50 protein-coding genes, 4 tRNA genes, 1 pseudogene and 1 riboswitch (1 of these 56 only partly in view) are annotated in these 56,904 nt (G+C 58.0%); of the genes and pseudogenes, 31 read left to right on the top strand and 24 right to left on the bottom strand.

Annotated elements, in window-relative coordinates; translation table 11 throughout:
- From astA to astE, 5 genes are all read left to right on the top strand, one after another.
- On the top strand, positions 1 to 551 hold the 3' portion of the coding sequence (astA, locus tag IC37_RS20335) for an arginine N-succinyltransferase (protein WP_030131776.1). 475 nt of this gene lie to the left of the window's left edge; 551 of the gene's 1,026 nt are visible here — the last part of the coding sequence; its start codon lies beyond the left edge, outside the window; the stop codon is at positions 549 to 551.
- Positions 551 to 2,017, top strand: a complete 1,467-nt coding sequence (astD, locus tag IC37_RS20330; protein ID WP_030131777.1) for a succinylglutamate-semialdehyde dehydrogenase — start codon at positions 551 to 553, stop codon at positions 2,015 to 2,017. Before astA ends, astD begins: the two co-directional genes overlap by 1 nt.
- 169 nt (positions 2,018 to 2,186) lie before the next feature.
- Positions 2,187 to 3,533 (top strand): N-succinylarginine dihydrolase, encoded by a 1,347-nt coding sequence (gene astB / locus IC37_RS20325; protein ID WP_030131778.1) that lies wholly within the window; start codon positions 2,187 to 2,189, stop codon positions 3,531 to 3,533.
- Positions 3,534 to 3,558: 25 nt separating this feature from the next.
- Positions 3,559 to 3,849, top strand: coding sequence for a hypothetical protein (locus tag IC37_RS20320; protein WP_030131779.1), 291 nt, complete (start codon positions 3,559 to 3,561; stop codon positions 3,847 to 3,849).
- A gap of 12 nt (positions 3,850 to 3,861) precedes the next feature.
- Positions 3,862 to 4,872: a succinylglutamate desuccinylase gene (gene astE, locus IC37_RS20315; protein WP_030131780.1), complete on the top strand. Its 1,011-nt coding sequence runs from the start codon at positions 3,862 to 3,864 to the stop codon at positions 4,870 to 4,872.
- A 156-nt stretch (positions 4,873 to 5,028) separates the two neighbouring features.
- Here the strand turns inward: astE and IC37_RS20310 are convergent, their stop codons facing one another.
- Positions 5,029 to 5,538, bottom strand: a complete 510-nt coding sequence (locus IC37_RS20310) for a 6,7-dimethyl-8-ribityllumazine synthase (protein ID WP_008071834.1) — start codon at positions 5,536 to 5,538, stop codon at positions 5,029 to 5,031.
- A gap of 103 nt (positions 5,539 to 5,641) precedes the next feature.
- A riboswitch (FMN riboswitch) is annotated at positions 5,642 to 5,812 on the bottom strand.
- Between the two features lie 315 nt (positions 5,813 to 6,127).
- Between IC37_RS20310 and ltaE the strand changes: the two genes are divergently transcribed.
- The 7 genes from ltaE (at position 6,128) to IC37_RS20275 (ending at position 12,093) form a co-directional block, all read left to right on the top strand.
- The gene (ltaE, locus tag IC37_RS20305) at positions 6,128 to 7,132 is read left to right on the top strand and encodes a low-specificity L-threonine aldolase (protein WP_030131781.1); all 1,005 of its coding nucleotides are present in this window, start codon (positions 6,128 to 6,130) and stop codon (positions 7,130 to 7,132) included.
- Positions 7,133 to 7,278: 146 nt separating this feature from the next.
- Entirely contained in the window at positions 7,279 to 9,900 is a 2,622-nt protein-coding gene (gene alaS / locus IC37_RS20300; protein WP_030131782.1) for an alanine--tRNA ligase, read from the top strand.
- A gap of 90 nt (positions 9,901 to 9,990) precedes the next feature.
- On the top strand, positions 9,991 to 11,232 hold the full coding sequence (locus IC37_RS20295) for an aspartate kinase (RefSeq protein WP_030131783.1): 1,242 nt from the start codon (positions 9,991 to 9,993) through the stop codon (positions 11,230 to 11,232).
- Positions 11,233 to 11,419: 187 nt separating this feature from the next.
- The gene (csrA, locus tag IC37_RS20290) at positions 11,420 to 11,608 is read left to right on the top strand and encodes a carbon storage regulator CsrA (protein ID WP_002554426.1); all 189 of its coding nucleotides are present in this window, start codon (positions 11,420 to 11,422) and stop codon (positions 11,606 to 11,608) included.
- Between the two features lie 62 nt (positions 11,609 to 11,670).
- Positions 11,671 to 11,761, top strand: a tRNA-Ser gene (locus tag IC37_RS20285).
- A 107-nt stretch (positions 11,762 to 11,868) separates the two neighbouring features.
- A tRNA-Arg gene (locus IC37_RS20280) sits at positions 11,869 to 11,945 on the top strand.
- A gap of 71 nt (positions 11,946 to 12,016) precedes the next feature.
- Positions 12,017 to 12,093: transfer RNA gene (locus IC37_RS20275), tRNA-Arg, on the top strand.
- Between the two features lie 19 nt (positions 12,094 to 12,112).
- Here the strand turns inward: IC37_RS20275 and IC37_RS20270 are convergent.
- Positions 12,113 to 12,631: a hypothetical protein gene (locus tag IC37_RS20270; RefSeq protein ID WP_030131784.1), complete on the bottom strand. Its 519-nt coding sequence runs from the start codon at positions 12,629 to 12,631 to the stop codon at positions 12,113 to 12,115.
- A 320-nt stretch (positions 12,632 to 12,951) separates the two neighbouring features.
- On the opposite strand from IC37_RS20270, the gene mgtE reads away from it, so the two are divergent.
- Complete coding sequence (gene mgtE, locus IC37_RS20265) at positions 12,952 to 14,394, top strand: magnesium transporter (RefSeq protein WP_030131785.1); 1,443 nt, start codon at positions 12,952 to 12,954, stop codon at positions 14,392 to 14,394.
- Positions 14,395 to 14,655: 261 nt separating this feature from the next.
- On the opposite strand, the gene IC37_RS20260 is transcribed toward mgtE, so the two are convergent.
- On the bottom strand, positions 14,656 to 14,982 hold the full coding sequence (locus IC37_RS20260; RefSeq protein ID WP_003178899.1) for an Arc family DNA-binding protein: 327 nt from the start codon (positions 14,980 to 14,982) through the stop codon (positions 14,656 to 14,658).
- A 388-nt stretch (positions 14,983 to 15,370) separates the two neighbouring features.
- Between IC37_RS20260 and phnN the strand changes: the two genes are divergently transcribed.
- Positions 15,371 to 15,943, top strand: coding sequence for a phosphonate metabolism protein/1,5-bisphosphokinase (PRPP-forming) PhnN (phnN, locus tag IC37_RS20255; RefSeq protein WP_030131786.1), 573 nt, complete (start codon positions 15,371 to 15,373; stop codon positions 15,941 to 15,943).
- Here phnN and IC37_RS20250 read toward each other — a convergent pair.
- Complete coding sequence (locus IC37_RS20250; RefSeq protein WP_030131787.1) at positions 15,918 to 16,097, bottom strand: PA3371 family protein; 180 nt, start codon at positions 16,095 to 16,097, stop codon at positions 15,918 to 15,920. The two genes, phnN and IC37_RS20250, sit on opposite strands and share 26 nt — an antisense overlap.
- 22 nt (positions 16,098 to 16,119) lie before the next feature.
- Entirely contained in the window at positions 16,120 to 16,353 is a 234-nt protein-coding gene (locus tag IC37_RS20245; protein WP_030131788.1) for a hypothetical protein, read from the bottom strand.
- A gap of 293 nt (positions 16,354 to 16,646) precedes the next feature.
- On the opposite strand from IC37_RS20245, the gene IC37_RS20240 reads away from it, so the two are divergent.
- Both IC37_RS20240 and mobV read left to right on the top strand, forming a co-directional pair.
- A tRNA-Arg gene (locus IC37_RS20240) sits at positions 16,647 to 16,723 on the top strand.
- Between the two features lie 481 nt (positions 16,724 to 17,204).
- Entirely contained in the window at positions 17,205 to 18,218 is a 1,014-nt protein-coding gene (gene mobV / locus IC37_RS20235; RefSeq protein WP_030131789.1) for a MobV family relaxase, read from the top strand.
- Between the two features lie 302 nt (positions 18,219 to 18,520).
- On the opposite strand, the gene IC37_RS29565 is transcribed toward mobV, so the two are convergent.
- From IC37_RS29565 to IC37_RS20220, 4 genes are all read right to left on the bottom strand, one after another.
- A complete protein-coding gene (locus IC37_RS29565) occupies positions 18,521 to 18,811 on the bottom strand; it encodes a hypothetical protein (protein WP_143519226.1) in 291 nt (96 codons plus the stop codon).
- A 93-nt stretch (positions 18,812 to 18,904) separates the two neighbouring features.
- On the bottom strand, positions 18,905 to 19,087 hold the full coding sequence (locus tag IC37_RS20230) for an AlpA family transcriptional regulator (protein ID WP_081729400.1): 183 nt from the start codon (positions 19,085 to 19,087) through the stop codon (positions 18,905 to 18,907).
- Between the two features lie 79 nt (positions 19,088 to 19,166).
- Positions 19,167 to 19,892, bottom strand: a complete 726-nt coding sequence (locus IC37_RS20225) for a hypothetical protein (RefSeq protein ID WP_030131790.1) — start codon at positions 19,890 to 19,892, stop codon at positions 19,167 to 19,169.
- A 55-nt stretch (positions 19,893 to 19,947) separates the two neighbouring features.
- The gene (locus IC37_RS20220) at positions 19,948 to 20,955 is read right to left on the bottom strand and encodes a phage major capsid protein, P2 family (RefSeq protein WP_030131791.1); all 1,008 of its coding nucleotides are present in this window, start codon (positions 20,953 to 20,955) and stop codon (positions 19,948 to 19,950) included.
- Between the two features lie 123 nt (positions 20,956 to 21,078).
- Between IC37_RS20220 and IC37_RS20215 the strand changes: the two genes are divergently transcribed.
- Together IC37_RS20215 and IC37_RS30615 are read left to right on the top strand one after the other, a co-directional pair.
- Positions 21,079 to 21,357 (top strand): ogr/Delta-like zinc finger family protein, encoded by a 279-nt coding sequence (locus IC37_RS20215; RefSeq protein WP_371916337.1) that lies wholly within the window; start codon positions 21,079 to 21,081, stop codon positions 21,355 to 21,357.
- On the top strand, positions 21,354 to 21,569 hold the full coding sequence (locus IC37_RS30615; RefSeq protein WP_081729398.1) for a hypothetical protein: 216 nt from the start codon (positions 21,354 to 21,356) through the stop codon (positions 21,567 to 21,569). The genes IC37_RS20215 and IC37_RS30615 overlap by 4 nt, the downstream gene beginning before the upstream one ends.
- Positions 21,570 to 22,103: 534 nt before the next feature.
- Here the strand turns inward: IC37_RS30615 and IC37_RS20205 are convergent.
- From IC37_RS20205 to IC37_RS20175, 7 genes are all read right to left on the bottom strand, one after another.
- The gene (locus IC37_RS20205; protein ID WP_030131792.1) at positions 22,104 to 23,888 is read right to left on the bottom strand and encodes a DUF927 domain-containing protein; all 1,785 of its coding nucleotides are present in this window, start codon (positions 23,886 to 23,888) and stop codon (positions 22,104 to 22,106) included.
- Positions 23,885 to 24,898 carry a toprim domain-containing protein gene (locus IC37_RS20200; RefSeq protein WP_030131793.1) on the bottom strand — a complete coding sequence of 338 codons (1,014 nt, stop codon included), beginning with the start codon at positions 24,896 to 24,898 and terminating at the stop codon, positions 23,885 to 23,887. Before IC37_RS20200 ends, IC37_RS20205 begins: the two co-directional genes overlap by 4 nt.
- 223 nt (positions 24,899 to 25,121) lie before the next feature.
- On the bottom strand, positions 25,122 to 25,736 hold the full coding sequence (locus IC37_RS20195) for a hypothetical protein (RefSeq protein ID WP_030131794.1): 615 nt from the start codon (positions 25,734 to 25,736) through the stop codon (positions 25,122 to 25,124).
- A 99-nt stretch (positions 25,737 to 25,835) separates the two neighbouring features.
- Positions 25,836 to 26,060, bottom strand: a complete 225-nt coding sequence (locus tag IC37_RS20190) for a hypothetical protein (protein WP_051414873.1) — start codon at positions 26,058 to 26,060, stop codon at positions 25,836 to 25,838.
- Complete coding sequence (locus tag IC37_RS20185) at positions 26,057 to 26,335, bottom strand: hypothetical protein (protein WP_030131796.1); 279 nt, start codon at positions 26,333 to 26,335, stop codon at positions 26,057 to 26,059. The genes IC37_RS20190 and IC37_RS20185 overlap by 4 nt, the downstream gene beginning before the upstream one ends.
- Positions 26,332 to 26,628, bottom strand: coding sequence for a hypothetical protein (locus tag IC37_RS20180; protein ID WP_081729399.1), 297 nt, complete (start codon positions 26,626 to 26,628; stop codon positions 26,332 to 26,334). Before IC37_RS20180 ends, IC37_RS20185 begins: the two co-directional genes overlap by 4 nt.
- A 131-nt stretch (positions 26,629 to 26,759) precedes the next feature.
- Positions 26,760 to 26,960, bottom strand: coding sequence for a helix-turn-helix domain-containing protein (locus tag IC37_RS20175; protein WP_030131797.1), 201 nt, complete (start codon positions 26,958 to 26,960; stop codon positions 26,760 to 26,762).
- A 115-nt stretch (positions 26,961 to 27,075) separates the two neighbouring features.
- Between IC37_RS20175 and IC37_RS20170 the strand changes: the two genes are divergently transcribed.
- Positions 27,076 to 27,612 carry a hypothetical protein gene (locus IC37_RS20170; protein ID WP_030131798.1) on the top strand — a complete coding sequence of 179 codons (537 nt, stop codon included), beginning with the start codon at positions 27,076 to 27,078 and terminating at the stop codon, positions 27,610 to 27,612.
- On the opposite strand, the gene IC37_RS20165 is transcribed toward IC37_RS20170, so the two are convergent.
- From IC37_RS20165 to IC37_RS30185, 3 genes and pseudogenes are all read right to left on the bottom strand, one after another.
- A complete protein-coding gene (locus tag IC37_RS20165) occupies positions 27,605 to 28,816 on the bottom strand; it encodes a site-specific integrase (protein WP_030131799.1) in 1,212 nt (403 codons plus the stop codon). The genes IC37_RS20170 and IC37_RS20165 overlap by 8 nt on opposite strands.
- Positions 28,817 to 29,071: 255 nt before the next feature.
- Positions 29,072 to 35,337, bottom strand: a pseudogene (locus IC37_RS31000) (VCBS domain-containing protein); the annotation flags it as partial.
- A 1-nt stretch (position 35,338) separates the two neighbouring features.
- The coding region (locus IC37_RS30185; protein ID WP_218244348.1) for a VCBS domain-containing protein at positions 35,339 to 36,655 on the bottom strand (1,317 nt) is incomplete at its 3' end.
- A 953-nt stretch (positions 36,656 to 37,608) separates the two neighbouring features.
- On the opposite strand from IC37_RS30185, the gene IC37_RS20155 reads away from it, so the two are divergent.
- From IC37_RS20155 to IC37_RS20140, 4 genes are all read left to right on the top strand, one after another.
- Positions 37,609 to 39,213 carry a tetratricopeptide repeat-containing response regulator gene (locus IC37_RS20155; protein ID WP_030131801.1) on the top strand — a complete coding sequence of 535 codons (1,605 nt, stop codon included), beginning with the start codon at positions 37,609 to 37,611 and terminating at the stop codon, positions 39,211 to 39,213.
- Positions 39,210 to 39,902 (top strand): sensor histidine kinase KdpD, encoded by a 693-nt coding sequence (locus IC37_RS20150; protein ID WP_030131802.1) that lies wholly within the window; start codon positions 39,210 to 39,212, stop codon positions 39,900 to 39,902. The genes IC37_RS20155 and IC37_RS20150 overlap by 4 nt, the downstream gene beginning before the upstream one ends.
- 196 nt (positions 39,903 to 40,098) lie before the next feature.
- The gene (locus IC37_RS20145) at positions 40,099 to 41,340 is read left to right on the top strand and encodes a glutamine synthetase family protein (RefSeq protein ID WP_177409417.1); all 1,242 of its coding nucleotides are present in this window, start codon (positions 40,099 to 40,101) and stop codon (positions 41,338 to 41,340) included.
- 71 nt (positions 41,341 to 41,411) lie between these two features.
- The gene (locus IC37_RS20140) at positions 41,412 to 42,794 is read left to right on the top strand and encodes an MFS transporter (RefSeq protein ID WP_030131804.1); all 1,383 of its coding nucleotides are present in this window, start codon (positions 41,412 to 41,414) and stop codon (positions 42,792 to 42,794) included.
- Positions 42,795 to 42,854: 60 nt separating this feature from the next.
- Here IC37_RS20140 and IC37_RS20135 read toward each other — a convergent pair whose 3' ends face one another.
- From IC37_RS20135 to flgA, 4 genes are all read right to left on the bottom strand, one after another.
- The gene (locus IC37_RS20135; RefSeq protein WP_030131805.1) at positions 42,855 to 43,601 is read right to left on the bottom strand and encodes a flagellar brake protein; all 747 of its coding nucleotides are present in this window, start codon (positions 43,599 to 43,601) and stop codon (positions 42,855 to 42,857) included.
- An 88-nt stretch (positions 43,602 to 43,689) separates the two neighbouring features.
- Positions 43,690 to 44,157 (bottom strand): flagella synthesis protein FlgN, encoded by a 468-nt coding sequence (locus IC37_RS20130; RefSeq protein ID WP_030131806.1) that lies wholly within the window; start codon positions 44,155 to 44,157, stop codon positions 43,690 to 43,692.
- A gap of 48 nt (positions 44,158 to 44,205) precedes the next feature.
- Positions 44,206 to 44,532: a flagellar biosynthesis anti-sigma factor FlgM gene (gene flgM / locus IC37_RS20125; RefSeq protein WP_030131807.1), complete on the bottom strand. Its 327-nt coding sequence runs from the start codon at positions 44,530 to 44,532 to the stop codon at positions 44,206 to 44,208.
- A 179-nt stretch (positions 44,533 to 44,711) separates the two neighbouring features.
- The gene (flgA, locus tag IC37_RS20120; RefSeq protein ID WP_030131808.1) at positions 44,712 to 45,473 is read right to left on the bottom strand and encodes a flagellar basal body P-ring formation chaperone FlgA; all 762 of its coding nucleotides are present in this window, start codon (positions 45,471 to 45,473) and stop codon (positions 44,712 to 44,714) included.
- Positions 45,474 to 45,555: 82 nt separating this feature from the next.
- On the opposite strand from flgA, the gene IC37_RS20115 reads away from it, so the two are divergent.
- The 6 genes from IC37_RS20115 to flgE all read left to right on the top strand — a co-directional run bounded on the left by IC37_RS20115 (position 45,556) and on the right by flgE (position 50,648).
- Positions 45,556 to 46,488, top strand: a complete 933-nt coding sequence (locus tag IC37_RS20115) for a chemotaxis protein CheV (protein ID WP_030131809.1) — start codon at positions 45,556 to 45,558, stop codon at positions 46,486 to 46,488.
- A gap of 46 nt (positions 46,489 to 46,534) precedes the next feature.
- Positions 46,535 to 47,362, top strand: a complete 828-nt coding sequence (gene cheR / locus IC37_RS20110; protein WP_030131810.1) for a protein-glutamate O-methyltransferase CheR — start codon at positions 46,535 to 46,537, stop codon at positions 47,360 to 47,362.
- A gap of 369 nt (positions 47,363 to 47,731) precedes the next feature.
- Entirely contained in the window at positions 47,732 to 48,139 is a 408-nt protein-coding gene (flgB, locus tag IC37_RS20100; RefSeq protein ID WP_030131811.1) for a flagellar basal body rod protein FlgB, read from the top strand.
- 3 nt (positions 48,140 to 48,142) lie between these two features.
- Positions 48,143 to 48,586, top strand: a complete 444-nt coding sequence (flgC, locus tag IC37_RS20095; protein ID WP_007899122.1) for a flagellar basal body rod protein FlgC — start codon at positions 48,143 to 48,145, stop codon at positions 48,584 to 48,586.
- 15 nt (positions 48,587 to 48,601) lie between these two features.
- Positions 48,602 to 49,297, top strand: coding sequence for a flagellar hook assembly protein FlgD (gene flgD / locus IC37_RS20090; RefSeq protein WP_030131812.1), 696 nt, complete (start codon positions 48,602 to 48,604; stop codon positions 49,295 to 49,297).
- Between the two features lie 31 nt (positions 49,298 to 49,328).
- The gene (gene flgE, locus IC37_RS20085; protein WP_030131813.1) at positions 49,329 to 50,648 is read left to right on the top strand and encodes a flagellar hook protein FlgE; all 1,320 of its coding nucleotides are present in this window, start codon (positions 49,329 to 49,331) and stop codon (positions 50,646 to 50,648) included.
- Between the two features lie 218 nt (positions 50,649 to 50,866).
- On the opposite strand, the gene IC37_RS20080 is transcribed toward flgE, so the two are convergent.
- Entirely contained in the window at positions 50,867 to 53,761 is a 2,895-nt protein-coding gene (locus tag IC37_RS20080; RefSeq protein ID WP_030131814.1) for a ribonucleoside-diphosphate reductase subunit alpha, read from the bottom strand.
- 732 nt (positions 53,762 to 54,493) lie between these two features.
- Between IC37_RS20080 and IC37_RS20075 the strand changes: the two genes are divergently transcribed.
- Together IC37_RS20075 and IC37_RS20070 are read left to right on the top strand one after the other, a co-directional pair.
- The gene (locus tag IC37_RS20075) at positions 54,494 to 55,216 is read left to right on the top strand and encodes a response regulator (protein WP_030131815.1); all 723 of its coding nucleotides are present in this window, start codon (positions 54,494 to 54,496) and stop codon (positions 55,214 to 55,216) included.
- The gene (locus IC37_RS20070) at positions 55,213 to 56,823 is read left to right on the top strand and encodes an ATP-binding protein (protein ID WP_030131816.1); all 1,611 of its coding nucleotides are present in this window, start codon (positions 55,213 to 55,215) and stop codon (positions 56,821 to 56,823) included. Before IC37_RS20075 ends, IC37_RS20070 begins: the two co-directional genes overlap by 4 nt.
- Positions 56,824 to 56,904 lie beyond the last annotated feature (81 nt).

Genomic DNA, 56,904 nt, shown 5'->3' with positions numbered 1-56,904 from the left:
CCGAAATGCGCGGTGTGTCCGATGACGCCGGGCGCTCGCCGTTCTGGGAAAGCCTGGGTCGGCATTTCTTCAAGATGGAATTCAGCCAGGCCGATTACCTCACCGGCGTGGGCAACAAAGCGTTCATCGCCGAACTGATGCCGAAATTCCCGCTGTACACCTGCTTCCTGTCGCCAGACGCGCGCAACGTGATCGGCCAGGTTCACCCGGACACCGAGCCGGCGCTGGCGATGCTCAAGAGCGAAGGTTTCAGCTACCAAGGCTACGTCGACATCTTCGATGCCGGCCCTGCGGTGGAATGCGAAACCGCCAAGATTCGCGCGGTGCGCGACAGCCAGGCGCTGGTGCTGGCCATCGGCACCCCGGGTGACGACGCCACGCCATTCCTGATTCATAACCGCAAGCGCGAAGACTGCCGGATCACTGCCGCGCCAGCACGCTTCGCCGCGGGCACTTTGGTGGTTGATCCGCTGACCGCCAAACGTCTTCAACTCAACGCTGGCGATCAAGTGCGCGCCGTTCCGTTGTCCGCTGCTCGGGAGTCGAAATAATGAATTCGCTATACGTCGCCGGTGAATGGCTGGCTGGCCAGGGTGAAAGTTTTCAATCGGTAAACCCGGTGACCCAGCAAGTGCTGTGGGCCGGTGAAGGCGCCACGGCCGGTCAGGTCGAGTCGGCTGTGCAAGCCGCTCGTCAGGCGTTCCCGGGCTGGGCCCGTCGTACCCTGGAAGAACGCATCAGCGTGCTGGAAGCCTTTGCCGCTGCGCTGAAGAATCACGCTGACGAGCTAGCTCGCACCATCGGCGAAGAAACCGGCAAACCCCTGTGGGAAGCGGCGACTGAAGTCACCAGCATGGTCAACAAGATTGCCATCTCGGTGCAGAGCTACCGCGAACGTACCGGCGAGAAGAGCGGCCCGCTGGGCGACGCCACTGCGGTGTTGCGTCACAAACCCCACGGTGTGGTGGCGGTGTTCGGTCCTTATAACTTCCCTGGCCACTTGCCGAACGGTCACATCGTACCGGCGCTGCTGGCCGGTAACAGTGTGCTGTTCAAGCCGAGTGAGCTGACCCCGAAAGTCGCTGAGCTGACGGTCAAGTGCTGGATTGAAGCCGGTCTGCCGGCCGGTGTGCTGAACTTGCTGCAAGGCGCTCGCGAAACCGGCATCGCCCTGGCGGCGAACCCGGGCATCGACGGTCTGTTCTTCACCGGTTCCAGCCGTACCGGCAATCACCTGCATCAGCAGTTTGCCGGTCGTCCGGACAAAATCCTCGCGCTGGAAATGGGCGGCAACAATCCATTGGTGGTGGATCAGGTCGCGGACCTCGATGCCGCCGTTTACACCATTATTCAATCGGCGTTCATTTCCGCCGGTCAGCGCTGCACCTGTGCCCGCCGCTTGCTGGTGCCGCAAGGCGCCTGGGGCGATACGCTGCTGGCGCGTCTGGTGGCGGTCAGTTCGGCGATTGAAGTCGGTGCGTTCGATCAGCAACCGGCGCCGTTCATGGGCTCGGTGATTTCCCTCGGTGCTGCGAAAGCGCTGATGGATGCGCAAGAACATTTGCTGGCCAACGGCGCGGTGGCGCTGTTGGAAATGACACAACCTCAGGCGCAGGCAGCCTTGCTGACCCCGGGCATTCTGGACGTGACGGCGGTTGCCGATCGCCCGGACGAAGAGCTGTTCGGTCCGCTGCTGCAAGTGATCCGCTACGCTGATTTCGAAGCGGCGATCGCTGAAGCCAACGACACCGACTATGGCTTGGCGGCCGGCCTGCTGTCGGATTCCGAAGCGCGTTATCAGCAGTTCTGGCTGGAAAGCCGGGCCGGTATCGTCAACTGGAACAAGCAGCTGACCGGTGCGGCGAGCAGCGCGCCATTCGGCGGTGTCGGCGCATCGGGTAACCATCGCGCCAGTGCCTACTATGCCGCAGATTACTGCGCGTACCCGGTGGCCTCGCTGGAAACCCCGAACTTGGTGTTGCCTGCAGCTTTGACGCCTGGCGTGAAGATGGTGTAACGCCCAATCGCGGGCAAGCCCGCTCCCACAGTGATTGAGTGGAACACAAAATTTGTGTACACCTCCGAACCTGTGGGAGCCGGGCTTGCCCGCGATGGCCGCGACACGGTCGCACTGAACAGTTAGTTACTGATGCCTATAAAAAACAGATTCTCGTGGAGCCTCGCTGATGAAATCCTATGAAGTCAATTTTGACGGTCTAGTGGGGCCGACCCATAACTACGGCGGCCTGTCCTACGGCAACGTCGCGTCCCAGAGCAACAGCCAGCAATCTTCGAACCCGAAGGAAGCCGCGCTGCAAGGCCTGGCGAAGATGAAAGCGCTGATGGAAATGGGCTTTCAGCAAGGCGTTTTGGCGCCACAAGAACGTCCGGACGTAGCCGCACTGCGCCGCCTGGGTTTCAGCGGTACCGATGCTCAGGTGATCGAGCGCGCCGCCAAAGAGGCCATGCCGCTGCTGGTTGCCAATTGCTCGGCGTCGAGCATGTGGGTGGCGAACGCCGCCACGGTCAGCCCGAGCGCCGACACTGCAGATGGCCGCGTGCATTTCACTGCCGCCAACCTGAACTGCAAATACCACCGTAGCATCGAACACCCGACCACCAGCCGCGTACTGGGGGCGATGTTCGCCGATCAGAAGCACTTCGCTCACCACGGCGCATTGCCGGCCGTGGCGCAGTTCGGTGACGAAGGCGCGGCCAACCACACCCGTTTCTGCCGTGACTACGGTGAAGCTGGCGTCGAGTTTTTCGTGTTCGGTCGCAGCGCATTCGACACCCGTTACCCGAATCCGCAGAAGTACCCGGCACGCCAGACGCTCGAAGCCTCCCAGGCGGTCGCGCGTCTGCACGGTCTGAGCGATGACGGCGTGGTCTATGCCCAGCAGAACCCTTCGGTGATCGATCAGGGTGTGTTCCACAACGACGTGATCGCAGTGGGTAACGGCGAAGTGCTGTTCTATCACGAGGACGCCTTCCTCGACACCGAGCAGATGCTCGCTGAACTGCACGGCAAACTCGCTAAAGTCGGTGGGAAATTTCAGTCGATCTGTGTACCGCGTTCCGCGGTCACCGTGGAAGACGCCGTTCGTTCCTACCTGTTCAATAGCCAGCTGCTGTCGCGTCCTGACGGCTCCATGCTATTGATCGTGCCGGAAGAATGCCGTGGCAACGAGCGTGTCTGGCAGTACCTGCAAGGCCTGACCAGCTCTGGCGGCCTGATCCGCGAAGTGAAAGTTTTCGATCTCAAACAGAGCATGCAGAACGGCGGTGGCCCGGCTTGCCTGCGGTTGCGTGTCGCACTCAACGAAACCGAACTGGCGGCCGTCAACCAAGGGGTTATCATGACGGCACCGTTGTACGGCACGCTGACCGAATGGGTCGACAAGCACTACCGCGACCGCATGACCGAAAACGATCTGGCGGACCCGCAATTGCTGCTTGAGTGCCGGACGGCACTGGATGAACTGACGCAAATCCTTAAACTGGGCGCGGTTTATCCATTCCAGATCAATTGAAAGTCTCAAACGAGAGCGTAAAAACATGAGCGATACCCTGCAGCTGATCCTTGAAGATACCGACGGCACGCAACTGGAAACTTCCTGCACCCGCGTCGCGGTCATGTGGCAAGGCAAAGAGCTGTGGATCCAGCAGGACGGCCGCGGCCAGCTGCTGATCGGTGTGGACGTCGAAGAGGGTGACGCTGAATACGCAAACCTGCTGCTGCGCCCATTGGCGACTAATCTGGTAAGTCTGCAACTGGAAATGGAACCGGCTGAAGTCGGTGATGATGAGGACCACGTACACGGCCCGGATTGCAATCACGACCACTAAGGAAACCGCTCTATGCTCGCCCTCGGCAAACTGCTTGAACTGACCCTCGCCGGCCGCGAACCGGCGGAGAAGACTCAACTGACTGTCGAAGGCGTGCGGATGCGCTGGTTGAGCGAAGGTGCGCTGGAAGTCCGGCCACCTGAAGCTCGCGACAATGGCCTGGACCTGCTGCTATCGGCCGGCATCCATGGCAACGAAACAGCGCCGATCGAGCTGCTCGATCGCCTGTTGCATGACATCGCCCGCGGTGACTTGAAGCCGCGTGCACGTATTCTGTTCCTGTTCGGCAATCCCGAGGCTATTCGCCGCGGTGAGCGTTTCATCGAGCAGGACGTCAATCGGCTGTTCAACGGCCGGCACGAACAAACCAGCGGTTCCGAGGCGTTGCGCGCTTGTGAGCTGGAGCGGCTGGCGGCGACTTTCTTCAGCCTGCCGGACCGTAATCGCCTGCACTACGACCTGCACACGGCGATCCGTGGCTCGAAAATCGAGCAGTTCGCCCTGTATCCTTGGAAAGAAGGTCGTCAGCATTCACGCCTGGAACTGGCTCGCCTGCGCGCCGCTGGCATGGAAGCGGTGCTGTTGCAGAACAAGCCCTCCATTGTCTTCAGCTCCTACACCTACGACAAGCTCGATGCCGAGTCCTTCACCCTGGAGCTGGGCAAGGCCCGGCCGTTCGGGCAGAACGACGGGGTCAACGTCGACCTTCTTGAAACCCGCCTGAAGCAGATCATCGAAGGCACCGAGCCGCCAATGACCGACGAAGGGCTGGATGGTTTGCAGTTGTTCAGCGTCGCGCGGGAAGTCATCAAGCACAGCGATAGCTTTCGCCTGAACCTGCCGGCGGATATCGAAAACTTTTCGGAATTGAAAGTGGGGTATGTGCTGGCTGAGGATATCGCCAATACCCGCTGGATCATCGAAGAGAAGGGCGCCCGGATCATCTTCCCGAACCCCAAGGTCAAGAACGGCCTGCGCGCCGGCATCCTGATCGTGCCGACCACCGACAAAAACCTGGCCTAAGCACAACACATAACAAATGTGGGAGCGGGCTTGCTCGCGAAAGCGGACTGACAGTCAACAAATGCGTTGAATGTTAAACCGCTTTCGCGAGCAAGCCCGCTCCCACAGTTGATTTGAGTGAAGCCAGAGACCCCACCCAAATCACAGGTTTTGTGTTTAGACGGCGACTGCGCGGGGTTCGCTGCGACGCAATGCCCGCATTTTGTGCAGTGTATCCGCACAAGTCTTCGCCGCTTCCTGACCTTTATGTACGAAATGCTCGAAGAAGAACTTCTGATGTTCTTCGCCGGCATGGAAGTGGTGCGGGGTCAAAACCACCGAGAACACCGGCACTTCGGTTTCCAGTTGAACCTGCATCAAGCCGCTGATCACCGACTGGGCGACGAATTCGTGGCGATAGATGCCGCCGTCGACCACCAGGCCCGCCGCGACGATGCCGGCATAACGACCGGACTTGGCCAGCAGTTTGGCGTGTAGCGGAATTTCAAAGGCGCCGCCGACTTCGAAGAAATCGATGTCCGATTCCTGATAACCCTGAGCAATCATTTCGGCGACGAAGCCTTTACGGCTCTGGTCGACGATTTCCTTGTGCCAGCAGGCCTGGATGAACGCGACGCGCTCGCCCTGATGGTTTTTGCTTTTGCTATCGATTGCGGTGGGTTGCATGTTCTGACTCCTGTTTGTGTGAAAAACAGGGCGTTATGAATCGAATGGGATTTAAGGGTACGCAGGCTCGCACGAGTGCCTGCGGACGACCCTTTGGTGCCAATCCCGTTCTCTCTTCATCCGGACTATGACCGTCGGCCCCGGGATCACACCGGGTCTGCTGACCTTGCCGTCATCACGGCCATTGCCGTGCCTGTCGCCAAGCGCTCGCGGGCTATGCGCGTTGCGCGCAATTACCGCCGGTGGGGAATTGCACCCCGCCCTGAGAACGTTTTGCCGCCAGATTGTTTGGCGGCGAAGCGTTTTTAACACATATTTCCGGGGCGTGCATGGCCAATACCGGTCAATCAAGATGCGAAACCTGTGGGAGCGGGCTTGCTCGCGAAAGCGGTTTAACATTCAAAGCAAATGTTGACTGTCAGTCCGCCTTCGCGAGCAAGTCGGATCGCCGCACCGCCGCTCCCACATGAATTGTGCTTTCTCGAAGGAGTAACGTGCCTTTTCCTCGTTCAAGGCTTGATTATTCGCCGACATGACCGCAGTAATTCCAACCTGAAAGGGATTTTCCCTGCTTACCGAGGCCAGATTCATGAGCGTTATCGATCTTCGCAGCGACACCGTCACCCAACCGACCGCAGGGATGCTCGACGCGATGGCCAATGCGGCCACCGGTGACGACGTTTATGGCGAAGATCCGACGGTCAACCGACTGGAAGCCGAGCTTGCAAATCAGTTGGGTTTTGCCGAGGCCTTGTTTGTCCCGACGGGCACCATGAGCAACTTGCTGGGCCTGATGGCCCACTGCGATCGCGGTGACGAATACATTGTCGGTCAACAGGCCCACACCTATAAGTACGAAGGTGGTGGCGCGGCAGTGCTCGGTTCGATCCAGCCGCAACCGCTGGAAGTGCAGGCCGATGGTTCGCTGGACCTGGCGCAGGTCGCCGCCGCGATCAAGCCAGATGACTTCCACTTCGCCCGCACGCGTTTGCTGGCGCTGGAAAACACTATGCAGGGCAAGGTTCTGCCGCTGGAGTACCTGGCCCAAGCTCGCCGTTTCACTCGTGAAAACGGTTTGGCGCTGCATCTGGATGGCGCGCGGCTCTACAACGCGGCGGTCAAGCTGGGTGTCGATGCCCGGGAGATCACTCAGCATTTCGATTCGGTTTCGGTCTGTCTGTCCAAAGGCCTGGGCGCGCCGATTGGTTCGGTGTTGTGCGGCTCGGTCGAGTTGATCGCCAAGGCGCGACGTCTGCGCAAGATGGTCGGCGGCGGTATGCGTCAGGCCGGAATTCTCGCCGCGGCGGGGCTTTATGCGCTGGATAACCATATTCAGCGCCTGGTCGATGACCATGCCAATGCGCAGTTTCTGGCCGAAGGCCTGCGAGCGGCGGGCTATGAGGTCGAGCCGGTGCAGACCAATATGGTTTACGTGCAAATGAGCGACAAGGCCGAAGCGATCAAGGCCTTTGCCGCGACACGCGGGATCAAGCTCAGTGCTGCCGGTCGTCTGCGAATGGTCACGCATATGGACGTCAGCCGTGCGCAAATCGAGCAGGTGGTCGCTACATTCGTCGAGTTTTCCCGCAACTGATCGCGTTAGGGGTCCAATTGACCGTTTCTATCGTATAAACACGCTGTACCCCGGGCGCAGGGCCGATATAATGCGGCCCTTTGCCGTCGCTTCGTCTGTTGACGTTTCGCACAGGCCTTTGGCCGCAGCCTCCGTGGAAGAACCTAATGAAAAGCGCAGAAATCCGTGAAGCCTTCCTTCGCTTCTTCGAAGAACAAGGCCACACCCGTGTAGCCTCCAGCTCTTTGATTCCGGGCAACGACCCAACCCTGCTGTTCACTAACGCGGGGATGAACCAGTTCAAGGACTGCTTTCTGGGCCAGGAAAAGCGCGCGTACACCCGCGCTGTAAGCAGCCAGAAATGCGTGCGCGCCGGCGGCAAGCACAACGACCTGGAAAACGTCGGTTATACCGCCCGTCACCACACCTTCTTCGAAATGCTGGGTAACTTCAGCTTCGGTGATTATTTCAAGCGTGACGCCATCACCTACGCCTGGAACTTCCTGACCTCCGAGAAGTGGCTGAACCTGCCAAAAGAAAAGCTCTGGGTCACCGTCTACGCCAGCGATGACGAGGCGTACGACATCTGGACCAAAGACATCGGCGTGCCGGCCGAGCGCATGGTTCGCATCGGCGACAACAAGGGCGCCCCATACGCATCCGACAACTTCTGGACCATGGGTGATACCGGCCCGTGCGGTCCTTGCACCGAGATTTTCTATGATCACGGCGCCGACATCTGGGGTGGCCCACCAGGCTCGCCGGAAGAAGACGGTGACCGTTACATCGAGATCTGGAACAACGTGTTCATGCAGTTCAACCGCACCGCCGATGGCGTGTTGCACCCGTTGCCAGCGCCGTCGGTGGACACCGGCATGGGCCTGGAGCGGATCAGCGCCGTGCTGCAGCACGTTCACTCGAACTATGAAATCGACCTGTTCCAGAGCCTGCTGACCGCATCGGCCAAGGCCATCGGTTGCACCAACGACGCTCAGGCGTCGCTGAAAGTCGTGGCTGACCACATTCGTTCGTGCGGCTTCCTGGTTGCCGATGGCGTGCTGCCATCCAACGAAGGTCGCGGTTATGTGCTGCGCCGGATCATTCGTCGCGCTTGCCGTCACGGCAACAAACTGGGCGCCAAGGGCAGTTTCTTCTACCAGATCGTTGCGGCCTTGGTCGCCGAGATGGGCGAAGCGTTCCCAGAGCTGAAATCCCAACAGACGCACATCGAACGCGTGCTGAAAGCCGAAGAAGAGCAATTCGCCAAGACCCTGGAGCAGGGCTTGAAGATCCTCGAGCAGGACCTGGCCGAACTCAAAGGCGACGTGGTACCGGGCGACGTGGTGTTCAAACTCTACGACACCTATGGCTTCCCGATGGACCTGACGGGCGACATCGCTCGTGAGCGCAGCCTGACCATCGACGAGGAAGGCTTCGAGCGCGAAATGGAAGCTCAGCGTGTGCGTGCCCGCTCCGCCAGCTCCTTCGGCATGGACTACAACAGCCTGGTCAAGGTTGATGTGGCCACCGAGTTCACCGGTTACACCGCTCACAGCGGTTCCGCCAAAATCGTTGCTCTCTATAAAGAAGGGCAATCGGTTGACGTACTGAGCGAAGGCGAAGAGGGTGTGGTCGTTCTTGATCAGACGCCGTTCTATGCAGAATCCGGTGGTCAGATTGGTGATTGCGGCTTCCTCCAGGCTGGCGCTGCGCGTTTCGACGTGCGCGACACCACCAAGACCGGCGGTGCGTTCCTGCACCACGGTGTGCTGGATTCGGGCAGCCTGATCGTTGGCTCGCCAGTTCAGGCGCAGGTGGATGCCGATGTACGTCACGCCACTTCGCTGAACCATTCCGCGACTCACTTGCTGCACGCAGCATTGCGTCAGGTGCTGGGCGATCACGTTCAGCAGAAAGGCTCGTTGGTCGACAGTCAGCGTCTACGCTTTGACTTCAGCCACTTCGAAGCGATCAAGCCTGAGCAACTGAAAGCGCTGGAAGACATCGTCAACGCCGAGATTCGCAAGAACTCCGAAGTTGAAACCGAAGAAACCGACATCGAAAACGCCAAGCAAAAAGGCGCCATGGCGCTGTTCGGCGAGAAGTACGGCGACAGTGTTCGCGTGTTGAGCATGGGCGATTTCTCCGTCGAGCTGTGCGGCGGTATTCACGCCACACGTACCGGCGACATCGGTTTGCTGAAAATCATCAGCGAAGGCGGTGTGGCTTCCGGTGTGCGTCGTATCGAGGCAGTGACCGGCGCAGCAGCGCTGGCCTACTTGAACGCGGCTGAAGAACAACTCAAGGAAGCGGCCAACCTGGTCAAGGGCAGCCGCGATAACCTGATCGACAAGCTGTCGGCTGTGCTGGAGCGCAACCGTCTGCTGGAGAAGCAACTCGAGCAGTTGCAGGCCAAGGCGGCCAGTGCGGCGGGCGACGATCTGTCGGCTTCTGCCCTGGACGTCAAAGGCGTGAAAGTGCTGGCCGTGCGTCTGGACGGTCAGGATGGCAAGGCGCTGCTGGCGCTGGTCGATCAACTGAAAAACAAACTCGGCCGCGCAGTGATCCTGCTCGGCAGTGTCCATGAGGAAAAGGTCGTTCTGGTTGCAGGCGTGACCAAAGACCTGACTGGCCAACTCAAAGCCGGTGATTTGATGAAACAGGCTGCTGCGGCAGTGGGCGGGAAGGGCGGTGGTCGTCCAGACATGGCGCAGGGCGGTGGTACTGACGCTGGCGCACTGGATGCCGCATTGGCCCTGACTGTTCCATTTGTAGAGCAGGGTTTATAAGGCAGTGTGCCTGGCCCGCGGTCTAGTGGCGGGCCAGAACGCTGTTTGAGTGATTATTGGGCGCCCTTCATGGGCAGAGGCGGCTTTGAAATGGCTTTGATCGTACAGAAATTTGGAGGCACCTCAGTCGGCACTGTCGAGAGAATCGAGCAGGTCGCCGACAAGGTTAAGAAATTCCGCGATGCGGGCGATGACCTGGTGGTTGTGCTGTCTGCAATGAGCGGCGAAACCAACCGTCTGATCGATCTGGCCAAGCAAATCAGTGGCGACGGCCAGCCGGTTCCTCGTGAGCTGGATGTGATCGTGTCCACCGGTGAGCAGGTGACGATTGCACTGTTGGCCATGGCGCTGATCAAGCGCGGCGTGCCAGCGGTGTCGTACACCGGCAACCAGGTACGGATTCTGACGGATAGCGCGCACAACAAAGCGCGTATCTTGCAGATTGATGACCAGAAGATTCGCGGCGACCTGAAGGCCGGTCGTGTGGTGGTTGTCGCCGGTTTCCAGGGCGTCGACGAGCACGGCAATATCACCACGCTCGGTCGTGGCGGTTCCGACACCACCGGTGTGGCGCTGGCGGCAGCCCTGAAGGCTGACGAATGCCAGATATACACCGACGTCGACGGCGTCTACACCACCGACCCGCGTGTGGTGTCCGTGGCTCAGCGCCTGGACAAGATCACCTTTGAAGAGATGCTGGAAATGGCCAGCCTCGGTTCCAAGGTGTTGCAGATCCGTGCGGTGGAATTCGCCGGCAAGTACAACGTTCCGCTGCGCGTACTGCACAGCTTCAAGGAGGGTCCGGGCACCCTCATTACTATTGATGAAGAGGAAACCATGGAACAGCCGATCATTTCCGGCATCGCTTTCAACCGCGATGAAGCCAAGCTGACCATCCGTGGCGTGCCAGACACCCCGGGCGTGGCGTTCAAGATTCTCGGCCCGATCAGTGCCGCGAACATCGAAGTCGACATGATCGTGCAGAACGTTGCGCACGATAACACTACCGACTTCACCTTCACCGTGCACCGCAACGATTACCAGTCGGCGCAAACCGTGCTGGAAAACACCGCTCGCGAGATCGGTGCCCGTGAAGTCGTTGGCGACACCAAGATTGCCAAGGTCTCGATCGTCGGCGTCGGCATGCGCTCCCACGCAGGTGTGGCCAGCCGTATGTTCGAATCCCTGGCGAAAGAGAGCATTAACATCCAGATGATCTCGACTTCGGAAATCAAGGTGTCTGTGGTGATCGAAGAGAAGTACCTGGAACTGGCTGTGCGCGCTCTGCACACGGCTTTCGAACTGGATGCGCCGGCCCGACAGGGCGAGTAATGCGTTTCCCGAAGGGCGCGGTCTGACCGCGCCCTTTCGTTTTTTTGAATGGTGCGTACCAAAGCTGTTCTTTTGCTCGTGCTAGTCAATACTCAGGCATGTAGGGCTGCGATCGTTCTGGTTGTAGGTCGAATGCCTTTTTTTTGCAGACTGTTGTCCCTGAAATGAAATGCGTGAGGAGAAAGGTATGCTGATTCTGACTCGTCGGTGCGCAGAAAGCCTGATTATTGGTGATGGCGAAATCACTGTGACCGTGCTCGGCGTTAAAGGAAATCAAGTGCGTATCGGTGTAAACGCCCCGAAAGAGGTTGCTGTGCACCGTGAAGAAATTTACCTGCGTATAAAGAAAGAGAAGGACGAAGAACCAAGCCATTAATTTTTATCGTTTTTTATGTTTGCAAACGGGGAAAAGGTTGGTTAAGATACGCCCCGTGTTGCGGAGAGCTGGCCGAGTGGCCGAAGGCGCTCCCCTGCTAAGGGAGTACACCTCAAAAGGGTGTCGGGGGTTCGAATCCCCCGTTCTCCGCCATTATTTGCGTAGTACGTTGTAATCTGGCTTCTTCGGTAAGTTGTTGAAATTACTAGAAAAAGTGCTTTACAAAAAGATTTAACGGCCTATAATGCGCGGCAACAAATGCACTCGTAGCTCAGCTGGATAGAGTACTCGGCTACGAACCGAGCGGTCACAGGTTCGAATCCTGTCGAGTGCACCATTTAAGAGTTGTTTGCAGTAATGTGAATAACTTGGCTTCAACCAGTTGTGATCTGGTATAAAAACACAAATGCACTCGTAGCTCAGCTGGATAGAGTACTCGGCTACGAACCGAGCGGTCACAGGTTCGAATCCTGTCGAGTGCACCAAACAACAAAAAGCCCGCGTTTAACGCGGGCTTTTTGCCGTCTGCGATTTGGCTTTTCCTTTGGTACAACCTTTCTCGTCGAATTCGATATGAGCACTGCGCCCTCGCTTGTTGTCATAGCGGTAGCTTGTGGCTGAATTGCGGGTGCTGATCTTGTCGGGTTTGCCGAGAGCGCTCTCGACGTCCTGCTGACTCATGCCGGCAACGACCCGCTGATTGATGATCGCTATGCGGCGTTCTTTTGCGCTGAGCAGATTTCCACATTTGTCCTCGGACTGACCAACGATTGTCGGTTCTCTCCTTTGAATTTTCGTACCTGATGTTTCGCGAAACTCGGCTTCAGGCATCAGGGGCGTCACGCTGCCTGGCAGGAACGTGCGTACGTCGTGTGCCGAGAGGCCTTCTCCTGCCGTACAGCTCAAGGTTGTGAAGGTGATGTGCCCATTGGCGGCTTCGCACCGGTGAACGGTCGTGGCGAGAACCTGGGATGGCAGGCAGAGCAGGGCGGCAAGCAAATAGTAATGAGCATTCGATGGCATTCGACGTCCTCCATGACGGTCTCCATCAAGGGTAGTCATTACATTTTCAGGCGGCAGTGTGTTTTCTTTTCAGGATAAGTCGTCGCAGTTTCATGGATCAGGATGGTGCTCAAGTTTGTCTTGCAAGCGCTTGTTTCAGCCGCGATTTTTAACGTTTAAAACTCTCAGGCGGTGTTATCATTGCGCCCGTCAGCCCCGCCGGGGCTTGTGGAATACCTCCATGGACTTACCCAGTAGTTACTCAGTATCCCGTTTTTACAATCATGAATTGACTGATTGATCCTTCCGGCGTGCCCCGCTGCTGGGAGTGGAGTTCGCCTATGTCCGAAGTTGAAGTAAAAAAAACGCAGGAAAGCCTGCAGGACCGCCTCGCTCAAGTCATTGAGCTGCTGCAGCGCCAGCGGGTGGTCGAAGACCTGACTCATCGCCAGGAAGGTCCACATCACGACCGGGTCGAGAACCTGGTTCACCGGCAAAACCTCGTCGAGTTGCAGCGCAAGCTCGATGATCTGCACTCCGCCGACGTTGCCTACATCCTTGAAGCCTTGCCGCTGGACGAGCGTCTGACGGTCTGGCAATTGGTCAAGGCCGATCGCGACGGCGACATTCTGCTCGAAGTATCCGATTCGGTTCGTGAAACCCTGATCGCCGACATGGACGATCACGAGCTCCTGGCGGCGGCCAAGGACATGGATGCCGACGAACTCGCTGACCTGGCCTCCGAGCTGCCGCGAGACGTCGTCCACGAGCTGATGGAAACCCTCGATGGTCAACAGCGTGAGCGCGTCCGCTCCGCGTTGTCCTATGACGAGGAGCAGGTCGGTGCGCTGATGGACTTCGAGATGGTGACCATCCGTGAGGATGTCAGTCTCGAAGTGGTTTTGCGTTACCTGCGCCGTCTCAAGGAGCTGCCGGGCCACACCGACAAACTGTTCGTGGTCGATTACGACGGCGTGCTCAAGGGCGTGTTGCCGATCAAGCGTCTGCTGGTCAACGACCCGGAAAAGCAAGTCTCGGAAGTCATGGCCAGCGACCCGGTGAGTTTTCATCCGGACGAAGATGCTTACGAGGCTGCTCAAGCATTCGAACGGTACGACTTGATCTCGGCGCCGGTAGTCGACAAGAACGACAAGCTGATCGGCCGCCTGACCATCGATGAAATGGTCGACCTGATTCGTGAAGAGAGCGAAAACGAAGTTCTCAACATGGCGGGTCTGCGTGAAGAAGAAGATATTTTCGCGTCAGTCTGGAAATCCCTGCGCAACCGTTGGGCCTGGCTGGCGGTGAACCTGATCACCGCGTTCATTGCATCCCGGGTGATCGGTTTGTTCGAAGGCTCCATCGAGAAACTGGTAGCGCTCGCGGCATTGATGCCGATCGTCGCCGGTATCGGTGGCAACTCGGGTAACCAGACGATCACCATGATCGTTCGGGCCATGGCGCTGGACCAGGTCAGTACCGGCAATACGTCGCGACTGATGCGCAAGGAGTTGGCGGTCGGTTTGATCAATGGTTTGGTCTGGGGCGGCGTGATTGGTGTGGTGGCCTATCTGCTTTATGGCAGTTGGTCCCTGGGCGTGGTGATGACCGCCGCCATGACGCTTAACCTGTTGCTTGCGGCATTGATGGGGGTTTTGATTCCAATGACCCTGGCGCGGCTTGGGCGCGACCCGGCGATGGGTGCCAGTGTGATGATCACTGCCATGACCGACAGTGGTGGCTTTTTCATCTTCCTCGGGCTGGCGACGATTTTCCTGCTTTAACATCCTGCTTCAAAACAACCCGCCTGATCGGCCAACGCCAGTCAGTTAAGCGCAATCCATGTGGGAGCGGGCTTGCTCGCGAAGACGGCGGCACAGTCAACATTGATGTTGCCTGATACATCGCCTTCGCGAGCAAGCCCGCTCCCACAGGTTTCACACCTTAACTGACTGGCATTGAAGCCCAATCGGCGGGTTTTTTTTTAGCCAAATTTCAGGCAAAAAAAAGCCAGCAATTTTGCTGGCTTGAACTTTCGGGATGAATCAGGAAGCGTCTGCGGCCATTTCGGCATCATGGGCGATCAGCGAAACCAGAGCGTTTTGCTGACGGTGGGAGAGTTGGCGGAAGCGTTGCAGCAGTTCGCGTTCGTGCAAAGACAACTCGGGGCTGTCCAGGCGCATGCTCAACTCTTCACCCAGCGCGCCTTCCTGAATAAGGCTCTGCTCAAGGCGCGCGATGATTTCGGAGTTCATGCTGCGATGATGATTGCGAGCCACTTCGGCAATGCGTTCACGCATTCCGTCTGGCAGACGTACGACGAACTTGTCAGCCGTACGGCTGGAATAAATTGCCTGTTTCAATGGGCGCATATATTTAACCGGTTAGTTCAGGGGAGCGGTTCTCGGGATAGGCCGCAGGATGTCAGATAGGACAAGCACTCCAGCCAAATGTTCAACCTGAATTGAGAGAGGCGCGCATCATGCCTCAAATTAGCCAGATCATTGGCGTCAATTCTGTGACAAATATTGATCTGGGTAAAGGCTTAATGCCAGCACCTATTATCAGAAATGCGGACTGGTTTGAAAATAATCCATGAGTCCCTATCGCTGAACCGCGTCCTCTTGCCCGACAGGTGATGCCCGAAGACGCCTGAAGGTGCATGCTATGCGGATTCGATCCTTGTTCCTTACCTTTATACAGGATAGTGGCAAATGGCCGATTTACTAGTGCGGACGCGTGGCGCGGGATGATTTCAGGATGGGTGGCAGGCTGATTTATTTAATGGGGCCTTCGGGATCCGGCAAGGACAGCCTCATCGAAGCCGCTCGTGAGCCGTTGCGCGCAGGCAACTGTGAAGTTGTGCGCCGCGTTATCACGCGTTCAGCGGAGTCCGTGGGTGAAGACGCCATCGAGGTGTCCCGCGAGGAGTTCGAGCGACGCAGAGCCAAAGGGGATTTTGCGCTGTCGTGGCAAGCCAATGGGCTGGATTACGGTATTCCTGTGTGCATAGACCAATGGCTCGCGGACGGTCGCGATGTGTTGATCAACGGCTCGCGCGGACACCTGGCAGAAGCACAACAGCGCTATCCCGCGCTATTACCGGTGTTGTTGACGGTCAAGGATGAAGCCCTGCGTGAGCGTCTGCTACGGCGGGGGCGTGAGAGCCCGGCAGAAATTGAAGTAAGACTGCGCCGTAACGGGCTATTCACGGCTGACGATTCAATCGGTGATACGCAGATCCGCCGACTCGATAACTCCGGCGACCTTGCTGGCACCGTCGCCAATCTTCTGAAGCTACTGAGTCTCAGCGCAAAACCGGATCGAACTTGATTTTGCGCCCGGCGATCAGTGCAAGCACGAACAATGCACCGAACACGCCGCAGGCAATCAGGGGGAGGGTGACGATCGTGTCCTGGACCAATGACAGATGAAAGATGCCACTCAGTAAGGCGAGGATGAAACATCCTGCGGCTGATTTGGACATGCTGTGCTCCTGATGGGGGGATTCAAAATACCAAGCGTTCGAAAGACTGTGCGCGCTGCTGAATCGTCTCTTGGCTCACCTCTTGGCCGACAACACTGCGTTGATCGTTCGCGACTGCCAATTGAGGCGTTTTTTGCAGCTGCAGGTAATGAGGGATGCGTTGAGCAATCGTTGCAGCGTCGTTTTCGGGGAAGAAATGAAAACCCAAGAGAACCGCCAAAGCGACCGCATTCGCGATTAAAAGCGCGCTGTTCATGGAGCTGATCTCCTGTGTGTTCTGGGAGAACAGTCGAAGCAGCCCGCATGCCAAAAGTTTAACGGCTATTAAATCCTTTAAAAACAACGAATTAAGATATATTTTAAAAATATGCGCATTGCATTTTGCAATGATGGCATTTTGCGGTGATGCAATTTGCACGGTAAACAAAGCGACGCTACCGTGAGGCGTCTGCCTACACTTAAAAAGCCCTACGGACGACATGACAAAAACGGGCCTGCCCGTTAACATGCACGCCGTCCATCGCTGCGCATCCTTGCGCAGCGACTTGTGTCTCAGTAGCTCAATTGGATAGAGCATCCCCCTCCTAAGGGGAAGGTTGGCAGTTCGAACCTGCCCTGGGACACCATATAATTCAAGGCCTCCAGCGACTCCATGCTTTTTCGCTTTAACCTCATGGGTGCAGAGCGGGTGCATAAGGAATATTCGAGGTTGTAAAAAGCCCCGCACAGGATCAGCTGTTGGGGTTTTTTTTATGTCGATTGCTAGATGCTCACCAGGTCGCTCAGTTTGAAGCCAAGACTGTCCTAATTACGGGGTCGCTTTGCTTAATGCTGAGGCGCCTGGTCGTGAAAAATGCAGGGGCTGAGTAGAGGCTATTGCTCAGATTTCACGTAGTGACGCGCTCTCTCTCCCTACATTCAAACCGGAACGACTCCGGTATTCGCCGTTGTAGCTTTTCTCCCTGCGAAGCAGGCCCACCATCGCGAAGCGATGTGTAGTGGGTTACACATTGCCGCCTTCAGTTTGTTCAAGCTGGGGGTTGCAATGGGTGATGCTCCAAGCGCTTAACTGACTGATAAGGCAGTTAAAGGCGACGGAGAAGCGCTATGGCTTACGCAATTATCAGGGCGAAGAAACTCAAGAGCATGGGGGCGGTGTCGAGGTCGGCACAGCACACGTTCAGGATGCAGCCCACCCCGAATGCAGATCCCGCACTCACCGGACGAAACCGAACGGTGGGGGCCAAAGGATCGGATCAGATACTCGCTGCCCTGGTGCGCACTCTGCCGACGAAAAGGCGCAAGGATGCGGTGCTCGTGATTGAGTACCTGGTCACCGCGTCCCCTGAAGCTTTCAAGCGTCACGGCGGGCGTTTGGATGATATGGGGGACGGTTATTTTGCCGATGCGTTGAAGTGGCTGAAGACGCGCCACGGTGCAGAGAATGTCCTCAGCGCGACCGTTCACCTGGATGAATCAACGCCGCATATGGTCGTTTACGTTGTGCCGATGACGGCAGACATGCGGCTGTCGTGCCGTGACTTCCTCGGCGGGCCTGAGAAACTCAGAGCGATGCAAACCAGTTTCCATGCCGAGGTTGGGGCGCTGCGTCGCCTGGAGCGCGGCGTGGAGGGTTCCAAGGCGAAACATGAGGCGGTGTCGGCGTTCTACTCGACCATGGCAGCAGCAGGCGAAGCGCCGGTGCTGAGGCCTCGCGACTATGCGGCGGCGGCTATCGGGGTGAAGACTGAAGCCTGGCAGCGAGCCGAAGCCGTGGCCAGCGCCAATGCCCAGGGCGCAGCTCGTCACGCGCGTTCAAAACAGGCAGTGCTGTCGCGTGCGAGGGCCGTGAAAAAAGCAGCGGCCCAGGTGGAAGATCGCCAGCAAGAAATAGAACGGCGGGAGCAACAGCTGCGCAACAGAGAAGTGGATCTGGATCGGCGCTCCAGGGCCATTGATGGCCTGGTGAACCAGGTCAGTGAGGCGGAGCTGGCAGCGGTTGTGCTCGCTGCTGAAAAGTCCGCCCTGGAGCATCGTCTAAAAATGCTTGAAGGGAGTCAGGCCAATGACAAAGCCCAGGCGCGAAAGGCTCGCCACAATCAGGAACTCACGCTTGGCTGAGCGCACTGCCTAACCTCTAACGCAGAAAACGACAAACCCCGCACTGGGCGGGGTCGGTCGTTTGCAGGCTGGCTGACGTTGCCCCGAGAGAATTCAACAACGCCAGGCAGCGTGAGGCGAGTATATCTGGTCACATAAGGCCTATAGCGAAAAAAACGGCAGCGAAAATAAAACTTCCTGAAAAAGCACTTATCCCCCTCCCGCCGACGGGCTTCGTGTGTGTTTTTTTTGCAAACACAGATGTAGTGCAAACCATCCTCCAGCCCAGGCGGGCCGTGGGGCTTCCCAGGCAATCGCCCTTTTCATTTTGTGCAAAGTTTTGCAAAGAAATGCAAAACCATTGCACAGGCAATGCTCCATTCCTGACGGTGTTTCAAGTCACCAAACCCAATGGCAATAGGGGTGCGGCGGAGTTTTCTCAAAGTGAACGGCTTGTTTTTTTTGGTTGCATTCGTGATGCGATGGGAGCGAATTGAAAGCGTGCAGGCCATATGGAACAAGGCTTTCAGCCCAGTTTGCGGGGTTTTGTCGATTGCATGTCTCTTCGTGCGAGCGCCTGCGGTGGTGCAATCGAAAACACAGCTTTCGCCCATTTGAGGGAGGGTCTGAAAACAGCTTTTTTGAGAGTCGCCGGAACTGGCAGGCCTTACGGGTGAGGCGGCAAAGCGAAGGGGAAGTTAGGCCGTTTACACGGCCTTAACTGGGCACCACTCAGCAGGATTTTCCTGCCAGGCAATGATTGCTGACTCACGCCATCCGACACGCCCTGGTGAGATGCGGACAGGTCTGGGGAACTGTCCGCTTTTCATCACTCGCCAGAGGGTGGTTCGAGAAAGGGAGGTGACATCGAGCACGTCCCTTTCCCGCATGAAACGATCCAGCTTGCTCACGTTGGGCTCCTACGATCTGAGCCTATGCGAGACTCCTAAACTGACTGGTCGTTGAATCTCAGGACGCGGCGATTGTGCGCTTAAGTTTCAGAAGGGCAGCAGTGTTATCTACGGCTGCTTCTTTCGGTACAGCAGGCGGCATCGCAGCCAGTGTTGGAGCCTGTGTTTCTTTCTCGGCCCCATCAAATAACTGTTCAAGTTTTTTCCCGAGAGCAATCCAGGTGAGTTCTTGAATTTTCATTTGTCGTGCGTGCTGGCTGTTACAGCGAGAGAGCACCACATCATGCTCGGCAAGACTTTTTAGCATTACGGCGTGGGATAATGTGAACAGCTCCAACAGAATTTCGAGAGTGCCACCCTGCTTTAGCGCCTGCTCTAACAGATCCTGTTGAAATAGTTTGTTGATCGAACCTGGAACGCCCACCAACTTTAAGCGCGCCTCGGCTACCTGAATAATTAAGCTGTTTGGAATACCGGCTCGCGCTTCGGCGGTAAAGCGCAATTCCTGAGCGTCCTTCCTGAGCTGAGCACTGCGTTCAATTTCGTCATTGATTTTGCTCTGCTCGATGCTGCCTGACTTGCCCTGGGCATTCCAAGAGGCGTCCGTGCGGTTGGCCTGACCTTCAAGTTCGGCGGCTTTCTGCGTGAGTCGTTGGTTTTCTTGCATTACCTCGGTGTATCGATTTTGCAGAGCGATGTAAGCGTCTCTGTTGACCTCGAAGTTAGCCAGGCTCTGCTGTAGTTCGGGGCTCAATTTTTCTCGGTCAATGGTGGCGAGTTGCATTACGTTAATCCTTACTCAGTTAGATTATGTTGTTTGCGCCCTGGTGCGAGGCTTATCACACCAGTTCTACGTTCTCAGCCATGGCGAGTTTCCCAAACTGCTCAACTACATAGCCTTCGTTCCGGCTGTTGTAATCTTCGACGCGGTTACGCTTCGAATTTTCCAGCATGATTACGCGCCAGCTGGATTCTTGGAAGTAGATCGACAGATTGTCCCAGCTGGTGACCAGTACGGCGTTCACCGGGAAGTACGGCACGCTGAAACTCGGTACGCCGCCATAGGTGCTCACAACCTGCGCACTTTCTATACGCTCTTTCTCAGTGGGTGTGCCCGCCTGCTTGGCATATAACACGGCCTTGGCGTGAGCCAGCAGGTCAGATCCGATGATCGCGATCAGGTCGCCGGCTTCGCGTAAGTTTTCGTCAATCGCTCGCGTTACGTCATATACGAGGGCGTCCAGGTTGGCATAGTCGCCGCCTTCACCCAGGCGAATCTTGCCAGCCTCCAGACCCTGACTGAGCACCTGGCCTGGCACCTTCTCACGGGCCTGTTGCAGCCAGCCTTTGTTGACATCTTCGAGCATGGGGAAGGCTTCAATGTCGGTCTGTGCGGCGGCATGAGTGCCACGAAACCCAACCATCATGCGATCTAAGGCGATTTGCTTTTGCACCGCGTCGGAATAGCGCTTGTGGAAGTCCGGAAACTTGGCCCAGGCATCAAGTTTAGCGAATGGCAGACTAACATCCGATTCGGTAGGCGACAGTTCGTAAGTATTGTTTTCCAAGTTGGAAAAGTCTTTAACTTCGCGGTCTTTAGTTTTGATGTCAGTTCGGCTGGTTACAGGGCCGGTTACCCCGAACATGACTTTTTCGCCTTTGATCTCACTAACTGGAACAATGTTGATGCGTTCTAGAAAGTCAGATTTTGCCGTAATTTTTTCATTGAGTGATTGGGCTGCACTGGGTTCGACAGCAAAAGAACGAGCCCCTTCGGGCGCTTTGTAAACCTTGGCGTATGCCTGCTTTAAGATTGAGAACTTTGCGTTACCGTTATTGTTGCTCATAGGGGTTTCCTGTTCGCAGGGTTGAAGTGCGGATCGGTTATTTGACTTGTTGGGTGTGGTGGCGAAGTTGCATGTAATGTGCCTTGCCTACGTGTTAATATTAACATAGTGCAGTATCTTTTTATGTGTTTAGGGTCTTGTTCAATGCGAATTTACTGTAGAGATTGTGGCAATAAAGCGCTCATCACTAGAGTCGAAGAGGAAACAGCGCAGTATGCAAAGCTTTATTGCATATGCCTTGAGCCTACTTGCGGGCATGGGTTCATTTCTGAGCTTCGCTTTTCGCACACACTTAAACCATCCAAGATTCTGCCAGCAGATGAAAAGATACTTGATCGAATACTAAAACTTACTGGCGAGCAGCAAAAACAACTACTCGAACAGTTGGACATGTTGACATGACAGGATCCATATCAGGGGTTTTGACCTTTCAGGATCTTCAGCGCATTACGGGATACCAAAGGCGCTCGGATGTTGAGCGTTCATTGATCGAGCAGGGGGTGCACATATTCCGTGGTCGCTGCGGCCCCTGGACAACGCTTGATCTAATCAATCGAGCGGGCGGTTTGGATATGCAGCCAGCGAACGACAAATACGCACCTGACATCCTGTGACTAGCTCAGGCAGAGCAAAAGCTGCTCGCCAAGAGGGGAGGCAGTGACGGTGGGGTGCCTGATTGTCCTTCGTCATGGCTTCCAATATCAGTGATCTAGATCAAATGTATTTAGAGCTGTCAATAAAAATCACACCCCCCCCCTGTTACCGCGTCTGATTTCGAAAACAGAAGGGGTACACGGGATTAAGGGGAAGCCCTTATAAACCGTGGCTTACAGAGAACTTGTTCATTCCCTGCCTTTTTTTCAAGGGAATTTCCGTGAGGGGAATGCCCTTATTAAACAGAGATGTATTCCCTTATCCCTTTTCTCTATTCTATTAAGGGAATGCTGTAGGCCTCGTATTTACTGGCTCTTTCCCTCATTCCCTTAATTCCCTTGAAAATACACTGCTGCCGACAGTTGCCAGCCCCTAAGCAGCCTGACAACTGCGCGCGCCTTCGCTCCGTGATTTCAAGGGATGCGGGTCACTACGACAAAGGGAATAGGTTCACTACGACAATTGAGAGCGTCCGCCTAGCGTGCAAACTTGCCTCATCGGCCTGCGCCTTCCTGGTCGAGTTTTGCGGGATCAATCACATAAAAACGCGACTTTCCTCCTCCTGGCATGAAGTAGCTTTTGTTGGCGCGCTTCTGGCCTTTCTCATTGTCCACTTTGGCGAGCGCGTCCACGTTCTGGAGCGCACGAATAATCCTATCTAGACTGAAACCGATAGCGGCCTCTGCCAGACCTGGCTTATTGAACAAGTACAGGCGCATACCGTCATCGACTTCGTAATAACCGGCTCGGTTATGCACAGTGGTGGTGCCAGAGTGACGGAACTCGGAAAAACGACTGTCGCCGTGCAAGTCAATAAAGTTAGCGACGCCACGCAGTATCTGCCGATCCTCGGCGCTACCGTCTCCCATTGTTGAAAGCCATTCGTTAAACAGGAGTCGGCAAGCATTGACGGCGGTACCTTTGGGCCAGTTCAGCAGATTACGGCGGATAGCCGACTCACCGGCCAGAGCCATAATCGCGAAACGATCAGCTACACGGCCAGCCTGTGAACCTTCGGTGGCAAAGGCCTCCCGAATCTGTCGGAACGCGCTATGCAGATCCTCGGGTTGTTGAATCAGAGACTCCACAAATGCTGGGCCTAAATGGCCGTAATTCTGAGAAACAGCATCGTTAAGCGTTCGGTGAAACTCTTGCCCACTCATTCCGTGCACATCATCGAAGGCGCGGTGTGTACGAGTACCGGCATTGACGTCCACCATGCGCAGTTCGGCCCCGGCGTGGGCGCCACTACCACCGATGGCTGCATGGTCTGACAATGAGCGCTCGCCGCTGGAAAGCGCCAGTACACGCCAGGTCAACTTGGCGCGGCCCTCTCGCTCCCTGGTCATGGTGCCCTTGCCCATCCCGTTGGCGATGGCATACGCCATTTCCTGAACTCGCTTGGGGTCGGCCCGTTTAATTTCGTCCAGGATCAATACGGTGTCGTTGCGCGAGGCAGCCTCAATCTCGACACCGCCTTTCGATACGTCCCATGACGCCGCGAAGCTCCCTGGATTACCCCACGCTGACGCGGCCAAGAGCTGAGCTAGCGATTTGCCACTCGACGAATCACCTACCAGGTGAACGCCGCCCCCATTCACCCCCACCTTGGCGAGCAGAGGCCCTGCCAAGGCGCAACAGACCGACAGGATCAACACGGGGTTGCCCAGGCAGCGGGTAGCAATCTCGGTTTGCCAGCCAGTGATAGACCCCTTGCTGGTGAAGATATTGGCGGCCCTGCCAGAGTCCTGGAAACGCACGTTATCTCCGCCAATGACGCGAGACGGCAGAACGAATGCACCTGACTCATGCCAGCCTGGTTTGGTGGTGGTCGCGATCACCAATTCGGGCGATTGATGGCTCGCCAAGTAGGGCACGATCTGGCGGCGCTGGTGGTGCTCGATGACTAGGCCTCGGCCCAGCAAAACCTTCATGACTTCATCACCCTTACCGGCCAGCGACTCCATGGGCATGACCCACTCGATCCGCTTTCCCCGGTGGCTGAATGACAGCAGCCGCCCAATGGTGCCGTCTTCCGAGTTAACCGTTTCAGCTTCGACGATTAACGGTGCGCAGATCCAGTTATCTACGGGGATAGCCTTTTCATCCGGGCCGCTTTGCTTCAAGCCGTGGTACCAGGTGCCAGGCTTGTATGTCCTGCCCTCGATTGTGCGAGCGTTCTCGTAGACGGCATAACGTGGTCGTTCCAGCTTTTCGTTTGTAGGCGCTTTGGGCTCGCCCACCAGGCTCAAGGCCGGGGGCTGTTCGTAAGTGCTCATACCTTGCGGCTCTCTTTGGATTGACCTGCAAGCCAGAGGTGCAGGTCGTTGAAATCGGATAGGTGGGCCGGGGCGTCATCGGGCCACTCGGGGAAAACCACACGAGCATCGGCTGCGCGGGCTGCCTGATTGGCAGCACGCTTTCCCGGGTTGCCTCCCGTGTCTCGGTCGTCATCACCGGCAATCACCAGATCCAGCGTTGCGCCGTAGCGCTCGCGCATTGCCAGGGCCACCGGTTTGAGGTTGCCCGCGTTCATTGCGCAGACCACCGGACTCCCGGTGTTTTGGTGCAGAGTTGCGCCAGTCGCCCAGCCTTCGCACACATACAGGCGGCAGCCTTCTGATAGCTTGCCCAGGGGCGAATAGCAGCCCTGGACACGGCCATCCTTCAAAAAGCGTTTGCCGCCGTCCGGGGTGATTATTTGCAGATTGACCAAGCGCCCTTCATCGCAGAGCGGAACCAATAGACGGCCCTGGCCCGACTGGCGCAACAGGTACGGATGTACGCGTTTCGCCAGCAGGTAGGTGTGCAGCGGATAGGCAGGCTTCGCCATTTTCCAGAGCTGCGAAGCATGACGGGCAGCATCACGTTTTTTATCCTCCTGGCGCTGCTGCTCACGCAGACGCCAAGATTCGCGCTCCTGGTCGACCTGTCGGCGGCGTTCATGGAACAGCTGAGCATCGGCAGTCGTGAGATTGAACAGGCCCAGGCGCAGGCGCTCATCAATTTCCTTTGCTGCGTCCATCTGCCCACATCCGCGCAGATATGCCAGTAGCGACACCAGGTCACCACCGTGCACGCTGTCGTCGGCAAAATCATTCCACCGGCCAGAGTCGAGCGAAACGCCGAAGGAACCGGCCTGCCGATCCCCACGGGCAATGTTTGCAGCCACCCACTCGCGGCCTTTGCGCGATCCATTCGGAAACCATTCAGGCAGCAGAGTTTCCGCTGCGCTCAGGGCTTGCTGAGCTGTGTGACGAATCAGATCAACGGGGCTTGGCTTCATCATGATTTCCTTCCTACCCGCCTGGCTTCATGGCGGATCAAATAGAGATCTGCGGCGTGAGCATCCCCGCGTACCGTATGCCCATGACGAACAGAGGCGGGGAGCGTTGGTGCTTTTGGCCAGAGCCACCAGGTGGCGAGGCTGATTTGATGTCGAGCCCCCAGCCGCTTGGCCGTCGCCCGCGCAGGCTCAGGAGGGGAGCGGCGCCTGGCGGGTCTTTTGGTGGTCATAACGAATCCCCTTGCGCCAGGTCAACGCGCACAAATACGTGCTTGTCGTTGAGCGTGTAAGGGGTGTTCGGCTCGAGGCCGTTTTCACCGATGTAGCCGGTCACAGTGCGAGAGCGCCTCGACCGGTTATGCCTGTACTTGAGACGGATTTCTCCTTGTTCACCGGCGCAAACAGTGCCCCCGACTCCGGCGCTGGCCGTGCCGCTATCCCCGACAACGGCTGTGCCATAGTCTCCGGCAGTAGCTGTTCCCAGAACTCCTGCGGATGCCCTGCCACAGCTCAATACGTAGGCCACGCCACAATCTCCAGCATCGGCCCGGCCCCAATCTCCAGCACTGGCTGTTCCGAAAATTCCAGCGTAAGCGGTGCCTCTGTCCCCTACTATGGCTGTTCCACTTTCCCCGGCCATGGCGTTGCCGCTGTCTCCGGCAATTGCAGTGCCGTAGTCGCCTGTCTGGACGCTTTGTAGGTCACCGCCTAGGCAGTATGAGCGAACAGGTTTTACATACCCGTCCTGAGTGCTTTGTTCGTCCTGGTGCGGGGCTACAACGGCTTTTTTCAGGCAGGCCGATCCCGTCAGCGCATCACTGCGCTTTAGAAAAATATTCATCTCAGTCGTCCCTTAAAAATGGGAGGAAGGTCACAGGGCTGATACGCCTGTTACCCCTTCGCTACAGCTCACATCAGCGATGGTCGGCGTCTCCGGTCATCAGTCAGCCTGCTTCAATCGCGGCGGCGGCAGCGCTTCAGCGGCGGACTTGATCACCTGCCAAATATCCTCACCTACTCGCTCCAGGAACGAGGCGATCATTTCAGGGGTGTAGGTGGATGAACCCCGCACCTCACCGAACAAAATGCTCAGCAGGTTGATGGATTCTTGGGCGCGGCGCAGATTGTAAAACTCGTCTTCGGTCATGCTGTAGGGACGGTTCATTGCGTACCCCCGGCGTTCGGGGCGCGCACGTTGTTCTGGTGCGCAGCGAAGCGCTGATTCAGGCCTTCGGTTTTCTCATTGATCGTTGAACGGTATCCATAGGCCAGATACTGAGTGAGTTCTGCCAGACGTTCGCCGTGATGGTCGTGACCTTCGACAGTCGCCTTTCGGGTTGCCCAGGCCAACGTATCGAACCAGTCCATGTAAGTGGAAGCGGTTTCCAGCTCATCAATGGCTTCGACGGCGATAGCGGTGATGATTGTTGACTTGTTCATTGGACACCACCTTGAGTTTCCAGGGTGCGAACAATGTCCATGTGCGCGTTGTAGCGTTTGAGGCGACCTGATAGTGATGAATTTTCGCTGAGGGCCCTCAGGGCTATGCGGCGGTGAGCCATCAGGCGAATTGCGGACGGAATGAGGATCGTCATGAGAAGTAAGCATGACTTTAGAATGCTGGCTGGCTGTTCTAATGCCGCGGGCTGTGGCGGAAATAACAGCAAGTTAACGCCAGAGCTGGCATGGCTTGCTGGTAGCAGAGTAACATTGGGCAATTGCATGGTTTTCATCCAAGAGTTCTGTGTGATACGTCGGGTCGGTGCTGGTAACACTGACCTGGCATTTTTTATTTTCGGCCTCTGTTCTGCTGGCCTTGTGACTCGAATCCTTTCCTGACTGACTCCCATTGCGGCTTTCGCGCTCAACGGGATCCACCCTTAGCTGTCCGCTCAATCCAAGCCTTGAGTTCCTTCATCAGGATCAAGCGTCGCCGCCCGAGCTTGAATGCTTTGAGGTCACCTGAAGCCATAACTTCGTAGATGCCTGATCGGGAGTAGCCGGTCAGACGTGCGGCTTCTTCGACGCTTACAGACAGCGATGGGGTGATTTCTGCGTTGCTCATACCTTTCTCCTTGAGTACCCCGGTGGACTGTACGATACTGAACCGGACGTAAGCATATTATTTGTAAGTAACATTTGATGCAAGCAGATTTTGTTACTTACACATTGGAGTGAGAATGGCAAACCGTTCAAAAAAGGTCGTGATTTCGGCAAGGATCCCCCCTCGACTCAAGGCTGCTCTTGATCTTGCGTCGATTTTGGAGGGGCAGCCGATAGTGAAGCTGCTGGAAGCTTTGCTAGAAGAGGGGCTTAATGAAATTGACGCACCTAACCCGTTTAGGGGGGGGCAGTTGGATGGCAGTAAGCTCAATTTTATGACTGTGTTTGATGCTATTTGGACAGAGGATGAAGTGCTTTTCAGGCTTAGGACATGGGCAGCTGGGCCTGAGTTTTCAAGTGTAAAAATTTGGCGCCGGATAACGAGCCTAATTCAGTCAGATTATTTTAAAGGTGACGTTGATCTTTTCGGCGATTTGAACGGCTACACCCAAACATGGGGTGGTGTTCCTGAAAGGTATCTAATTAATCTGGATTTGATTAAGGAGGAATGGATGCTGATTGACGAATATTTATCATTCCTTGATAAAAATACGAATCTGTCCCCATCGTATGAGTCTTTCAAAAAAATGCTGCAAAGTGAAAGCGTTAAATGAGCTCAACTGCTGCTGCTTTTGTGCCTGGAGCGAGATGCGCGTAACGCAGTGTCATTTTTATATCCGAATGACCTAGCAGATCACGCACTGTATTTAGCGGCACGCCGGCCATCACCAGGCGTGATGCGAAGTCATGGCGCATATCATGCCAGCGAAACCCCTCGATTTTGGCCTGTTCTAACAGCCTGAGCCAGGCGCTTTTAACGTCCTCTAATCGGCCTCCTTCCTGGCTCGGGAATACATAACGAGATTTGCCAGCCTGTTTTTTCCATTGCTCCAGAACGCTCACGGTTTCCTTGTTCATGGGGATGTGCCGGGTATCGCTCGTTTTGGTTGTATCGCCAGCGGCAGTGATTGTGTTTGTGTTGAAGTTCACGGCAGACCATTTCAGATCGAATAGCTCCCCGCGCCTCATGCCAGTGTTCAGTGATACCAGCACCATTGGTTTCAGGTGATCGGTGAAAGGCAGTTGCAGCAAACTTTGCATCTGTTGCCTGCCACGAACCGCACGCCACTGATTCGCACTCTCACGCTCAGCTCGCATTTCATCCTGACGAGTGTCCATGGCGTCGCGAAGGCGTTTGGCCTCGTCGGTGTCCAGGTAGCGAACTAGGCCCAATGAGTCGACCTTGAGCTGTTTCAGCTTGGCCAGTGGATGCGTACTGAGGTACTCCCACTCAACAGCACGGCTGAACACGCCGCTGATTGAGCCCATTTTTCGGTTAACCGTCGACGGCTTATTGCCAGCCTGCATCCAAGCAGTACGGATTTGCTCCAGGTCACGGCCAGATATCGCGTCGATGCGCTGAGGCATGATCGCGTCAAAGTTGTTGTCCAGGGTGTGCAGGGTCTTTTCGTGGCCCTTATGGTGAGCCTTAAACCAGGGCATGTAAGTGTCGTCGATAAAGTCGCGCAAAGAGGGAAGGGTGGCCCCCTTGCGACTTTGAGTTATGGCTAAGGGCTCTCCTAGCTTGCGTGCCTCTGCAAGGTACTGTGTTGCCTCTTGCCGGGCCTGGTCAAGCGTCAGGATGCCCACGCGCCCAAGGGTCTTTTTACGTGCCCGTGCCCAAGTCACCACGTAAGACTTGGCGCCTGCGGCTGTTACGCGAACAAACAGTCCCGTGACGGTAGTATCGTGGATCTCGTATTCACGACCTGTTACCTGCATGGATGCCAGCAGTTTGGCGGTCAGCTTTTCTTTCACTTGAACCTCATGGGTGCAATATGGGTGCAAGAATGACTATACGGAACCGTTTTGTCGGACACAACCGGACTGAAAAGCCCAGTGGTGGCGGGGATAGTCCATTGGTTGCTGAGCGTCATATAGCCCTCCTAAGGGGAAGGTTGGCAGTTCGAACCTGCCCTGGGACACCATATATTTGAAAGCCCCACGCAGAGTGATCCGGTGGGGCTTTTTTGTGGCTGTCTGCAGCGTGGATTCAACTCCAGCCCAACATCAAGCCGTCAACGTATGGTCAGCCTCCCCAAACCAGGTGCGCACCAGATCGGTACCGCTCGTACCCGTGTTGGCAAGGACCGCCACATCGGCGAAGTTCGTACCATTGGCTGCGCCATCGGCATCCACCTGCACGGTGATATCGCTGCCTGATTGCGCCAGTTGGACGAAGTCAGACGCCTGGCTGATACCACTAACGAAGTTGGCACTAAGTAGCGCAGAGAGGTCGAGTGAGTCGCCTTCGGCGAAGTTGTAGTCGAGGATGGTGTCCCCGCCTTCAGCCTCGTTGAGGTAGGCGAACACATCGGCTCCCGTGCCACCGCTGAGCGTGTCCTCCCCGCCACGACCTGCGAGGATGTCATTGCCATCGCCGCCACTGAGTACGTCCGCCGCCATGCTGCCCACTAGTGTGCCGCTGGATGCGCCGTTGTAACTTACCTGGGTGCCGGCCTCGCCACCGTCGGTGACCTGGAAGTCCTCCACCGTGTAATGACCCAGCAGGTTCACCTCGGCCCGATGCATGCCGTCGTCCACCGTCAGCAGGCCGCCGGCGCCAGAGGCGTTGGCGCTATAGCTGAGCTGGGTGTTGGCGCCGAAGGCGAGATCGCCGAAGGTCAGCATGTCATCGCTTTCCAGACCGAGGATGCCGACCAGCGAGCCTGCCGCTTCGGCTTGTGCGATCACCAGCGTCCCCGCACCTTCGCCGTGGAAGGCAACAGACCCATGTACTGCGCCATCGAAGCTCAAGGTCGCGTCGCCGTCGATAGTGGCGCTGCCGTTGCCCATCACGTCGGCCAGCAGGCGCATGTCGCCACCGTTGGCCCACAAGTGGCCGGAGTTGTCGACCGCACTGGCCACCGTCATGCCGCCTTCACCCGTGGACTCCAGCACCCCGCTGTTGGTGATGGTGTGGCTGCCGGTGTCGAGCACCAGGCTGTTCAGCCCGCTGGCCAGGATCAGCCCCGCATTGACCAGCACCATCTGCCCGGCGCCCAATTGCCCGGCACCGGAAATACGGTTGTCGGCATTGGTCAGCACGGTGTCGGCGCTGCCGCCGAAAATCACGTTTTGTGCGCTGTCGGATAGCTGCACCTGACCGCCACCGGTCAAGGTTGCGCCGCGGAAAAGAATTTCCAGCTCGGTTTCGCTGCCGGTGGAGCCGAGTTCGATGGTGCCGCTGTTATGAATGCTGCCACCGAACGGCATGATCGCGCCGTCGGCAATGGTGAGGGTACCGGTATTGGTCATGACCGGATCCACATCGAACTGGAAGTTCGCTTCGCTCAAGTCCGCCGCATCGACACCTTTCAGGGTGACCGACTGGCCGGAGCTGATGCTGACCAGCGCATTGCCGTTTGCGTCGTTAGTGATACTCAGATCAGCAAAGCCGGTGACGCCCGTGAAGCCGATCAAGTCGATTTTGTCCGCCGTGACGTCGAAACTGTAGATCTGGTTGTTGCCGATCGGCTGGGCGAAGACGAAAGTGTCAGCACCGGAAGAGCCAGTCAGGTTGTCGTCTGCGGACAAGGCGAAGATCGGCGCGCCGGGGGCATAGACTTCGACGTTGTTGTACACATAGGCGCTACCGTCGCTGCCGTCGCTGTTGCTCCAGTTCATGTTGACATCAAGCACCAACGCACCCGCGAAGTCGCTTGGGGCTGTCACCGTCAATGCGCCAGGATCGCTGGTCTGCACGGTCCAAGTGCCGTCGCCGTTGTCGGTTCCCGCATTGAATATCCATCCCGAAGGAACACCGCTGATTGACACCGTTATCGGGCCGCTAATATCGGCCGACGGAGTAGTGAGGGCTAAATTGATGGGTTCGCCGGCAACGCCTGCCGGAAGGTTTGCACTGCTCCCGGCAGCACCAGCATTGCCCGCCAAGTCGGTGTAGCTGTTCGCGGTAACGTCGACTTTCACGCCACCGGATTGTGTTCTAGTCAGCGTCGCCGTGTAGGTATCGCCGTCTACCTGCGTGAAGTTACTCCAGGTTCCGCGGGGCGTTGCCCCTGATGCACTCACCGTGACGTCCGAAAGGTTGAAACCGCTCACTGCCTCACTGAACTGGAATGTGACTGTCGACGTTGAAGGGATAGGGGTGATCGCATTCCCTAAGGCCGTCCCCGTCACTGTCACCGTCGGCGCCACCGTATCAACTGGAGTCTCAACTACGTTCTGCACGTTTACCGTAATCGTTTGGGTGTCGGTTCTGCCATTGCCGTCGGCCACCAGAACGTCCACAACATAGGCATTGTCAGCGTCGGCACCACCGACATCCTGGGCATTCTCGTAATCCGGCGCCGAATTGAACGTCAACACCCCGCTTGAACTGATCGAAAACTTGCCGAAGTCCGTCCCGGCCGTATTCAGGATCGAGTAGCTCAGGGTTTGCGCCGGAAGATCAGCATCGGTCGCCGTCACTGTCGTGACTGCAGTGTTGTTCTCCGCCACGCTGACCGAAGCGGTCGCACCGCCCCCGTTGGAGGTGATCGTCGGGGTGTTGTCATTGACGCCTGTCACGCTCACCGCGATCGTCTGGTCATCAAACAGCGTGCCGTCCGATGCCCGCACGATGACGTCATAGACGTTGTTCGTTCCCGAATCAGTTGGGGACTCAAAGTTAGGTGCAGAGACAAAGCTCAGCGCGCCCGTACCTGAAACAATGGAGAACTTCGCGGCATCCACTCCGCCGACGATGCTGTAGCTCAGCGTTTGCGCTGGCAGATCAGCATCGGTCGCCGCCACTGTCGTGACCGCCGTGGTGTTCTCCGCCACGCTGACCGAGGCCGTCGCACCGCCCCCGTTGGAGGTGATCGTCGGGGTGTTGTCATTGACGCCTGTCACGCTCACCGCGATCGTCTGGTCATCAAACAGCGTGCCGTCCGATGCCCGCACGATGACGTCCTAGACGTTGTTCGTTCCCGAATCAGTTGGGGACTCAAAGTTAGGTGCAGAGACAAAGCTCAGCGCACCCGTACCTGAAACGATCGAGAACTTCGCGGCATCCACTCCGCCGACGATGCTGTAGCTCAGGGTTTGCGCTGGCAGATCAGCATCGGTCGCCGCCACTGTCGTGACCACCGTGCTGTTCTCCGCCACGCTGACCGAGGCCGTCGCACCACCGCCGTTGGAGGTGATCGTCGGGGTGTTGTCATTGACGCCTGTCACGCTCACCGCGATCGTCTGGTCATCAAACAGCGTGCCGTCCGATGCCCGCACGATGACGTCATAGACGTTGTTCGTTCCCGAATCAGTTGGGGACTCAAAGTTAGGTGCAGAGACAAAGCTCAGCGCGCCTGTGCCTGAAACGATCGAGAACTTCGCGGCATCCGCTCCGCCGACGATGCTGTAGCTCAGGGTTTGCGCTGGCAGATCAGCATCGGTCGCCGCCACTGTCGTGACCACCGCGCTGTTCTCCGCCACGCTGACCGAGGCCGTCGCACCACCGCCGTTGGAGGTGATCGTCGGCGAGTCGTTGCTGCCGTTGATGGTCACCGTCACCGCAGTCGCGGTGCCGTCGGCACTGAGTACCGTGAAGGTGTCGGTCAGGCTGTCGCCGACATTAAGTGAGTCGAAGGCCGAGTTGGCGGTATAGCTCCAGTTACCCGCGGTATTGATGGTGAAGGTTCCGTTGGCGCCAGCGGTACCGGATTGGGCCTGGAAGGTTTCCGGGCTGTCGACGTCGCTGATGGTGAGGGTGCCAGCCGTGGTCAGCGGGGCATTGGTTTCGGTCAGCGTGACGCTGGCTGAGGACAGCACGGCGGCGTCGTTGCTGCCTTTGATGGTGACGGTTACCGCGGTTGCGGTGCCGTCGGCACTCAGTACCGTGAAGGTGTCGGTCAGGCTGTCGCCGACATTGAGTGAGTCGAAGGCCGAGTTGGCGGTATAGCTCCAGTTACCCACGGTATTGATGGCGAAGGTACCGTTGGCGCCGGCGGTACCGGATTGGGCCTGGAAGGTTTCCGGGCTGTCGACGTCACTGATGGTGAGGGTGCCGGAGGTGCTCAGCGGAGCATTGGTTTCGGTCAGGTTGGCGATGTCGGCGGACAACAGCGCGGCGTCGTTGGTGCCGAGGATATGCACGGTGACTGAGGTGACGGTGCCATCGGCGCTGCTCACGGCGAAGCTGTCGGTGTAGGTGATACCGGCAGCGAACTCGTTGTGGGCGGAGTCGGCGACATAGGTCCAGGCACCATTAGTGCCGATGGAGAATTGGCCGTAACTGCCGTCGATGTTGGACTGCGCGACGAAGGCCGCGGCGCTGTCGATGTCGCTGATGGTCAGCGTGCCGTTGGTGGTCAGTGGGGCATTAGTTTCGGTCAGCGTGACGTTCGCCAAGGACAACACGGCCGCATCGTTAGTGCCGCTGACGGTGACAGTCACCAGCTGAGTGTCCACGCCGCCGAGGCCATCGCTGACCTGCACGCTGAACACTTCATCGTGACTTTCTCCCGCCTTCAGCGACTGCACCGCGCTGGCGATTCCGTCGGAGCCATTGGCCAGGGTGTAAGTCCATTTTCCGGTGCTGTCGACTGCGATCGAGCCGTAGGTGCCCGAAGCCGAGCCATTGATTGTCCAGCTAGCCGTAGCAGCATGATCGATGTCGGCGGAGCTGAACTGGCCGCTCACGCTGAGCGTGGTGTCTTCCTGCACCGCGCCAGCATCACTGCCCGTCACGAAGCTGAGTACGGGCGCATCGTTAGTGCCGCTGACGGTGACGGTCACCAGTTGGGTGTCCACGCCGCCGAGGCCATCGCTGACCTGCACGCTGAACACTTCATCGTGACTTTCTCCCGCCTTCAGCGACTGCACCGCGCTGGCGATTCCGTCGGTGCCATTGGCCAGGGTGTAAGTCCATTTGCCAGTGTTGTCCACCGCGATCGAACCATAGGTGCCGGTATTCGTGCCCGCGATGCTCCAAGTGGCCGTAGCAGCATGATCGATGTCGGCCGAGCTGAACTGGCCGCTGACGCTGAGCGTGGTGTCTTCCTTCACCGCGCCAGCATCACTGCCCGTCACGAAGCTGAGTACGGGCGCATCGTTAGTGCCGGTGATAGTGATGGTCACCGTCTGCGTCGCCGAGGCAGCGTTAGCCGCGCTGCTGTCGTCGGTGGCGACCACCGCGTACGAGAAGGTGATGGTTTCACCCGCTCCGAGGAAGTCGAGGTTCTGATTGCTGCTGTAGTCCCAGCTGTTCTGGTCGACCGAGAAACCAGCCACCAGTGCCGAGGCCACGGTCGCATTGAGCACGCCGCCGCTCCAGGCGATGTCGCCGTTGGCGGTCTGCGATACGGTCACCGTGTCGGTACTGTCCAGATCGGCAAAGCTCAGTGCGCCGCTGTCGCTCAGGGTGGCCGTGCCGTTGCCTTCGTTCATCGCGCCGGTGGCGTCGGTAATCGTCAGCGTCGGCTGGTCGTTGGTGCCAGTGATAGTAATGGTCACGGTCTGCACCGCGCCGTCGCCGATCGCCACGCTATAGGTTTGGGTGACGCTCTGGCCTTCGCCGAGGAACTGCAACGCGGAGTTGTTCACCGCAAAGTTCCAGCCCAGCGAACCGTTGCCCGTACCGGTGCTGTCGCTCAGTGGATTGGTGGTGAAATTGCCCAGATAGCTGGAAGCACCCGGCGTGACAGTGACGCTGTGGGTGTCGATCAGGTCGACGTCGGTGAAGGTGATGCTGCCGCTGGCCGAGTAGTCGCCACTGTCTTCCTTGGCATCGCCGGCCTGTACGCCGCTGGTGATCTGCACCTGATCGTTGATGCCGGTGATCGTGATGGTCACGGTCTGCACCGCGCCGTCGCCGATCGCCACGTTATAGGTTTGCGTGACGATCTGGCCTTCGCCGAGGAACTGCAACGCGGAGTTGTTCACCGCAAAGTTCCACGCCAGAGAACCGCTGCCCGTACCGGCGCTGTCGCTCAGTGGATCGGTGGTGAAGTTGCCCAGATAGCCGGAAGCGCCCGGCGTGACAGTGACACTGTGGGTATCGATCAGGTCGACGTCGGTGAAGGTGATGTTGCCGCTGGCTGCGTAGTCGCCGCTGTCTTCCCCTGCATCGCCGGCCTGCACGCCGCTGGTGATCTGTACTTGGTCGTTGTCGCCGGTAATTGTAATGGTCACGGTCTGCACCGCGCCGTCGCCGATCGCCACGTTATAGGTTTGGGTGACGCTCTGGCCTTCGCCGAGGAACTGCAACGCGGTGTTGTTCACCGCGAAGTTCCAACCCAGCGAACCGCTGCCCGTGCCGGTGCTGTCGCTCAGTGGATTGANGATCAGGTCGACGTCGGTGAAGGTGATGTTGCCGCTGGCTGCGTAGTCGCCGCTGTCTTCCCCTGCATCGCCGGCCTGCACGCCGCTGGTGATCTGCACCTGATCGTTGATGCCGGTGATCGTGATGGTCACGGTCTGCACCGCGCCGTCGCCAATCGCCACGTTATAGATTTGCGTGACGCTCTGGCCTTCACCGAGGAACTGCAACGCGGCGTTGTTCACCGCGAAGTTCCAGCCCAGCGAACCACTGCCCGTGCCGGTGCTGTCGCTCAATGGATCGGTGGTGAAACTGCCCAGGTAGCCGGAAGCACCCGGCGTGACAGTGACGCTGTGGGTATCGATCAAGTCGACGTCGGTGAAAGTGATGCTGCCGCTGGCCGCGTAGTCGCCACTGTCTTCCCCGGCATCGCCGGCCTGTACGCCGCTGGTGATCTGTACCTGATCGTTGGTGCCGGTGATGGTGATCGTCACGTTCTGCGTGGTCGATGAGCCATGCCCATCATTGATGGTGACCACATAAGTTTCGGTAGCCGTCTGCCCTTGGGCCAGGGACTGGGCTGCCGCATTATTCAGGGTATAAGTCCAGTTAACGGTGCCGTCGGCTGCGTTGGCCGCTTCAGTCACGGGTGCAAGGGCGAAGTTGCCCAGCGCTGTGGTATTGCCCCCCGCAGCCACGAAAGAGGCGGTATGCGTGTCACTCAGATCCACGTCGTTAAACGCAATGACGCCCGTCGCGCTCAGCGAGTCGGTCGGGCTCGACGTCGTGGTCGCATCTTCGGTTACCGTGCCGGCCTGTGCGCCAAGGCTCATCGTCACACTGTCATTCGCACCTGCGAATTGCACCTGCGCAGTGGCCCAGCTGAGGGTGCCGTTGCCGAGACGAATCGCATACGTAAAGCTGTCCGTCAGGGACGCTCCGCCAGCAAGCGCCTGGAGTTGCGCCTTGAACGCAGTCGACAACGTAGCGGCGTCGTAGCCGACTTTTCCATCCGATGTAATCCAGATCTTTGCCCCGTTGAAACTGGTGTCAGTACTCGTCGCCTCAATTCTGCCCGTGTCCTGGACCAAGAGATCGGCCGGAGCATAAACCTTGGTGGCAGTAGAAACACTGGTCGCGTTATCGAGTGACCACAGTGTCTTTGCGTTGCCCCCCAGGTCATTGGACATGACGTCCAGGTACACGACTCCCAGCAGGTCTTCAGTGATGGCCGCGCTGCTCGTGCCAATGACACCTGTAGTGAAAATGTCGTCCTGGGCCTGCGGTGTATTGGAAAGCGAAGTAACGGTGCCGCCGCTGGTGGTTGTGGTAGTAGCCATGTCTTTCTCCCGAGAATGCCGTTTTTATTTTTAGAATCGCCAAGGACTGCTAACAGGACGAAGTCCCGTTCTTGTACCGCTCTGGTGTTCAGGAGCGGTACGAGGCGGGTGCCGGACATCGTCGGCCCGACGGCAGAGGAGTGCTGGTATCGCGGGGGTGAAGAAGTTCGCCGCACTTGAGGAGCGAATCGCAGCACAAGTCGGGCGAGCGAGAGCCCGAAGCTGGAGCTGCGCTGCACATGGCACGCAATAGACTGAGAGCACCCATGTGAAGGGACTCCTGAAGTAATGACTGGATAAGGCCGTGTTTGGGGTGGCACTGATTCGGGATACGGCCTTTCCTGATATCAGTTTGATAGTGGTTTAGTTGTGGGGTCAGGCTTTGTAAAGGTGTATTACCGGCGATACAGTGCGATGTGCCAATATCCCGACGGGCGGGTGTTTTGGTGTCAATATTATGTCGATCTGTTTTTGGCGAAGGGGCCATGGGCACTTAATACGGGTGCGGCTTGAAAGAGCTGAAACCCAAGCGGGGCGCGGGCTGGCTGAAGATTACCGACGCCGGGACACCAATAATTTCAGCCTTCAGAGTTAAAAAGTCTCGAGCATCTTCTTGGGCGGGTTTTTTATGCCCCAACCACCCGACGATTTACCGGGAGAACCTGTCATTGGGGTGACCGGTCAGGCTCGGGCGATTACGTAGCCCGAAAGTGGTCCACGCGCTGAGCAAAGTCACCTCGCCGCTTCAAGGGAACGCGACTACTGGCCGATAACCCGAACAGTCGCTGTGATTTTCCTCTCTGGCGGCCGGCAAACGTCATCACGGGTTTATGCGAAATGACTTGATAGCCTATGGCCTCTCGCTATCATCTGCGCGCCAAAACTGCCGCGAATCTGTGTTCGCCCGTGTCTTGCCTTTGGGTTGTACTTCTTAAATTGCCTGGAAATCTTCGATGCTGTCGTATCACCAAAAAAGCTTTTTGATCGTCGATGATTTCTCGGATTTCCGCAGTTCCGTCAGGTCCATGCTGCGGGAGCTGGGCGTCAAGGACGTCGACACCGCCGATACCGGTGAACAGGCGCTGCGCATGTGCTCGCAGAAGTCCTACGACTTCATCCTGCAGGACTTTCACCTGGGCGATGGCAAGAAGAACGGTCAGCAGGTGCTCGAAGACCTGATGATCGAGAAGCTGATCAGCCATGAAAGTGTGTTTGTCATGGTCACCGCCGAAACCAGCCAGGCCATGGTGCTCAGCGCATTGGAGCACGAGCCTGATGCCTACCTGACCAAGCCGTTCAACCGTTCCGGCCTGGCCCAGCGCCTGGAACGCCTGGAGCAGCGCAAGACCTTGCTCAAACCCATCCTGCAAGCCCTTGACCGGGGCAAACCGGTTGAAGTGCTCAATGCCTGCATCGCCCTGTGCAAACAGGACATTCGTTATTCGCCGCTGTGCCTGCGTTACCGCGCCGATGCCTTGCGCGACTTGAACCAGAATGAGGCGCTGGAGCGTCTCTATGACAGCATCATTGCTGATCGACCTTTGCCATGGGCGTTTGCCGGGTTGGGCCAGTTGCTGTTCAAACGCGGTCAGGTCAGCCAGGCCAAGGGGGTTTACGAAAAAGCCCTGAAAGTCTTCCCGATGATGCCGGCCCTCTACGACGGCATGGCCGATGTGCTGGTCGCCGAAGGGGATACCAAGGCGGCGCAGCGGGTCTTGGAAGAGGCTATTCGCCTGTCGCCGCTGGCGGTGCGCCGGCAAGCGTCGCTGGGCAAGCTGGCGATGACCAACGAGGATTTCGATACGGCCTCCAAAGCCTATCGCCAGGCCGTGGCCCAAGGGGCGCAGTCACGTTTCAAGGATGCGGAAAGCAACCTCGGCCTGGCCCATGCCTTGATCAGCAAAGGCAGTGAGAAGGGGCTGGACACCCGGACCCGCCTTGAAATCAACACAACGCTGAGCGCGGTGGCGAAGGAGAACCCTTCCGACCCCGGTTTGCAGATTCGTGCGCGACTGATGAAAGCCACCAGCCTGTTGCTCAACGATGCCGAAACCGCCGAGAAGCTCACCGAGCAGGCGATGATGCGCCTCGATGGCATGGAGCAGTTCATGAGCGCCGAAGCGGCACTGCTGGTGGCCAAGCAGCTGCAAATGCTCGGACAGGCGAATGCCGGCGCGTCGATGCTGAAGAACTGTGCGGAAATCTACGGCGACGATCCGAGCGTGATGAAAGGCATCGCCAAGCTGACCGACGACCCGACCATCCTCAACTCCGGTAACGCGGCCGCCGACCTCAACCGGCAAGGCGTGCGGGTGTACAAGACCGGCAACCTGGTGGAAGCCCGGGATGTATTCCGTAAAGCCCTGGCGCTGCAACCGAAGAACATCAGTATCGCCCTGAACATGGCGCAGTCGTTGCTGCATGGCACCGACACCAATGTGCCGTCGGCCGAACTGGAGGAATGTCGCAGCTGCCTGAAAACCGTCGGCCTGATGCCCGATACCGACGCGCGTTATCCGCGCTACCAGAAACTGAAAATCAAGGCGTTCGGCGAATGATCGACAGCGAACCGTCACTCGACTTCTCCACGGTGATCGCCTCCACCGTGCACGACATGAAGAACTCACTGGCCATGCTGATGCAGGCGCACAGCCAATGGCTGGCGCGCTTGCCCGATCCCGAGCGGCACACCCCGGAGCAGGGCGTGATCGAGTTCGAGTTCGCCCACCTCAATGGCATGCTGGTGCAGTTGCTGGGGCTGTATAAGCTCGGCGTCAACCAGATGCCGTTGCAGCCGGCCTACCATGAGCTGGATGACTTCATTGAGGCGCAACTGGCGGCTCACCAAGAAGTGTTCGCCAGCCGCGGCATCATCGCGACGTACGAAGTGGACCCGTTGAGCCCGCTGGGTTTCTTCGATCGGGAACTGATTGCCTCGGTGCTTGCCAACTGCATCAACAACGCCATTCGCTATGCTCGCCATGCCTTGTTGATCAGCGTCAGCGATGAGGCCGGGCAACTGGTGCTGACCATCAACGACGATGGCGAGGGTTACCCGCCCGAGATGATCGAGCGTCAGGCCGATTATGTGCAGGGCATCAACCACAGCAGTGGCAGCACCGGCCTGGGCCTGTACTTTGCCGGGCGGATTGCCGCGTTGCATCAGCGCAATGGCGTGGGCGGACGCACTGAAATCAGCAATGGCGGCCCCTTGGGCGGTGGCGTGTTCAGCCTTTACCTTCCCTGAATATCTTTTTGTTTGACGCTGCTTGATATTCCGAACAGCCGGAGCCTATTTTGTACGAGTCGCCGTTCGCGGCTTGTACAACAAGGATTGCGTCATGACAACCGATGGCCATCGTTCACTCGCGCAGCGATTGACGGGCATTGATGAGATTGAATGTGTCACGCCGGACCTGAACGGCGTACCACGCGGCAAGGTGATGACCGCCGAAGGATTTCTTGAAGGGCGGCGTTTGCAGATGGCGCGGGGGGTGCTGCTGCAATGCATCATGGGCGGTTATCCGCCAGCGCGCTTTTACGGCAGCGATGATGGCGACCTGGCGTTGGTGCCTGATCCGGCGCAGATCCACCGCTTGCCCTGGAGCTCGCAGCCTAGGGCGCTGGCCATTTGTGATGCGCACGAGTTGACTGGCGAGAGCTCGCCATTGTCGACCCGCGGCCAACTCAAGGCCGTGATCGCTCGATACGCCGCCCTGGGGCTGGCGCCGGTGGTGGCGACCGAGCTGGAGTTCTTCGTCTTCGCGCCCAACCCTGACCCGACGCAACCCTTCCAGCCACCACTGGGCCTGGACGGTCGTCGTGAGGACGGTCATTCGGCGTTCAGCGTCAGCTCCAATAACGGCTTGCGACCTTTCTTCAATGAAGTCTACGAATGCATGGCGGCGCTGGGCTTGCCGCGCGATACCTTCATGCACGAGATGGGCGTCAGCCAGTTCGAGATCAACCTGCTGCATGGCGATCCGTTGCTGCTGGCCGACCAGACCTTGTTGTTCAAGCATCTGCTCAAAGAAGTGGCGCTCAAACATGGCCTGACCGTGGTCTGCATGGCCAAGCCGTTGGCTCACACGCCGGGCAGTTCGATGCATATTCACCAGAGCATCGTCGAGATCGGCACCGGGCGTAACGTGTTCAGCGACAAGGCCGGCGAGCCGACCGCGACCTTCCGTCATTTTATCGGTGGTCAGCAGGCCGGCCTGGCGGATTTCACCGCGCTGTTTGCGCCGAACGTGAACTCCTATCAGCGCCTGTGCCATCCTTTCGCATCGCCGAACAATGCCTGCTGGTCCCACGACAATCGCGCGGCCGGACTACGCATTCCGGCCAGTTCACCGGTCGCTCGTCGGGTCGAAAACCGCTTGCCGGGGGCTGATGCCAATCCGTATCTGGCGATCGCCGCGAGCCTGGCCGCGGGTTTGTATGGCATCGAAAACAAACTGGAGCCGAGCGAGCCGATTCAGGGTGAGTTCGTTGTGCCGGATAATCTTTCGTTGCCGTGTACCTTGCATGCCGCTCTTGAACGTCTGAAACGTAGCCAATTGGCGAAGGAACTGTTCGGCAAGGAGTTCATCGAAGGCTACATCGCTTCGAAGACCATGGAGTTGAGCAGCTTCTTTGATGAAATTACTCCCTGGGAACGGCGTGTACTAGCAGCCCAGGCCTGACGATCCGTCGCCGTCGGGCTATCGTTTGTCGATAGCCCGATACTCACTGCAAGGAGCCGCTCGGAACGCCGATGCGCCAAATCTTGAAATCTTTTCGGGGGCTTTATTTCGCCTCGCTGATGATGTTGATCGGCTCGGGCCTGTTGAGTACTTACCTTGCCCTGCGCCTGGCGGCCGATAACGTCGACAGCCTGTGGGTCGGTGCGTTGATGGCGGCCAACTATTTCGGCCTGGTGTTGGGCGGCAAGATCGGCCACCGGTTGATTGCCCGGGTCGGGCATATTCGAGCTTATTCAGCCTGCGCCGGGATTGTCGGCGCGGCAGTGCTGGGCCATGGTTTGGTGGACTGGCTGCCCGCGTGGCTGTTTTTGCGGGTGATCGTCGGCCTGGGCATGATGTGCCAATACATGGTGATCGAAAGCTGGCTCAATGAGCAGGCAGAAGCCAAGCAGCGTGGCGTGGTGTTCAGCGGCTACATGATCGCCTCGTATCTGGGGTTGGTGTTGGGTCAACTGATTCTGGTCATGCACCCCGGCCTGGGCCTGGAACTGCTGATGCTGGTCGCTCTGTGTTTCGCCCTGTGCCTGGTGCCGGTGGCCCTGACGCGGCGGATTCACCCGGCGCCTTTGCACCCGGCGCCGATGGAACCACGGTTCTTCATCAAGCGCGTGCCGCAGTCACTGAGTACGGTGTTGGGTTCGGGTTTGATCGTCGGTTCGTTCTACGGTCTGGCGCCGCTGTATGCCTCGCAGCAAGGGCTGTCCACCGAACAGGTTGGTCTGTTCATGGGTAGCTGCATTTTTGCCGGCCTGGTGGTGCAGTGGCCGTTGGGTTGGCTGTCGGACCGCTATGACCGGGCGCTGTTGATCCGCTGCTTCGCGTTCAGCCTGGCGCTGGCTGCGTTGCCGCTGGCAATCATGCAGCAGGTGCCGCTGGAGGTGCTGTTCATCGCCGGGTTTTTCTGTTCGTTGGTGCAGTTCTGCCTGTACCCGTTGGCGGTGGCGTTCTCCAACGACCACGTAGAGGGTGATCGCCGGGTGTCGCTGACGGCGATGTTGCTGGTGACCTACGGTGTCGGCGCGAGTATCGGGCCGCTGGTGGCCGGGGTGCTGATGAAGTTGTTCGGCAGCCAGATGCTGTATGCCTTCTTCAGTTTCTTCGCCTTGGTGCTGGTGTGGCGAATCCGCCCGAAAGCCGTTACCAACCTGCATCAGGTGGACGATGCTCCGCTGCATCACGTGGCCATGCCGGACAGCATGTCGAGTTCGCCGCTGGTGGTTTGCCTTGACCCGCGTGTCGATGAGCAGGTGGTGCAGGATCAGATGCAGAATCCGGTCAACCCGGAGGCTGATTTCAATCCGGATGCCGAGCCCGAATCAGCGCCTGAAACAGATTCGGAACCAGAAGACCCTGACACGGCTCGTGAACAAAGCTTTACCGAAGCGAGGCCTTGATCAAGGCATAAAACGGGCAGTCACCGCAAGGGACTGCCCGTTTTTTACGGGAGTGGCGTATCAGAAGTCGTCTTTATCGAAGCGCCGCGCTTCGCGCTGAAGCTGATAGACGAACCGCTCGACCTGCCGTTGCACCAAGCCGCTCATGTTGTGAAAACGCACGCCGGCGAAGGTGGTGTTGATCTTCTCTTCGAAGTGCAGGTAACGCAGCTCGACGGGTGCCGTCATGCTGCCGAAGGGCAGGGCGGCGACGAAGCGGTCGTAGACCTGGCCCAGTTGCAGCCTGGCGGTGATGTCACCCTCGAAGCGTAACTTGCAGCCGGTGGCGGAGATGTCCAGCAGTTTGCCGTTGATGGGCGACTTGAGTTTGTCACCGCCCAGTTCGACATTCACCAGTTGCGCCAGCTTCAACGCGGCGCGGAAAGCATTGCGGCGCTGGTGGTAAACCACCTCATCGGGCAGCGTGCCACGGTAGCAGCGGCCATCGCCGGATTCGTCGATGGTCAGCTGACCATTGCTTTCCCAAGCGATGCGTACGCCTTCGTGGAAGCCTTCGACCTTGAACGGTTCGCCGGCCAACAGAAAGCGTTCGCCATCGCGCGGGATCATTTCGTCCAGGGCAATCATGTTGCTGTCACGGTCGACGTCCACCAGATAACTCTGGAAGCGCTGGCTGCGCTCATGGAACGTGATGATCAGCGGGTCATGGCTGTCTTGCAGCTGACGCAGATTGCTGGAGATTTCCAGGGGCGTGGTGAGCACCTTGGGTGGCTGCGGAGCATCTTCCGCGCTTAAGGCATTGAACACGGGGTATCAATCTCCAGACAAATATGACTACTTGCCAGCATTCTGCCAGCATGTTTCGCGTCTTGATAGAGCGCGCTCATTGAAAGGCTCAAGCCTGACTGAGCGGGCGTGGTTTTGCGAGCCTGGAGGTTGAACCGCGGGCATCGTAGAGCGCTGGCGGCTCGCCGCCGGTGAGGATTTTCAGCTGGTTGGCCGTGGCGGCCTGCTGTACCAGAATCGACTGGCCATTGTTGGCATTGGTGGCCTGGCACCGGGCCAGAAGGTCAGTCAGTACGTCGCTCTGTGCCAGCAACTGATCGCCAATGCTCGAATGGCTGGCAAGTTGCTCCAGGCCCTGGCGATTGGTCGGCAGGTTGAGGCTGGCGAGGATTTCACTGCGCTTGCGGCCATGCTGTTCGAGCAAAATGATCAATGCCTGTTTCTGCGCCAGAATGTCTTCGAGCAGCGGCATGTCGCGACCGTGCAGCGCGAGGGACTCGGTTTGCAGGAGCTCTAGCAGGTGTTGCGCCGGGGCAAAGTCGTCGATGATCAGTTGCAGTAAATTAGTGTCGTGCATGGCTGGCCTTGGGTTTTAAGCGTCCAAAAGCCTGGCGCGGGCGGTGGCCTAGCGCTGGGCTTCGAAGTTGAGCAGTTTGCTGGCTACACGGTTGCTGTCGACTTTATAGCTGCCATCGGCAATCGCTGCTTTCAACTCGGCCACGCGGGCGTTGTCGACGGCAGGCTGATCGCGCAGCTTGTCAGTGACCTTCTGCAACTGTTGAGCCTCATCGCTGAGGTGTACCGATTCCCCGCTTTTGGTGGTACTGGCCTGTTCGGCCGGGGTATTCAGCGGCGCGGATTGGCCGGTTTCGGCGGTTTCCTTCGCGGCGCTGGTACGTGTACTGCCCGTAAGTGACGAGGAGCTGTTTAAACGACTGAAATCGATGACCATGACAAAAAACCTCTGGGTATTTGGACGCTTGCCATGTTTTCGGCTCTCTCCCGGAAAACTTTAGGCCCATTTATCAATGAGCGCGCATGCGCCAGCGCGCGTCCTGCATGCGGCACAGTTTAGGCAACAGCCGAGTGGCGCGCCATATCTTCGGGGGGCCGAGAGCCCTGCATGGCCGCTTACATAGAAACTTCCACCTGGCCGGGCGCGGTGACTTGCGCCTTGATGACCCGCTGGGAGTTAAGGTTTTTCACACGAATCTGTTCGCTCATGCCGCCGTTGGACAGCGCTTCACCCGGCATACGCACACTGAGCGTACCACTGCGGGCGGTAATCACCACCTGATCGCCCTTGCGAATCACTTCCGCCTGTTCAAGGTGCACCAGGGTAATGATCTGATCAGCGACCATTGGTCGGGTAAGTTTTTGTCCGATCGCCTGATCGACGGAGGTCAGAAAGCCCTGATTTATCAGACTGATATCGCGCTCGCGCAGGGTCACGTCCTGAGGCTCGATAATCCCGGTGCGCTTGAGGGGGCGGGTGGTGGTCACGATGTCGCGAAACAGCCGTACTTGAGCGGGTACGAAGACTGTCCAGGGGGAGGCGCTGTCGCAGCGAACCTTGACCGTGACTCGGCCCAGAGGCCTCGCCGGGCTCTCGAGGGTGGCTGTCAATTCCTTGTCGCACATAGGCATGCGCAGGCGCGGATCAAGCTGGTTGACCTCGATCTCGTAGCGTCCTTGCGTTTGACTCGTGGCCAAATAGTCTTCTACGGTGAATTCAAGAAAGCCCTGAGTGACGCCGATAAGCATGTCAGGCAAGGTAACCGCGTCAGCAAGGGCAGGGCTGCCAGCGTTGAACAGGCAAACGGCCGACATCGCACAAAGTAATCTGCGGGAGGTTGATGCAAGGCGTCGGAAAAATGTCGGTTCTGTGTTCATAAGAGTTAAAAAGCAAGCGCCGTGCCGTTTAGTGATGAATGTGCGTCGCAACACACTTAGCGTTGGTAGTAGGAGTCTGGGCATGGCTGGTGTAATGGATTCGGTGAACCAGCGCACGCAACTGGTAGGGCAGAATCGCCTTGAGCTGTTGTTGTTCCGTCTCGACGGCCAGCAGCTGTATGGGATCAACGTGTTCAAGGTTCGCGAGGTGCTGCAATGCCCCAAGCTGACCCTGATGCCCAAGTCCAGTCCTGTCGTGTGCGGTGTGGCGAATATTCGGGGGGCGACCATTCCGATTCTGGATCTGGCGATGGCGACCGGTGCCGGTGCGTTGAAAGATCAGAGCAATCCCTTCGTGATCATCACGGAGTACAACACCAAGACACAGGGTTTCCTGGTTCGGTCGGTGGAGCGCATCGTCAACATGAACTGGGAGGAGATTCATCCGCCACCCAAGGGCACAGGGCGCGATCACTACCTGACGGCGGTGACTCGGGTCGACAATCAGTTAGTCGAAATCATCGACGTCGAGAAGGTGCTGGCGGAAGTGGCGCCGACACCGGAAGCCATTTCGGTGGGCGTGGTGGATGTCGAGACTCAGCACAAGGCGTTGTCCTTGCGCGTGCTGACGGTCGATGACTCATCGGTGGCGCGCAAGCAGGTGACCCGTTGCCTGCAAACGATCGGCGTCGAAGTGGTGGCGTTGAACGACGGCCGGCAAGCGCTGGACTACCTGCGCAAGCTGGTCGACGAGGGCAAGAAGCCGGAAGACGAGTTCCTGATGATGATCTCCGACATCGAGATGCCGGAGATGGACGGGTACACCCTGACAGCCGAGATCCGCGCCGACCCGCGCATGCAAAAGCTTCATATCATCCTGCACACTTCGTTGTCGGGCGTGTTCAATCAGGCGATGGTCAAGAAAGTCGGTGCCGATGACTTCCTGGCCAAGTTCCGTCCTGATGACCTGGCATCCCGGGTAGTCGACCGGATCAAAGCAGCAGATATCAGCTAGGGGCGCTTTGCCCTTGGCGGTTAACACGATTTAAGAGGCTGCATCATTGTCTACGGGTAATTTGGATTTCGAACAGTTCCGGGTCTTCCTGGAAAAAGCCTGTGGCATTTTGCTCGGTGAAAACAAGCAATACCTGGTCTCGAGCCGTCTCAACAAACTGATGGAACAGCAAGGCATCAAATCGCTGGGGGAGCTGGTTCAGCGCATCCAGACCCAGCCGCGCAGCGGTTTGCGCGAGATGGTGGTGGATGCCATGACCACCAACGAAACCCTGTGGTTTCGTGACACCTATCCGTTTGAGGTCTTGAAGAACAAGGTATTGCCTGAAGCGATCAAGGCCAGCCCCGGCCAGCGCCTGCGGATCTGGTCGGCAGCGTGTTCGTCGGGCCAGGAACCGTATTCGCTGTCGATGTCCATCGATGAGTTCGAGCGGGTCAACATGGGGCAGTTGAAGATGGGTGTGCAGATCGTTGCCACGGATCTGTCCGGCACCATGCTGACCAACTGCAAGACCGGCGAGTACGACAGCCTGGCCATCGGCCGCGGTCTGTCGCCCGAGCGCCTTCAGCGTTACTTCGACCCGAAAGGGCCGGGACGTTGGGCCATCAAGGCACCGATCAAGAGTCGGGTGGAATTTCGCTCGTTCAACCTGCTGGACAGCTACGCGAGCCTGGGCAAGTTCGACATCGTGTTCTGCCGCAACGTGCTGATCTACTTCTCCGCCGAGGTGAAGAAAGACATCCTGTTGCGCATTCACAGCACGCTGAAGCCGGGTGGTTATCTGTTCCTTGGCGCGTCCGAAGCGTTGAACGGTTTGCCGGATCATTACCAGATGGTCCAGTGCAGCCCGGGGATCATTTACAAGGCGAAGTGATTCGTTGGCGTCACCAAAAAACGGGAGTCCTTAGGGGCTCCCGTTTTTTTGTGCCTGCCAAATTCCTTCGACTTCACCTCAATCCCCTGTGGGAGCGGGCTTGCTCGCGAAAGCGGTGTGCCAGTCAAAGCTGATGTCGACTGACACGACGCCTTCGCGAGCAAGCCCGCTCCCACAAGGGGGAGATGGTGTTCTTTCGACCGTGATAAGCGGCAGAAAAGCGGCAGGCGGCGGAAATCGGTTGCCGCTTTTCTGGCATTGCCGCCTTGCCCCTGCCCGCAAAGCCCCGGTTTACGGGCTTTTTTTAATTGGCACGGCGCTTGCTATATCCATCGTACGAAAAATCAGGTCACCCGAAGGTTTCCCGGCATGAGCATCAGCTTCGATAAAGCGCTCGGTATCCACGAACAAGCCCTGGGCTTCCGCGCTCAGCGTGCCGAAGTCCTGGCCAACAACATCGCCAACGCCGACACCCCGAACTACAAGGCTCGGGATCTGGACTTCTCGAAAGTGCTCGCCGAGCAAAACGAGAAAACCAAAAACGGCAAGTTCGCCTTGAACATGACCAACAGCCGTCACATCGAATCTGAAGGCCTGGGCAATGGCGACGAGTCGCTGATGTATCGCACACCGATGCAACCGTCGATCGACCAGAACACCGTGGACGCCCAGCTTGAACAGTCGAACTACGCGGAAAACGCGGTCAACTTTCAGGCCAGCTTCACCCTGCTCAACAGTAAATTCAAAGGGCTGGTATCAGCCCTGCGCGGAGAGTAATCCATGTCTCTATCCAGTGTTTTCAACATTGCCGGTAGCGGCATGAGTGCGCAAACCACGCGCCTGAACACCGTGGCCTCGAACATCGCCAACGCCGAGACCGTCTCGTCGAGCATCGACCAGACCTACCGTGCCCGTCACCCGGTGTTCGCCACCATGTTCCAGGGCGGCCAGAGCGGCGGCAGCGATTCGCTGTTCCAGAACCAGGACGCCGCCGGTCAAGGCGTGCAAGTGCTGGGCGTGGTCGAAGACCAGAGCAACCTTGAAGCGCGCTACGAGCCGAACCATCCGGCCGCCGATGGCAAGGGCTACGTCTACTACCCGAACGTCAACGTCGTCGAAGAAATGGCCGACATGATTTCCGCGAGCCGTTCGTTCCAGACCAACGCCGAAATGATGAACACCGCCAAAACCATGATGCAGAAGGTCCTGACCCTCGGTCAGTGATAAGGGGCGATTCATATGAGCGTTATTAGCGATGTTCTGGCCAACTCTTCGGTCACGGCCACTACCTCTACGACCACTGACAGCCTGACCTCGGCCGCTACCGGCGGCCAGGAACTGGGCAAGGACGCGTTCCTGCAACTGCTGGTGACTCAGCTGAAAAACCAGAACCCGCTCGATCCTCAGGACAACAGCGAGTTCGTGGCACAGCTGGCGCAGTTCAGTAGCCTGGAAGGCATCACCACGCTGAACGACACGGTGACCGGCCTTGCCAGCAGCTACAACTCGTCGCAAGCCTTGCAGGCTTCTTCGCTGGTGGGTCGTTCGGTCATCGCGCAGACCGACAAAGCCGTGGTCGACACCTCCAAAAGCCTCAACGGGACCGTCGTGGTGCCAACCTCGGTTTCCGCCGCCACCGTCAAGATCACCAACTTGGAAGGCAAGACCATCCGTACTCTCGAGATGGGCAGTCAAAGTGCTGGTAACGCCAGTTTCATCTGGGACGGCAAGGACGATGCGGGCGCGGTGGCACCGGCGGGTACCTACACCTTCGGCGCGACGACCACCATCGACGGCACGAACACCTCACTGATTACGTACCTGCCGGCAACGGTCAACAGCGTGACCATCAGCCAGACCGGCGGTGAGTTGATGCTGAACCTGGCTGGCCTGGGCAGCGTTGCCCTGTCCAAAGTAGAAACCATTGGTATATAGAGCCGACTAACCCGGCACAAAGGAGTGGAATATGTCTTTCAATATCGGCCTTAGCGGTCTCTATGCAGCCAACAAACAACTGGACGTGACCGGAAACAACATCGCCAACGTCGCAACCACCGGTTTCAAATCGTCCCGTGCAGAATTCGAAGACGTGTACTCGGCCACTCGCCTGGGTACCGGCAGCAAGACCATCGGTAACGGCGTGCGTCTGGCCAACGTCTCCCAGCAGTTCAGCCAGGGCGATGTGAACAACACCGGCAACGTGCTGGACATGGGCATCCAGGGCGGCGGTTTCTTCATCCTCAGCGACAACGGTTCCCTGAGCTACACCCGTGCCGGTGCGTTCAAGACCGATGCCGAAAACTATGTGGTCGATAACAACGGCAACCGTTTGCAAGGTTATGGCGTCGACTCCAACGGCAAGATCATCAACGGCGTGTTGACTGATTTGAAGATTGATACGTCGGCTCTCAAGCCGAACGCGACCACCAGAGTCGATCAGACGATGAACCTGAATTCGGCTGAAGATTTGCCGACCGTGACGACGTTCAGCCCGACCGATACCAACAGCTACAACAAGACCATTTCCACCAAGGTCTATGACACCCAGGGTAATGAACACACCATGGATCAGTATTACGTCAAGACGGACGTAAACGCATGGACGATTTATACCTACATGGATGGTCGCACGCCGAGCGATCCGGCTAGCACCACCCTGACGCCTAGCGAGGCAGATATTACCTTCAATTCCGACGGTAGCATCGACACGATTACCGCAGGGACAGGCTGGACGCTAGGTACAGACGGTACCACCTTGACCATGGACGACTGGATCCCCGGCGTTATCACTGACGCCACAACGACCCCTGTGACCTGGGGCCCGAATGGTTCCGATGCAGCTGCTGACGGTATCGCCTTCAACATGGCGCTGACCACGTCCTATAACTCGGCAACCACTCGTACCGCCCAATACCAGGACGGCTACGCCACCGGCCAGATCTCCAGCCTGACCATCGACGCCAGCGGCGTCATGACTGCCAACTTCAGCAACCAGCAAACCAAGGCCATCGGTCAGGTTGCGGTAGCCAGCTTCGCCAACGAGCAAGGTTTGCAGCCAGTGGGCGGTACTCGCTGGAAAGAAACCTTTTCCTCGGGTGTGGCGGGTGTCGATGCGCCGGAGACCGGTACGCTGGGTTCGATCGTGTCCAACTCTCTGGAAGAGTCCAACGTCAACCTGACCAACGAATTGGTCGAGCTGATCAAGGCGCAGAGCAACTATCAGGCGAACGCCAAGACCATCTCCACCCAGAGCACCATCATGCAGACCATCATTCAGATGACCTGATGCTGGTTAGCGGATAGCGCTTCACAAAGAGCCCCTCGCAAGAGGGGCTTTTTTATGGCCTGGATTTGTCTCAGGCACTGACATCGTGGTTGTCTGTATTGGCCTCATCGCGAGCAGCTGGGACCACATTTCTCAAGGCAAAAGAAAACCCCCGACCAATCCAGAGGACTGATCGGGGGTTGTCGAGGTAAGCGCCTTTCAGCGCTCACCCGCTCAGCTTATTGGCAAGCTTCGCAATCCGGCTCGTCGATGGCGCAAGCCTTCGGCACTGGAGCTGGACCGGCCGGAGCGGCCAGGACTGAATCGTCACCGTGGTTGCCGCCGCTGGAAACAGCGTTCAGCTTACCGGTGTTGATGGTCGACTTCTCGGTGCTGGTCGCGGCCAGGGCACGGAGGTAGTAAGTGGTTTTCAGACCACGGTACCAGGCCATGCGATAGGTCACGTCCAGCTTCTTGCCCGAAGCGCCAGCGATGTACAGGTTCAGGGACTGAGCCTGGTCGATCCACTTCTGACGACGGCTTGCCGCGTCAACGATCCACTTGGTGTCCACTTCGAACGCCGTCGCGTAGAGCTCCTTGAGTTCTTGCGGGATGCGCTCGATCTGCTGTACCGAACCGTCGTAGTACTTCAGGTCGTTGATCATGACCGAGTCCCACAGACCGCGAGCTTTCAGGTCGCGAACCAGGTACGGGTTGATCACGGTGAATTCGCCCGACAGGTTCGATTTCACATAGAGGTTCTGGTAAGTCGGTTCGATCGACTGCGACACGCCAGTGATGTTGGCGATGGTCGCGGTCGGTGCGATGGCCATGATGTTGGAGTTACGAATGCCTTTCTGCACACGGGCGCGAACCGGTGCCCAGTCCAGGGTTTCGTTCAGGTCGACGTCGATGTACTGCTGACCACGTTGCTCGATCAGGATCTGTTGCGAATCCAGCGGCAGGATGCCTTTGGACCACAGCGAACCCTGGAACGTCTCGTAGGCGCCGCGCTCGTCAGCCAGGTCGCAGGAAGCCTGGATCGCGTAGTAGCTGACCGCTTCCATCGACTTGTCGGCGAACTCGACGGCAGCGTCGGAACCGTAAGGGATGTGCTGCAGGTACAAAGCGTCCTGGAAGCCCATGATGCCCAGACCGACCGGACGGTGCTTGAAGTTGGAGTTCTTCGCTTGTGGCACCGAGTAGTAGTTGATGTCGATAACGTTATCGAGCATGCGCACGGCGGTGTTCACGGTGCGTTCCAGCTTGGCGGTGTCCAGCTTGCCGTCGACGATGTGGTTCGGCAGGTTGATCGAGCCCAGGTTGCAAACGGCGATTTCGTCCTTGTTGGTGTTCAAGGTGATCTCGGTGCACAGGTTCGAGCTGTGAACCACGCCCACGTGCTGCTGCGGGCTGCGCAGGTTGCACGGGTCTTTGAAGGTCAGCCATGGGTGGCCGGTTTCAAACAGCATCGACAGCATTTTGCGCCACAGGTCTTTGGCCTGAATGGTCTTGAACAGCTTGATCTTGCCTGGGTACTGGGACAGGGCTTCGTAGTACTCGTAACGCTCTTCGAAAGCCTTGCCGGTCAGGTCGTGCAGGTCCGGAACTTCGGATGGCGAGAACAGGGTCCACGGGCCGTCATCGAAGACGCGCTTCATGAACAGGTCAGGGATCCAGTTGGCGGTGTTCATGTCGTGGGTACGACGACGGTCATCACCGGTGTTCTTGCGGAGTTCGATGAACTCCTCGATGTCCATGTGCCAGGTTTCCAGGTAAGCACAGACAGCGCCTTTGCGCTTGCCACCCTGGTTAACGGCGACGGCGGTGTCGTTCACTACTTTCAGGAACGGTACAACGCCCTGGGATTTGCCGTTGGTGCCCTTGATGTACGAACCCAGCGCACGAACCGGCGTCCAGTCATTGCCCAGGCCGCCAGCGAATTTCGACAACATGGCGTTGTCGTGGATCGCGTGGTAGATGCCCGACAGGTCATCCGGCACGGTGGTCAGGTAGCAGCTCGACAGCTGTGGACGCAGGGTGCCGGCGTTGAACAGGGTCGGAGTCGAAGACATGTAGTCGAAGGACGACAACAGGTTGTAGAACTCGATCGCACGGTCTTCTTTGTTCTTCTCTTCGATTGCCAGGCCCATGGCCACGCGCATGAAGAAAATCTGCGGCAGTTCGAAGCGGATACCGTCCTTGTGGATGAAGTAACGGTCGTACAGGGTTTGCAGGCCCAGGTACGTGAACTGCTGATCGCGCTCGTGGTTGATCGCCTTGCCGAGTTTTTCCAGGTCGAAGGACGCCAGAACCGGGTTCAGCAATTCGAATTCGATACCTTTGGCGATGTACGCCGGCAGCGCCTTGGCGTACAGGTCGACCATTTCGTGGTGAGTCGCGCTCTCGGCGACGCCCAGGAAGTTCAGACCTTCGGCACGCAGGGTGTCCATCAGCAGGCGGGCGGTCACGAACGAGTAGTTCGGCTCACGCTCGACCAGCGTACGGGCGGTCATCACCAGAGCGGTGTTGACGTCGGTCAGGGCCACGCCGTCGTACAGGTTCTTCAGGGTTTCGCGCTGGATCAGGTCGCCGTCAACTTCTGCAAGACCTTCGCACGCTTCGGTGACGATGGTGTTCAGGCGACCCATGTCCAGAGGTGCAAGGCTGCCATCAGCGCGGGTGATGCGGATCGACGGGTGAGCCTGTACCGCTGCTTCGACCGGTGCGTGGGCGGCGCGCTCTTTCGAACGACCGTCACGGTAGATCACGTAGTCGCGCGCCACTTTCTGCTCGCCGGCACGCATCAGCGCCAGTTCGACCTGGTCCTGGATTTCTTCGATGTGGATGGTGCCGCCCGATGGCATGCGACGCTTGAAGGTTGCGGTGACTTGTTCGGTCAGGCGGGCAACGGTGTCGTGGATGCGCGACGAAGCGGCAGCGGTGCCGCCCTCAACTGCAAGAAACGCTTTGGTGATGGCGACGGTGATTTTGTCATCGGTGTAAGGAACGACAGTCCCGTTACGCTTGATCACGCGCAGCTGGCCAGGCGCGGTGGCGGACAGATCCGAATTCGAATCGGCGGCCTGCGGCAAGGTGCCCTGCGGGTTCTCGCGAGTTGTGTCGGTTTGCATGGGTGTCTCCACGTTCTCTATGTTTGTTTGGGCACCATCACGGTGCCCACCGTTCCGTCCTGAAGCACTACAACCGGCGAGCGCCGGGCATAACGACTTCGGGACAGTAGGAAGAAGGCCATTGATGCCGCTTCCATGCCGAAGTCTTTGGTTTCACGCGCTGGGCCTGAAACCGGAGTTCCTTCGGGGCGACAGTTCTGGACTGCAACACCCGTACCGTTTTCGCCATTCAGATCTGAAAAACGGTCGCCATCCGCAGGTGCGGTTTGGTCTTTCGAAAATACGTTTGGTTCAACCAGAAAGAGGCAATAAAAGCGCTTGAGTTTCTGGTCTGAATTGTGTTTGGTTTTTTTGCGAAAAACCCTACATGTAGGGTTTTTTTAGCGCCGAGGTACAAGATAATGCGTTTTAGGGGGGGATTGCAACGTACTACCTGTGGATAAACCTGTGCGTAAATTGTGTGTGAAAGGTGGAACGAGCGTGTAAGCCGCGACGCTGCGGGATCGGACCTTTTTTCATCGATTTTCAAAGATCGAAAACGCCCGGCCGGATTTTTAAGGGCGCGAACCCTATCACAAAAAACCGTTGTATCCGAACGTATTTACCGGCTTGTGTTCCAGGCGTGCGACGTTTATACAATCGGCCAGTGCAGATGCATTCTTATCCTCCCCAATCATTACAAAAAGATGGGCGGATCCTTCCTTATCAGTGGTGTTGGCAGCAGAGGTCATCGTGGAGCAAGAAGCCTGGCAGGTATTGATTGTCGAAGACGACCAGCGTCTGGCCGAACTGACCCGCGATTACCTGGAAGCCAACGGCCTGCGCGTGTCGATCGAGGGCAACGGCGCCCTCGCCGCGGCACGCATCATCAAGGAAAAACCGGACCTGGTGATCCTCGACCTGATGCTCCCGGGCGAAGATGGCTTGAGCATTTGCCGCAAGGTTCGCGACAAGTATGACGGCCCGATCCTGATGCTCACCGCGCGCACCGATGACACCGATCAAATCCTCGGCCTCGACCTGGGCGCCGACGACTACGTGTGCAAACCGGTTCGCCCACGCCTGCTGCTGGCGCGCATCCAGGCCTTGTTGCGGCGCAGTGAAGCCCCTGAAACCGCTCCGGAAAAACAACGGCGCCTGCAGTTCGGTCCGCTGGTGGTGGACAACGCGTTGCGCGAGGCCTGGCTGCATGACAAAGGCATCGAGTTGACCAGTGCCGAGTTCGATTTGCTCTGGCTGCTGGTGGCCAACGCCGGGCGCATTCTGTCTCGCGAAGAAATATTCACCGCGCTGCGCGGTATCGGTTATGACGGCCAGGACCGTTCCATCGACGTGCGCATTTCGCGCATCCGCCCCAAGATCGGCGATGACCCGGAGCATCCGCGGCTGATCAAAACCATCCGCAGCAAAGGCTATCTGTTCGTTCCCGAAGCCTGCGCAGACTTGTCGTTGTGAACTCGATCTTCCTGCGCATTTATGGCGGCATGTGCGCGGCGCTGATTCTGGTGGCCGTGCTCGGCGTACTGGCCTTGCACTTGCTTAATCAGGTGCGTAGCGAGCAGTACCGTGAGCGCCTGGCCCACGGCACGTTCTCGTTGATGGCCGACAACCTGCAACCGATGAACGAAACCGAGCGCCATCGGGCCTTGCTGGTGTGGGAGCGCTTGCTCGGGATTCCGTTGGCGCTAAAGACGTTCCCCCAGACTGACCTCGACCTGACCCAGCGCACCCGCGTGCTGCGCGGTCAGGCACTGGTGGAGCAGACCGGCCCGCACGCGGCAAAGGTTTACCGTTTGGTCAGCGACAAGGAACAACTGGTGCTCACGGGGGAAGTCCAGCAGATCAGCGAACAACTGGCGCGGGCGACCATTTATCTGCTGGCCGATGAACTGGTGCGCTACCCAGTGGCCGAGCAGCCCAAACGTCTGGCGCAGTTAAAGGAAGAGAAGGGTTTCGGCTTTGATCTGCAATTGGTCACGGTCGATCAGGCTGACATGGACGAAGACCAGAGCCGCCGCGTGTCCGAAGGCGACACGGTAATGGCGTTGGGCAAGGGCGGTGATTCGATCCGGGTGTTTGCCGGCATGGTCGGTACGCCGTGGGTGCTGGAAATCGGCCCGCTGTATCAGATGAATCCTTACCCGCCCGAGTGGCTGGTGCTGATCGCGGCCCTTGGCCTGAGCCTGATCGGTTTGATTGTCTATCTGTTGGTGCGTCAACTCGAACGCCGTTTGCGCGGGCTGGAAGCCGCCGCCACACGGATCGCCCAGGGCAGTCTGGAAACCCGCGTGCCGGCACGCGGCGCGGACTCGGTGGGGCGCCTGGCCTCGGCGTTCAACGGCATGGCCGAGCACTTGCAGCAATTGTTGGCGATTCAGCGAGAACTGGTGCGTGCCGTGTCTCATGAACTGCGCACACCGGTCGCGCGTTTGCGTTTTGGTCTGGAGATGATCGGTTCGGCCACCACGCCTGAGTCGCTGGAGAAGTACCGCGAAGGGATGGACCACGACATTGAGGACCTTGATCGGCTAGTCGACGAGATGCTCACCTATGCCCGTCTGGAACAGGGCTCACCGGCACTGAATTTTCAACGCATCGATCTGGATGCGTTGGTCAATCAGGTGATCGAAGAACTGGCGCCACTGCGCGCCGAGATCACGGTGCAGCGCGGCTTGTGCCTGTCGGCCGCCGATTGCGACGGCGCCTGGGTCGAGGCCGAGCCGCGCTACTTGCACCGGGCGTTGCAGAACCTGGTGAGCAACGCCATGCGCCACGCTCATTCACGGGTGACCGTCAGTTATCAGGTGGGGCAGCAGCGCTGTCGGGTGGATGTCGAGGATGACGGGCCGGGCGTACCTGAAACGGCCTGGGAGAAAATCTTCACCCCGTTCCTGCGCCTCGATGACAGCCGCACCCGCGCCTCGGGCGGGCACGGGTTGGGGTTGTCGATCGTGCGGCGAATTATCCATTGGCATGACGGGCGAGCGCTGATCGGCAAGAGCAAAAACCTGGGGGGAGCCTGTTTCAGTTTGAGCTGGCCGAGGAATCAGGAGCGGCGTTGAGATTTGCGGTGAATGATCCACCGCTTTCGCGAGCAAGCTGATCTGGTCCAGTAATTTTGGACATTATTTTCGGTTCTCACG

It is taken from the genome of Pseudomonas sp. QTF5 (assembly GCF_000512695.2).
Taxonomy (GTDB): Bacteria; Pseudomonadota; Gammaproteobacteria; order Pseudomonadales; family Pseudomonadaceae; genus Aquipseudomonas.
The sequence above is the reverse complement of the archived record's forward strand: the minus strand, read 5'-3'. Positions and strand labels throughout refer to the sequence as shown.

Bases quoted from the DNA above. Each gene is read 5' to 3' on its own strand.
- astD (WP_030131777.1), top strand. From the start codon at position 551: ATGAATTCGCTATACGTCGCCGGTGAATGGCTGGCTGGCCAGGGTGAA.
- astB (WP_030131778.1), top strand. From the start codon at position 2,187: ATGAAATCCTATGAAGTCAATTTTGACGGTCTAGTGGGGCCGACCCAT.
- IC37_RS20320 (WP_030131779.1), top strand. From the start codon at position 3,559: ATGAGCGATACCCTGCAGCTGATCCTTGAAGATACCGACGGCACGCAA.
- astE (WP_030131780.1), top strand. From the start codon at position 3,862: ATGCTCGCCCTCGGCAAACTGCTTGAACTGACCCTCGCCGGCCGCGAA.
- IC37_RS20310 (WP_008071834.1), bottom strand. From the start codon at position 5,538: ATGCAACCCACCGCAATCGATAGCAAAAGCAAAAACCATCAGGGCGAG.
- ltaE (WP_030131781.1), top strand. From the start codon at position 6,128: ATGAGCGTTATCGATCTTCGCAGCGACACCGTCACCCAACCGACCGCA.
- alaS (WP_030131782.1), top strand. From the start codon at position 7,279: ATGAAAAGCGCAGAAATCCGTGAAGCCTTCCTTCGCTTCTTCGAAGAA.
- IC37_RS20295 (WP_030131783.1), top strand. From the start codon at position 9,991: ATGGCTTTGATCGTACAGAAATTTGGAGGCACCTCAGTCGGCACTGTC.
- csrA (WP_002554426.1), top strand. From the start codon at position 11,420: ATGCTGATTCTGACTCGTCGGTGCGCAGAAAGCCTGATTATTGGTGAT.
- IC37_RS20270 (WP_030131784.1), bottom strand. From the start codon at position 12,631: ATGCCATCGAATGCTCATTACTATTTGCTTGCCGCCCTGCTCTGCCTG.
- mgtE (WP_030131785.1), top strand. From the start codon at position 12,952: ATGTCCGAAGTTGAAGTAAAAAAAACGCAGGAAAGCCTGCAGGACCGC.
- IC37_RS20260 (WP_003178899.1), bottom strand. From the start codon at position 14,982: ATGCGCCCATTGAAACAGGCAATTTATTCCAGCCGTACGGCTGACAAG.
- phnN (WP_030131786.1), top strand. From the start codon at position 15,371: ATGGGTGGCAGGCTGATTTATTTAATGGGGCCTTCGGGATCCGGCAAG.
- IC37_RS20250 (WP_030131787.1), bottom strand. From the start codon at position 16,097: ATGTCCAAATCAGCCGCAGGATGTTTCATCCTCGCCTTACTGAGTGGC.
- IC37_RS20245 (WP_030131788.1), bottom strand. From the start codon at position 16,353: ATGAACAGCGCGCTTTTAATCGCGAATGCGGTCGCTTTGGCGGTTCTC.
- mobV (WP_030131789.1), top strand. From the start codon at position 17,205: ATGGCTTACGCAATTATCAGGGCGAAGAAACTCAAGAGCATGGGGGCG.
- IC37_RS29565 (WP_143519226.1), bottom strand. From the start codon at position 18,811: ATGGGCGAAAGCTGTGTTTTCGATTGCACCACCGCAGGCGCTCGCACG.
- IC37_RS20230 (WP_081729400.1), bottom strand. From the start codon at position 19,087: ATGCGGGAAAGGGACGTGCTCGATGTCACCTCCCTTTCTCGAACCACC.
- IC37_RS20225 (WP_030131790.1), bottom strand. From the start codon at position 19,892: ATGCAACTCGCCACCATTGACCGAGAAAAATTGAGCCCCGAACTACAG.
- IC37_RS20220 (WP_030131791.1), bottom strand. From the start codon at position 20,955: ATGAGCAACAATAACGGTAACGCAAAGTTCTCAATCTTAAAGCAGGCA.
- IC37_RS20215 (WP_371916337.1), top strand. From the start codon at position 21,079: ATGTGTTTAGGGTCTTGTTCAATGCGAATTTACTGTAGAGATTGTGGC.
- IC37_RS30615 (WP_081729398.1), top strand. From the start codon at position 21,354: ATGACAGGATCCATATCAGGGGTTTTGACCTTTCAGGATCTTCAGCGC.
- IC37_RS20205 (WP_030131792.1), bottom strand. From the start codon at position 23,888: ATGAGCACTTACGAACAGCCCCCGGCCTTGAGCCTGGTGGGCGAGCCC.
- IC37_RS20200 (WP_030131793.1), bottom strand. From the start codon at position 24,898: ATGATGAAGCCAAGCCCCGTTGATCTGATTCGTCACACAGCTCAGCAA.
- IC37_RS20195 (WP_030131794.1), bottom strand. From the start codon at position 25,736: ATGAATATTTTTCTAAAGCGCAGTGATGCGCTGACGGGATCGGCCTGC.
- IC37_RS20190 (WP_051414873.1), bottom strand. From the start codon at position 26,060: ATGAACCGTCCCTACAGCATGACCGAAGACGAGTTTTACAATCTGCGC.
- IC37_RS20185 (WP_030131796.1), bottom strand. From the start codon at position 26,335: ATGAACAAGTCAACAATCATCACCGCTATCGCCGTCGAAGCCATTGAT.
- IC37_RS20180 (WP_081729399.1), bottom strand. From the start codon at position 26,628: ATGAAAACCATGCAATTGCCCAATGTTACTCTGCTACCAGCAAGCCAT.
- IC37_RS20175 (WP_030131797.1), bottom strand. From the start codon at position 26,960: ATGAGCAACGCAGAAATCACCCCATCGCTGTCTGTAAGCGTCGAAGAA.
- IC37_RS20170 (WP_030131798.1), top strand. From the start codon at position 27,076: ATGGCAAACCGTTCAAAAAAGGTCGTGATTTCGGCAAGGATCCCCCCT.
- IC37_RS20155 (WP_030131801.1), top strand. From the start codon at position 37,609: ATGCTGTCGTATCACCAAAAAAGCTTTTTGATCGTCGATGATTTCTCG.
- IC37_RS20150 (WP_030131802.1), top strand. From the start codon at position 39,210: ATGATCGACAGCGAACCGTCACTCGACTTCTCCACGGTGATCGCCTCC.
- IC37_RS20145 (WP_177409417.1), top strand. From the start codon at position 40,099: ATGACCGCCGAAGGATTTCTTGAAGGGCGGCGTTTGCAGATGGCGCGG.
- IC37_RS20140 (WP_030131804.1), top strand. From the start codon at position 41,412: ATGCGCCAAATCTTGAAATCTTTTCGGGGGCTTTATTTCGCCTCGCTG.
- IC37_RS20130 (WP_030131806.1), bottom strand. From the start codon at position 44,157: ATGCACGACACTAATTTACTGCAACTGATCATCGACGACTTTGCCCCG.
- flgM (WP_030131807.1), bottom strand. From the start codon at position 44,532: ATGGTCATCGATTTCAGTCGTTTAAACAGCTCCTCGTCACTTACGGGC.
- flgA (WP_030131808.1), bottom strand. From the start codon at position 45,473: ATGAACACAGAACCGACATTTTTCCGACGCCTTGCATCAACCTCCCGC.
- IC37_RS20115 (WP_030131809.1), top strand. From the start codon at position 45,556: ATGGCTGGTGTAATGGATTCGGTGAACCAGCGCACGCAACTGGTAGGG.
- flgB (WP_030131811.1), top strand. From the start codon at position 47,732: ATGAGCATCAGCTTCGATAAAGCGCTCGGTATCCACGAACAAGCCCTG.
- flgC (WP_007899122.1), top strand. From the start codon at position 48,143: ATGTCTCTATCCAGTGTTTTCAACATTGCCGGTAGCGGCATGAGTGCG.
- flgD (WP_030131812.1), top strand. From the start codon at position 48,602: ATGAGCGTTATTAGCGATGTTCTGGCCAACTCTTCGGTCACGGCCACT.
- flgE (WP_030131813.1), top strand. From the start codon at position 49,329: ATGTCTTTCAATATCGGCCTTAGCGGTCTCTATGCAGCCAACAAACAA.
- IC37_RS20080 (WP_030131814.1), bottom strand. From the start codon at position 53,761: ATGCAAACCGACACAACTCGCGAGAACCCGCAGGGCACCTTGCCGCAG.